This is a genomic window from Prochlorococcus marinus str. MIT 1013, from assembly GCF_027359395.1.
Classification (GTDB): domain Bacteria; phylum Cyanobacteriota; class Cyanobacteriia; order PCC-6307; family Cyanobiaceae; genus Prochlorococcus_B; species Prochlorococcus_B marinus_E.
Genome location: NZ_CP114778.1, coordinates 596,565 through 653,598 on the forward strand (window position 1 = coordinate 596,565; position 57,034 = coordinate 653,598).

Below are 57,034 nucleotides of genomic sequence, written 5' to 3' on the forward strand. Positions count from 1 at the left end.
TAACCCAGAGAAAAACAAACCTGTTGTTGTGACAACATTTACAGTCCTTGCTGATCTTGCTAAAAACGTTGCCGGTGAGAAATTAACAATTCAATCAATTACTAAACCAGGCGCAGAAATTCATAGTTATCAATTCACACCAAGCGATGTTATTAAAGCGTCTAAAGCCCAATTAATTATTGAAAATGGACTAGGTTTAGAATTATGGTTTAAAAGATTTACTGCCACAGCTGGTAATGTTCCAACAATTACATTAAGTGATGGAATAAAACCACTGGCTATTGAGGAAGATAAATATAAAGGTAAACCCAATCCACATGCCTGGATGTCTCCCCAAAAAGCTATGCTATATGTAGATAAACTTGTTGAAACTTTTATAGAAATTGATCCACTCAATGAATCAACTTATAGAAGTAATGGTAATAACTATAAAAAGGAGTTAATGAATCTTGATAATGAATTAAGGTTGACATTATCAAAAATCCCCCTAAAGAAAAGAGTCTTAGTGAGCTGTGAAGGTGCTTTTACATATTTAGCCAATGACTATGGCATGCAGGAAGCTTATTTATGGCCAGTTAATGCTGAAAGTCAAGTAACTCCTAAGCGTATGGCCAATCTAATAAAAACAATTAAAGAGAAAGAAGTCCCTACGATCTTTTGTGAAAGTTCAGTAAGTTCAGAAGCTCAAAAGCAAGTTGCTATTGAATCAGGAGCAACTTTCGGTGGAAATCTTTATGTAGATTCTCTATCAAAAAGCGATGGGCCCGCACCAACATATTTAAAGTTACTCCGTCATAACGTTCAGCTCATTGTGAATGGATTAACTTCAGGTAGCTAAAATAAATTTAAATTCACTCAATAATCCTCTTAACAAGTAATTCATAGATATTACTTTTCTGGCATAATATTTTTAAGGTTCTAATAGCGATCAGTTATTGGAAGTGATGGGGAAAAGCGGTGCGAATCCGCTGCTGTCCCGCAACTGTGATGTATCGAGCTTCTTCGATACCAGTCAGAATGCCCGCCTTCTTTACAATTCGACGAGGATCGACCTATGAGGTTTCATTTTTTGGTGCGCAAGTTTTCTCTTGCAGTTTTAACTCCATTATTTTTAGTACTTACCTTTTTATCTAACTCAGCTTTAGCTCATCATCCTTTTGGAATGGGAGAGAGTACTGATCTTTCAGCATGGCAAGCTCTTCTTAGTGGTATCGGTCATCCATTACTTGGACCTGATCATTTACTTTTTATGTTAGGAATTGCTCTGGTGGGATTAAAGAGATCCATGAAATGGATTCTCCCACTTTTAGCTGTTGGATTAGGAGGAAGTGCGCTAGTACAACTACAGCCGTTGCCTGATTTAGTAGCTCCTTGGGCAGAAGCACTTGTCTCTCTAACTTTGGCTGTAGAGGGCTTAATTGTTCTAAATCTTGTGAGCACTAAATGGCTTTTGCCAATGTTTTCATTACATGGCTACTTACTTGGAAGCACAATCGTTGGTGCAGAACCTACACCGCTGATTGGTTACTTTTTAGGCCTTCTTCTTGCACAACTATTCTTACTTTTGCTGGTCACACAATCCACTCAATCGGTTATTGATAATTTTGGATTGAATGGTCGCAATTTATTTGCAGGGATTTGGATAGGAATAGGACTTGCTTTCTCTTGGGTTGCTGTAATCCCTTAAGTCTTTTGGATGACTGTTGTTTGTAAATTGAAAGCTCGGTTGAAAGTTAATTTTATAGGGGGCTAACTGCCCCCTGGTGATCGACTGTCAACAATTAATTCTGAATTAAGAATCCATTGCTGCAACTTCTTCACGAGCTTGCTTTTGTCTTTCTTCAAAAACTGAAGATTTGAAAAAAGTAAATACTCCTTTCTTAAATGTTGCAAGTTGAGCAGCGTGAAGCCTTTCTGCTTTCTTAATACGCTTTTTAGTTAAAGCTAGGTTGTTCATGACCTATTCAATTACTGGAAATCCCGTTCCCTACTTCCATCTCATGCACCCCACAATTGAGGCGAACGTACATATACAATAACAAATAAGAATAAGTAGGTAAAGCAGACATTACGACAATTTAAGTAGTGCTTACCTACTCCCTACAAGTAAAAAGAAGGATTAGAAAAAGAGTGTAAGAAAGTAGGCATTATGAAACTCTTTACTCTCTTCACCATCCCCAAAATAGACAACTGCGATCTTTGCAGAATTAAAACTAATAAAAGAGAAGGAGTTGAGAATCCATTCTTATATAATCATTTTAAAGACTTTTATAGACAGAGATTCGATTTCGTTTTTAACTGACCTGCAACTGTTAATCAATGGTCTATGACTTGAAGGCTATACACTAAAAAACCCTCGTTTTAAGAAGGGTTTCAAGCTTTAATAGTTACTCAAAGCGCCTAATCAATGACTTGAAGAGACTGGTTATGCCGGTATGTAGGAAATGCAAGACTTAACCTGAGTTTTTGTTTACCAAAAAAAGTGCAGACCTAATGAACTTTTAATGATTTGCGAAGAGAGGACAGGATTTCGACGACCGTCCCCCGATCTAATTTGATGATGTATTCCGTATTACGCCATCAAGCTGGTAATAACATAAAAAGAATTTCTCCACTACTGCTGTTCGGTTGAGGTAGGGCTATCCAATCTTTGCTTCAACTGGAAAGATGGCTGAGTTGTTTGGCTGGAAAGATAAGAATCAATAGGTATAGAAGTTACGGCTGGAGTTGGGAACAGATTGCTGGAATTTATGGAGCTAGTCCCACTACTGCTAGGTGGTGGTCTATGGCTTAATTAACACAAGACTTTTAATTCATTCCAAGTTGATTAACCTTTAATTATCAGCCATTTTTCTGTAGATATAAATGCAAAAACTATATAGATCCCTAGTTTTAATTGTTTTTCTTTTTCTTACCCAACTAATCTCTGAACCAGTATTTGCCTGTGTTGAGGGTTTGACGTGGGGAATGGACCTTCAAAAGGTAGAGAGCCATCTTGGTATATCTTTCAGTCCCATCAAAGAAGAATCAACCCAGAATCTTTTTGAAGTTAAAGATATTCAAATTAGTGGCTTACCTGTAGAGGTTCTTCGAGTTCGAATTGAAAATGAGGATGGATTAAAGCAACTTGCTTATGAAATAGACAATGAAAACATGACTGAAGTTTTGGCAGGATTAAGGTATCGTTTTGGTCCTCCAGTTGGTACAAGTGTTGATGTTGAAGGTGGCTCTCCTCAACAGCAATGGATTTGGCATACGGGAGAAGATGTCATTGTTGCAGTTAAAAGCGAGCATCGTCCATTTGTGCTTTCTTATCGACCATCACTTTTAGATCCCTCTTTTCTCTAAGGGAGTTTTTCAGTCCCTTTACTTTCAGGCGTTGGAGTGTGGCATAAAAAAGGGGGCAATGCCCCCAAGATAAATCGACTGTCGACCTAGTATTGGCTAAATCAACTTGTCATTGAAATGATTTGAGCTGAATGCAGCCTTTTCTCGTGTTCTTTTTTTTGGGCTAAGTGGCTGTTCAGCTGAAAGGAGATAGATCTACATTTGGAAGCAAGATTCAATCCGGATTGGTGTATCAGTTTTCTTTGGGCCTTTTTCTTGAGTAATCGGATATTTAATTCAATTGGACTTCTATGACTGGGTCTGGAAGAAAGAAACAACTCAGCATTGTGGAGTGAGTTTTTCTTGCAGATACTTTTTCTGATTAAAAGAAGTTGATTCATTACGTTTCTCAGCAGAGGCAACCCCGTTCCGTGCTGCCCAAACATGCATTTCCCTAGGGAAATCGAACGTAAAAGAAGTGTAGCGGTTGATACCATTTTCTATCAATGAAAAAAATACTCAATTCAACTTCTATGAGCTGAAATCGATAGTCCTCCGCTGCTTTTTTTCTATCGAAGGAATAGGAAGTAGTACTTGAGTAAAAGCCGAGGTGTTTAAATCAAAAGGAATCAAGTAGAACATATTCATCCGAACAGGAGGTTTATGAAGCTAAGAACTCCATTTCCTGTCATCAAAAATGCTTTGAGTGATATTCGAGTAATGCATGATTTCAATTACGAAATTCCTGCAGAAACCAGAGAAGAGTTTTGGAAAGAAGAATGTGAGATCCACCCAACTTCTTCAACATGCAAAGTTTATGACGACTGATCAAGCAACGATCTGATGGATCCCTTAGATCCTGCCCTTCAAAATACAGCTGTATCCGGAGTAAAGCCTTTACTGACTCTGGCAATTTTTGCTGGTTTAGGATCTTTTTTCCTTGGAGCACTTGTTACTGCTATTAGAAGGGGAATGAGAGAAAACGGTTGGTTTAAATTTAGCCAAGAGAAAGAGAAGCAAGACTAAGCAATTTCTTTTTTAAGTCTCTAATCTAAACAAGACAAATTGGAGGCTATAAAGATATACATGGAATTCTTTGAAGAGTTCGAAATAATTGGTGGGATAATTCCTAACTTGGTTGGATTAGCATTTTTTTGTGGGGTGATTATTTATTTTGATCAAACCAGAAAGGCAAAAGTCAGACGAGGAGAGAAAGTACCGCCTCATCAATAAAAATGATTCTCTTGGCTAAAGCTCAAATCATTGGTGGAATAGTTCCAAAGCTGATTGCTTTTGGGTTGTTCCTTGGAGCGATTGGATATTTTGCTGCAACAGGAAAAATGGCTGAGATGTTCGGTTGGGAGAGGAAGTGAGGAATCTTTGCAGAAAATAAGGGATAGACATTACGAAAAGCTATAAAAATATTCCTTAAAAATGACAATCATTCCCAAAAGCTTTCAATAAAAAGATCATTTGTTATTACTATAGTTGACTTTATAGGAATTTATCTTTATATTTGCAAGATCTAATCAGTGATTGCTATGTCTTTAACTTATTTTATGGCAGAGGCTTCAGTTTCTAATGAGAAAGAAGTTTGTCCAGGTTGTGGTTGTACTTGTCCTTGCGATTGCACGGATTGCAAAGAATGTTCAAAATGCAAAGATCATTAACTTCAAAAATCAACCGAAGCTAAAAGCATAAATACTTAATACTAAAAAAGTGTTCATAATGAACACTTTTCCTTCAATCGAGAGGCAAAGTGTATCGAAGAACACTTTTTTATCTTGTTACGAACTCGTATCGGAAAGATAGGAATCGCGTTATTAGCGGTGCCAGCACTTCAGCTAATTTTTGCGTCATTCCTTCCTGCTAATGCAACCGAATCAAATCTTTCAGCTGCAGACAATACATTGATATTGACTTCATCAGCTCTGGTTCTGCTGATGACACCAGGTCTTGCATTCTTTTATGGAGGTTTTACTCAGGCCAAGAATGTTCTCAACACAATGGCAATGAGCTTTGTGATGATGGGAATCGCAACCCTTGTTTGGTCAACAATTGGATTTAGTCTTGCTTTCTCTGATGGAGGCGCATCCAATGCATTCATAGGAAATCCATCAACCTATGCGTTTTTAGAAAATCTTCCCTCTAACTGGGAGGGGTTACAAATTCCAGGTCTAAGTTTTGCACTCTTTCAAGGGATGTTTGCAATTATCACTCCTGCTTTGATATCAGGAGCACTTGTCGAAAGAATAAGTTTCCGTTTTTGGTGCTTCTTTACTCCAATCTGGATTTTGCTTGTTTACGCACCTCTAGCTCATATGGTTTGGGGAGGAGGATTGCTTGGTAAAGATTTAGATTTCGCAGGAGGAACAGTAGTTCATATAAGCTCAGGCGTCTCTGCTTTAGTTCTTGCTGGATTAATAGGTTCTCGTAGTAATTGGCCCAAAGGAATCAAACCACCACACGACATTACTCAAATATTAATAGGAACTGGTTTGCTCTGGTTTGGTTGGTTCGGATTTAATGGTGGAAGTCAATTAAGCGTGAGTGGTGCAGAACTGCCTTTCACAACTACTCATGTTTCTGCCGCTGCTGGATTAGTTGCTTGGGCCTTAATTGAGTCAATAAAAGATGGTAAGTCAACTGCTGTAGGAATGGCTACGGGTGCAGTAGCTGGATTAGTCGGGATAACTCCAGCTGCTGGGTTCGTTAGTCCAGGAAGCGGAATGTTGATAGGTGCTATTACCTCGGCCCTTTGTTATTTATCCGTACAATTAAAAATCAAATTATCTTTTGATGATTCCTTAGATACATTTGCTGTGCATGGTGTGGGTGGAACAGCAGGTGCTCTTCTTACTGGGTTCTTTGCGAAATCAGAGTTAATAGCTTCTCATCCAGCAGGATTAGTACTTGAAGAGCAAGGTCGCATGGCATTGATTTCAGGTCAATTTCAAGCTGTCTTAATCGCATATGGAATAGCTGCAATTGGAACATTTGTAATTGCAATAGTTTTGAAATCACTAGGTTGCAATTTCAGAGTAAACAATAGCGAAGAGCAATCAGGATTAGATATCTCTCAACACGGAGAGGAGGCATATATGGAGAAGACTGGATCTCCAAGTGCGACATGATACGTCAATGAATTAGAAGATTGAAAAGCCCCACAGCAAGAAATTGATCTAGCTGGAACAAGTTAATAAAATCCAATAAAAGGGCTGAAAAATGTCAGCCCTTTTTAATTGGAAAAATCATAGTCTTTATAAAAAAAAATTCAAGGAAATTATTGAAATAATCTAGCTACCCCTACAGCTACCCTTTCTCACTTCCCAATAAAAAAACAGGCTGGAAAAACCTTTCTCTGAGTGACCGGGGCGACAGGATTCGAATCTGCGACAAGTGCTCCTAAAGCATTAAAAAAAGTCCCTTCCGTAATGACAAGTAAGAGACCTTTTTTATTAGATTTTAAAAACTAGCCTTAAACAAAACCTGGAATGATTTGGCCTGTTGTTGCATAAGCACCAACTAAAGCGATGCATCCAAACAATGCTGCGTAGCCGTTAAGTCTTTCAGCGGTTACCTTTTCAGGATCGATGTTTCTGCTGTTGTTGTTATTTTGAGAAGTCATTAAACAACACCTGGGATAAGTTGACCGGTTGTTAGGTAGATACCTGTTAGTAGAACGAATGCCATCATGGCTGGTCTGCCGATGCTTCTTTCTAGGATTGTTTTGTTAGATGGTTGCATTGTTTTTAGTAGTTATTGGTTTAGAAAATTCCAGGAATGATTTGGTGGGTTATTGAGTAAGCACCGAGTAGAGCGATCATGCCGATCATTGCCCAACGACCATTAGCTTTTTCAGCGTCTTCTGGTTTGAACTTTTCAACTACGTTGACGTAGTTGCCAGAATTGGAAGGTGATTCAGAGCTCAAAAGATTCCAGGAATGATTTGACCTGTTGAGAAGTAAGAAACCAAAAGACTGATCATTCCTATCATTGCCCAACGGCCATTTGTCTTTTCTGCTTCTTCTGGATAGCTGGTGTAATCCTCTACAAGCTGAGGTTGTGTCTCACGGCCAAAGATGTTTTGCTTGCCGTACTCAGTAATTACCTGAGGTGAAGATGTCTTAGTAGAAGTTGTCATTACTGGAATTGAGTTGATGTGACAAACATAAGGTATTAGATTTGTTAATCAAAGATACGGTTGGGTACGGCTTCTTCTAATAATCAACAGAAATAAATCTCAAACACCAACTACGGCAACTAATGAGAGAGATATTTATCCAATGATTAGATCTATTGATAATCCACATAAGAATAACTAGTCCGAACTGGTTAGCCCTACTTCAACCGAACTGTTGTTTAAGAGAACTTCCTTTTATTCTCACATCAGGCAAGAGCGAGTAACTGGGTTAAAGGCTGTGTTGCGTTCAACAAGCTCAAGCTAGATCAGGGGACAGTTGGTGAAATCCTGTCGTCTCTTCGCAAAACTTCCTCACTAAGTTTTTGAAACCCTCCACAGCGAGGGTTTTCTTTTGCCTACTTATAAGCAACCCTCTTCCCAAGGGAGAAAGAAAGCACTACCTCAACCGAACTGCAGGATTAAATATTTTTTTCTTAGATTTTCAATAAGTCAGTAGTAAGTGAGTTTTCTACTAATCAGAGTCTGGGAGCTGTAATTCATAGCAGTTCCCTTTCTCACAAGATCGAGGGAGTGGGGATCCCTTCAAAAATTGAGTTAACCCCCTTTTTTGGTCATCAGGGGGTTTTCTTTTGTCTAAATATCTATCACTGAGGGACTACTGCCTTCCACTCTTCTATATGACAACGTATCTTTCTTTATTACGGAAACTTTTATAACTCGTTAGGTTTGTCCAACTTTTCACAAAGCAAATGAATTCATCTCTTACCAGAGGAGGCGAAGGCATCAAGTTAAACAGAGCCTCAAAACTCGCTCTCACTTTGACTTCTTCTACTTTTTTCCTATATGGATTAGGCCAAGCACCGATCTTCAAGAATTTCCTTGCAAGTGCTATGTCTGGAGCTTGCCCATTCTCTGGTTAATTAACCAAATAAATTTAGTTAACCCTCCTTAAAAAGAGGGTTTTTTTTTGCCTTTTTATTTTCTTAATTGAATGATTTGTGCATTTGGAGAATGAGCCAAGTTGGCAACAAATCTAGCAATTAGGGCAAGTATTGATCCATCGAGTTATTGTTGTTGGCTCGTAAATATGACCTGATGCCTCAACTATTGTTTTTGTCTCTGGATTGGTGAAGATGTCATATAAAATATTTTCAGGTCCCTCAAACATAACGGTTGCTCTTTTGGGATCGTCCTTGCATTGGCCGATATAAAAAGTCTTCACACCCATTTCCTTGAACATTGCTTGTTGTTCAGGAGCCTTCATATGAGTGCAGTATTCTTCAAATGTATTGCTCAACTTGAAGTCTAAAACGGTGATTTCAGTTGCCATTAAGTCAGAAAATTTTAGGAATTAAAGCACAGAGCGTATCTACATGACTGTTGAAGCAATAACAAAAAAAGCATGATGTAGATATGAACTTCGCTGATAACTGGGCAAGGGTTTTTGTTGTGATTACGTTTCTGACTTTTGGAGAAGCTCAGATTATTGGTGGCATCGTTCCCAATCTAATTGCTTTTGGTTTATTCCTTGGAGCAATTGGATATTTTGCCTCAACTGGAAAAATGGCTGAAATGTTCGGCTGGAAAAACAAGAAATAAAGCTATTACTAGCAAGTTAATACTCAAGAGGGACCCGTGAGGGACCTTTGGAAATATTCCATCAAAAAAGACAGGCTGGGAAACCTGTCTCTGACTGATCGGGGCGACAGGATTCGAACCTGCGACCTAGTGCTCCCAAAGCATCGAGCCCCATAAAGCTATAACTAGGGTTTCTAGTGATACCAACACATTAAAAGGACTACCACTTGCAAGCAAACTTGAAAAAGACTATATTTTGCCCACGATATGCCCACAAAAATGCCAAGGATAAATAATCAAGAATATTGGGCGGTTGGTCTAAGAAAAGGAGTCTCAAAACTCGCTAAAGGTTGGACTGTTGAAGAAGCTCGCGGAAATGTACGTCTTGTTATCAGGGTTCCTGACACTCCAAAGCAATCAGTTGTTTTGCCTTTTGCATGGAATGAATTAGCCGCTGATGATGCATATATAAGAGTCAGGAATATTTTCGTCACGATGAGAGAAGAGGGTCGAGACTTAAAAACGGCTGCTCAAATTACATCTGGTGACGCTCCTAAATTACAAACCGAGCACGACTGGAGAGGAGCGATAGATAGATTCAAAATTCAAAAGACCAAACACGGGAAAACAGTTAAAGAGGTTACATGGGCAAAAAAATATGAACCAGTAGTGACCGATGCGGTGGATTTATTAGAGAAAGGGAAAGCTAGCAACCCTGAAACTTTGATTGATCTTTGCATCCGCAATTGGGAAGCAGGCAGTAGGACAAGACAAGAAAGAGCAAGAAACCTTGTTCAATTTCTCAAGCATTGTGTTTATCGAGAAAAGTTCCCTGTTGCGTGGATTCCTACAACAGAGCTAAAAGATCACATTGGAGAGAAGAAAACAGATTCAGTTTCTAATGCGGGTGATCCAATCACAGATCAACAAATCATTAACTTGATTAATTCTTTTCCTGATACCGACAATGCGAATAAATGGGCTGATGCTGTTCGACTAATGAGCGAATTAGGTCTTAGGCCAATTGAATTAAATTTCCTTTCTGTTAAAACTGATCGCAAAACTGGGAAACCTTATTGGTGGTGTTCTTATCAAAAGCGCAGCGGCGGCGGCACTACTAAGCCTCGACAAGTTCATCCGCTTCCATTGGTCGATGATCAAGGCGAGGTTCAGCAGTGGAACCTTATGAAACGCTGGCAAGCGAAAATGATTCCTTTGCCTTCATGCGAGAAACAAAACGCTTTAAAAGATTTCTTGAGAAAGCAACCCTATTGGAACTCATTAAAAGAAGAGCTAAAAGCAAATGATGAGAATTTAAAACCATATTCACTAAGGCACTCATACAGTCTTCGAGGACATCAACGAAATATTGACGGCGGCTCAATGGCCTCATCGATGGGTCACAGTTATGAATGTCATTGTCGTGAATATTCATGGGCATCTAAAGAAGGAACAGAAAGTGCATTTGAAAAGGCCAACAAAACCCTTGCTATGGCGGCGTAGTATTTCCTTATTGTCTACTAATAGTAGGGTCTACCCTTGTTTAAATGATATTTAGCTAAGGGGTACACCCTTAAAAGTATTGAAATAACTGACATCAGGGGTCAACCCCGTTAGTAGACGTATGTTAAGAAAAGCAGACTAAAAAGGTTCAAAACCTACAAACAAGATTAGTATCGCTTTAACAAGTTTCGCGCCAGATGCTCGTCACCGACATTTGATGTCACGCTCTTGCTTGTTCCTTTTTTAGGTAGGTGACTCTTGTAAACCCTTAACCCATAACAATGGCACGCAAGAGGACTCCACCCCCTTTCTTGAAAAGTCGAAAAATAGTAAATGAGCGTTTCAATAGGCATGACTCAATCAGTCTTGCTGAAGATCTCTTCGTTATGAATTTCGATGTTGAGAAGTGCGAGGAACTAGAGCCCTTAGCTAATGCTTTGGAGTGGGTGAAGGATAATTCCATTAGTCAAAATGAAAAACTGGGTAACGACCAAGGAGGCTCTTGAGTATTTAAAAGTCTCAGAAAGCACTCTCTACCAACTACGTAGAAAAGGAATCCTTAAAGCAAATATCGACTGGCGCAGAAAGTTTCCTGATAGCCGTTCTAATCTCCTCTATGACCTAGAGCAATGTGAAAAGACCTTAGAAGCAAGGTTCGAGGCAAACGCCGAAACTCTTGAATTAGCAAAGGCTTAGAGAAATGAAAATATTAAATCACTGCATCTGTTCTAAGGAAGAGCCAATGACCATTGAAGCGGTCGAATTATTTTTTGATGATGCAAAAGTCATTCAAGGCATGATCTCTTTTTATATGCCTGCTATCGATGGATTAGAAGGAACTCTCTACAGCCAACAAGAAAAAGATGACTTAGTCGTGCAACACCGAACTAAATCTGTTATCGCTCTACAACTCATCGCGGGTCTTTCTCACGCTGAGGCAATTCAATTGATCGATGAATTAATCGATAGAGAAATAAGAGAAGAGGAGGAGGCAATTGGCAAATAAAAAATTTAGTGAGCATTACGAAGAGAACTTGTTAGATACTGCCTCGCAACTTCTCGATGACGGGCTTATGTATGTCCATTGGGAGGACAAAGCATATCTACAGATGATGCAAAAAGTTTGCTTAAAAAACAGGATTATTAGCTGCTTGCAAATCCTTACTTTAATTGAAGGAACTGATGCTCAAGAGATTGTTGATTACATCTTCGACTCCAAAGAAATTATGGATCACGATTTTTATTCGACACCTCAATTCCCATACAGCATGAAAAGCAAATGCATTTACAGAGCTCTTAGGCAGCGAAAAAACAAACTTGAAAAGGAGAAAAATGTCTAATAAAAAAAGTGCCCCCCTCACCCCTGAAGAGAGCAACAAAAGAGATAAACAAATCTTGGATAGTCTAAACGGCGCATCCTTGATTGACCTCTCAAACTCAATTCTTGCCGAGTGGAAACCCTATCTAAACAGTGAAGGTGAAACAATTCTTGGTCAAGAGGTTTCATTTAACCGCGCTGTATTACTGACCCTTCAAAGGGCGGTGTCAACTAGAGAGGAAACTTACCGAAGACTATTAATTGTTAGCCACGAGCAAACCAAGCAAATAGTTGAGCTAAAAGAACAAGTTCAAATTCTCAAAGCGAGTAATACTAATCTCCAGAATCGAACATTGGATTTAGAGAAGGGTTACTCCGATTTATGCAAAGGGTGGGATGAGAACAAACAACTTCACCTTGAAATAGGTACAAGGCAAAAGAAACACATCGAAACCTGCGATAAAAATTTCTTAAAGCTAAAAGAGCAAGTTGAAAACCTTATGAGGAGGTTATGAAGTGGATCCTCTTAAAACAAAACTCGATGCTCTTCTTAGAGAGGAGTTAACGGAGAACGCTGTTCTTTGCGCCGTGATAATCATCGGCCTCAGAAGGGGTTTTAATCCCTATGAGCAAAGTGATTTCTATACGCCGTGGGGCAAAGCTCCAGACTCAAAGGAAGAAGAAGCGTTCCAAGATCTTGTCTGGTTTCATAAGGTCTTGCCACCTCATGCGACGTTCGACCCCGCAAAAGCAAAGCGGGGTTTTTATACAAAGTTGAGATGGAAAAAACAAGACGAGTTTTACTCGAAGTACATTCCTGAGGAAGAAAGAGAAGAAGTAAAAAGACATATTCCAAAAACCTTTAACCCACAAATAAAACCTCAAACATCACTCAAAACAATCCGAAGGAAACTATCGGAGGAAAATCATGTCTTCTGAAATTATTGGTATTCATCTACCTAACGGATGGGAAAACGGCATAAGACAAAAATTTGCTGCTGGCGATCTTTCAAAACTTCTTAAAGATGAATTTAAAAGCGATCTGAAATTTAACCTTTTAACGCTTGAGCCTGAATTTAAAGATCAATCACTAACCTCAAATTTTGTTGATAACTTCTATGTCTTCTTAAGCGAAGCGGGTTACATGATTAGCAAAGGGGCGGCCACTGATGCCTTATTAGTTTCTGCCCATCGAAACGCTTTTCATCCTGTTGTCGATTATTTAGAGGACATAGAAAAAGATGATTCTATTGAGCCTATCGATTTAGAAAAAGTCTCTACTGACTATTTAGGCGTTGATGATCCTCTCTCAAATTCAATGCTTGCAATGTGCCTTATTGGGGCTGTTGCTAGGGCGTTAAATCGCGGCGTTATGTTTAAACATTGTTGTGTTTTAAAAGGGGCTCAAGGTATAGGCAAAAGTAGTTTTTGGAGAATACTTGCTTCTCCTGAATGGTTTTGCGACACCATGCAAACCAAAGATCAAGACTTATTTCTAGCGATTCAAACTTGCTGGTTTTATGAACTTCAAGAGCTTGATTACATGACTTCTAAACATGAGCAAGGCAAGCTAAAAGCGTGGATCTCATCAAGAGAAGATAAGTTCAGACTGCCCTATGGAAGAGCCACAGATTCACATCAAAGGCCATCAATTTTTGTTGGTAGTTGTAATCGCTCGGACTTCTTAACTGACTCAACAGGTAACGTTCGTTTCTGGGTGATTGATATACCCGACAAGATAGATCTACCCAAATTAAAACAAGATCGAAATCGAATATTCAAAGCAGCGATTAAGGCATATCGAGAAGATGAAAAAACGTATAACAAAATTGGTATTGCTTTACCTGATGAGCTTCAAAGAAAATCAGATATTAGAAATTTAGAGTTTGAGGCTGAACATCCTTTCTTCTCTCGTCTAGCAGAATGGACAAGCCGAAAGGTTAATCAATATCCCTTTACTAGCGAGCAAGCATTGATCGGTTCAGGGTGTAGAGATGAGACAAAGCTAAATCCAAATGATGCTAAAGAAGCGGGTAACTGCTTAAGGAAACTTGGCTACATAAAAGACACTCACCAACAAAGAGATGAGGAAGGTAAAAAACAAGCGAGGCGATGGAGACTACCAGAATGGCCTAACACTAAAGAAGCATTAAAAATTGAAATGCCTAGACGATTCCATCACGAAATTTAACTCAAGTGTCTCAACGGGTAGAGCATGCGCTGAGGCAGCCGAAAGCATTGCACCGCAACCAATAAGGAACTTTTGTCTCAACGCTCTATAAATTTTTCTAAAACTATTTATATGAAATAGACAGACGAGCAAAAAAATAAAAAGTGTTGGCAAAACACCTGAGGCACCTGAGGCAAAAAGCGTAATAACCCTTTAAATCCCAAACGCAAAATTAAGGGTTTGAAATTGAAACATTTAATTAAAGGCATTTAAGGAGTTTTTAGCGACGTTTTAAGGACTATTAACGACAATAACGGGTCAATAATTCTGCATAAGTCAAATTAAGGTTTTACCCCTGTTAATTCAGTCTTTCCAGTCGTTTTGACCATGCAAAATTACTTAGAATCTGTTATATGACTGACTCAATTCTAGTTGATGATGACGCTCCGCGGATACCTTGCCCGCTGGATGACGCGCTCTTATCGGCTCAATTTCGACGTTATCAAAAAACTTTATTAGAGGAAGATGACTGCTTCGACTACTCAGATTGAAACCCGCTTTTAGATCTAGAAGCAAAGGCGGTTGATGAGGATAGTTTCTCTCTTTCGTTCAGTTCAGAAAATCCAGTCACAACACTCTTGATTGGGTAGAGAAAGAACTTAAAGACGTTGTAGCCTTTGATATAGGGATATCACTGGAAAGCTACTTAATGCTTTGACCTTAACCTATACGAACTAGATATACTATATAGTTTTAAAACCTAGCTTTACTACCTTCTAAAATTTCATATTTAGAATGGAAATTGTAAATATAAAATGCCTCAAAACAATCCCCCAATTCTTTTAGAAGAAACCAACAAACCAGATACAAAACAATATACTGTTGAGTTTGACGGAACCGTGCCAACTGCCACAGGTGCGTACACTGCAGAATTAACTGAACGTAAGACATTTAATATTTTTAGAGCTTGGAATGCCAGCATAAGTCCAAAGGAATACGGTCTTTACTGGACTCATGACATCTATGATGAACTCCCCGGTAAGTTTTCTCTAGAAACACCAGGTTGGAACTATCACTATGTTGGGAAATCATGGAATAACTATCCAGGGATCGAGCAATTTGTGAGAAAAGGAGTTAATTGGGGTCATGCGGCTGAGTACGGAACAACGCTAGCCACTGATTACACTAATCCTGAATTTCACGATTATTTCGCAGAATTAGTAGCAATCCTAAATAGCGATGTGGACGGTATATTGCTTGATTGGTGGCATGACAATCATTATGAAATAAATAGTAAGTCTGCAGTTGCGAAGGCTCGAAAGCAAATCGCACAGCATGTTCGCGAAAAGATGGGTGATGACTTTTTACTCGTTGGTAATGTTAATTGGGACAAAGACACTGCCACTATCGAGAACCTGAATGGAGTTTTTCTAGAACTCTACAAAACGCCATATGAGAGAAAGAATGCTTATACTTCTATTGAAATTGATAGTATGATTGATGTCCTGAAGTATTACGAAAACGAACTTCAATATCCTAAACTTATTGCTTTTGAACCGTGGCGTGTATCGCAGCAATCTAAAGCAAATGGCAAGTCGTTAACCGAGGATCGCCTCACACCAGAAAATCAGAGATTTGCTAAGTTATTTGCAACAATATTGAGTGTTCATACTAGCAATGGTTATTACCTATATGCTGACAATAATCACGACACGGAGGATGGTGATCACGGTCATGCTTGGTACTCATTTTATGATTTAGACATCGGAAAACCGACATCAAAAGGCGTTGAAGTTGCTAATAGAATTGGCGTCAGAAAATATGAAAAAGGATTGCTTGGCTACAACTATACATCCAGAGATATCGAAATAGATACACCAAACGGCACAATCAAGATTCCATCTCAAAGTGGGGCAATCCTATATTTAGACAGTGCATCTACTCGAGCAAAAGAGGCGACTAATGTGAGTGATTTAATTCTTCGAGAGCAATACCAACTTAGTACAGTTAAAGATTATGATGGCAACTGGCATGGATATTTAAGAACTAGTGCTCCTGAAGCTGTCAAATCCACTTATAAATATCAAGGGGAGTTAGATGTTAATAATGATGAGACAACAGAAGCAATTTTTACTAATAAGGAAAGCGGTCGTTGGGTAACTGCATCTATTGATCCAGTTACAGGAGCCTTTGATTATTCCAAGCATGGAGCAGGTGGAACCACAAGGATTGTGGGGATTTATCAGGATCCATTAGTGGCGAATGGAACGGTAGAAAAAGATAGCGTCTTTGATGGATCGCGAACGTTTATTAATGATCTAAAACTGGATAATCTTATTCTTAAGACAGTGGGTGACTATGACGGTGATGGGTTTCAAGAACTTTATTGGAGCAAAGTAGATAACTCTGCATATTTAAGAGCCGTTATGCATGCAGATGGCAATATCCAATACGCTAACTATCAAAATCTACAACAAATGACTGATTACTTAACTGGTAATGGTTTTGCAAATATTATTCCTTTGATTGCTTGATCATGCCTTGCTTTTGTCGCTTTGGGGCGGAAGAGGTTACTTACTGTCCTCTTTAGTGGTGCTGTGACCCCGCAACTTTCGAGGGGAGGGTTTTTCGAGTTAGCTAGTCACTTGCTCGGTTTTTGATCTCCTCAATCTTTTTTTCCATATCTATAAATCAAATGCGTCGTAATCAATGAAAGAGGAAAAGCAAAAAACATTGCTTTATTCCAAGCCCATTTCAACTCACCATGATACTGACGCGTTATTTCAGTAACCTCTTTTCGTTCTTCAGCTGTTAAAGCAACCTTACTAAGAGTCGAAGGAAACTTAGGCATTATGGGTATAGGTGATAAAGGACTAATAAGAACGCACCACCAAACAAAGAAATAGAAAGAGACTGTGAAACAACCCGTCAAATTAATTAATCTTCCATCTTTTTCTAATTATGACATTCCTCAAAGTCCACGGGTCCCTTTTAGACAAATACTTTGAGGGTAAGTTCGTGCCTCGAAAATTTTCTAGGCTGGAGCTTTTAAAACTATGGAATGCTTAACACTTATAAAACCAGCTAATTCCATTTAGTGAGTAATAGACAAGCTTTAAGCGTCGAAGTCGCAGAACTTGTTGGTTCTCACTCGGCATTAAAGCATTTCTAAAAACTAATGACATCTATTACATAGCTGATCACCATCGGCCATTAAAGCAACCTCTCTTTTCAGCATCCGAGCCAAGTGCTGCAAAACATGTTTTTTTGTCTGTACCGAAGTTATATGAGAATGTGGGATACTCGCTCTCGTCTTCAGATACAACTTTCATTTCTCCTGTAGTAGGACAGTCAATACTTGTACCTGATAACTTTCTATTAATTCCTAAATAGAAGCCAGCAATATTTTTTTTCTTTGGTTTATAGCCTCGAAGTTCAGGAACAATGAAAGTACCTGTTCTTATATAAGGTATTTTTCCTTTACATTCTTTCGCTATCGTTGCAAGCATATTGCGAGCAGCTGCTGATGCAGCTCTTTCATTCATGCCTGAGACATAGAATTTCGGCCAAGCGGTAACAAAACAAAATGCAAGATAAGCAATTCCAAATAATGATATTGTCAAGCACCCCTGAGACTTAAACGAATTACTTACTTTACGCGTATTCCTTTTGAGTTTTTCTAATGGGATGCTGAGTATAAGTTTGCGTTGTTTAGAAAACAGAAGATAATTCTCTCCAACAACTCCACTTTGAAATGGATCAGCATCTTTTGAAAATTGAAGCTTTCCTTCTTTCATCGCTATGACTAAGGCCTGATCAAATAAATTTGGCTTCTTTTCTTGTTTATCCATAGAACCATTATGCCAAGCCCCGTTAAATCCCTTTATTACCAGTAGCTGTAGACACTATTTGCCCACGTTTTGCCCACACTGCAAATACCCTATTCGCTGAGATCCCAATCGGGGCGACAGGATTCGAACCTGCGACCTAGTGCTCCCAAAGCACCCGCGCTACCAAGCTGCGCCACGCCCCGTTACTGCTTTTTCAGGCTCTCACCAACTTTGTGCTTTCTTGTGACTAGTCATGCATGCGCATGAATACTATTCTTAGGCCGCAACTAGGCCGCAAAACCATTACCTAGAAAAAAGGCCACAAAGATGGGAAGAAACATTAAAAGAGAATATAAGAAGTTTAAACCGAGGGTGGTCCATTCAGGAAAATAAATGTAAAATGCACCATTTTTAAATGGCTAATTCTATTAGAAAAATAAGGAAACAAATATTGAATGCTGTTTTTTTATAGTTTGCAAAAAGATGTGGTTATGTCAATCACATATTGGGACCTCTGCAATCCCCCAGTTGTAAGCCCAATAAGCATCATCTGCTAATTCGTAATATTCTTTAGGGTCAATTGGTTCTTGCCACCATCCATTTAATCCACCATGACGCTCAGCATGACCAGATGGATCCTTCATTAACAAATGAAACCCTCCTGCTGTCCCTCTCTGATGATATTCATTATTCCAGTCACCTTGCCCTGCCCCATATGGTGAGTCATAACCTTCATCTAATTCATTATCATTAGCCCAATTCAAATTACCTTCTGAATCTGAACTCAATCCAATCCAAGCTCCTGCACGCATTCCATAACCCCAGTTAGGATCTGGTTGAGACAACATGTCACCGTAAGTCTCGTTTAAAAATTTATTTTCACCTTCATTATTTGGTGTTGTTAGAAATCCGCCTAGTTTTTGGGCATTTTCATTTGCTTCTGTCCAGGATGATCCTCTCACCAATGCATAAGCAGAACAACCTCTCTTTGCCAAACTACCTTCAAATACAACATCACTATTTTCCATTATTAAGCCTTCAAGAGACTGGTTATTATAAGAACCACAAATTGCACTTAAACAAGCATTAAAATTACTCCCTCTGGAACCTTTAAATGAATAAGTCAAAAGATTATTACTTGTTTCAAGAATAAAAGTAGGCAAAGTTGTTGTATCGTCTGGTATTGCATTAATGAGACCTGACGTTTGCGCTCCGCTACAGCTTTTAGAACCATCTGACTGAATCTGGTAAGAATAAAGATTGCCTTGATAAAAAGTCGCTGAACTATTTGAATCTAATTTTTTAACCATACATTCTTTTTGTATTTGCCTCATAGCTGCTAACGCAGCTGAAGCTTTTGATTTTCTCTGTAAACAAAAAAAAGAAGGAATTGAAATTGAAGCCAATATAGAAAGAACAGAAACAACAACAACTAATTCAATTAAAGAAAATCCTTCTTCTTTAGATCTAATCGTTAAGTCCATTCTTATAGTTTTTGTCATTATTTTTAATTAACTAGAAAGTATACAAAAGATATTCAGATCTTTACATCTTTTGTTTAACGTCAAATCTAATAACTCAGGCGGGTATAAATTTCTAGGCCGCGCTTAGGCCGCATTTAAAAAGGCTTGTTTTGAATATCCCTTTTACTGATTAGCTTTTAAGGGGGGTGAGACTAGTGATCCCAAAGCACCCGAGCTACCAAGCTAAGCCACGCCCCGCTACTGCTTTTTCATTCTCTCACTAACTTTGTGCTTTACCGTGACTAATCATGCATGGGCGTGAATGATACTCTTAGGACATTTCTAGGACATAATCCTTTTCCTAAGATAGTAAGAACTCAAAGATGGGAAGAAACCCTTAAAAAAGAAATTAGAAGTTTAGCCCGTGGGTGGAGCGTTCAGGAAGAGAAAGGCAAAATACGCCAAATTTTTAAAGGATAGATCTATTAGAAGTTCAAGGATACGGTTCTTTTAGTCTTATATTTAAAATACGCAGATATATCAATTACACGTTGGGACGTCAGCTATTCCCCAATTATAAGGCCAATAAGATTTCGAATTACCAGCATCTTCATAATACTGTGCACCATTAATCATTGAATAATCATCTCCCCACTCGTCCAAATAAATTCAGCGAATATCATTATTAGCTGGCACAGGATAAATTAGAGATATTATGCCAAGTAAAAGCAACAACGAAAGTAGGCATTGCGTCCAACTATTAATCTTGTTGGCTTCAAGTGTGACAATGAGTCGATAAAAGATGAAGAAATGGAAATAGCAGTGCTAAGAAATGCAAATGGTTTTCCTCGACCATTTCTGATACAAATTCGTAGATTAAAACACCTAGCTTCAGTTTTAATTAATGAACTCGTATCTCTCGAAAAATAGTTAAGATGAAAACTAGTCACAGTGAAACCATTTGGCACCTCATTTAGATCACCCTTTTTTAATATTGATTTGGCACATACTTGTTGGGTATCTTATTACTGTTAGTTGTGACTGGAACTGGATCCCTTTAACAAATGAGCAGAGAAAGAGAGGTCCATCTCTTGACCAAATCAGGGGTAAAATATTTGGTTAGTTGAAATTTAAACAAAAATAATTTTAGTTTTCATTTAGTCATAAAAAAGAAATTTTATTTAAACAACTAAAAAAGATTCACTTACAAACCATTCAATATCAGCGCCTGATTCAAGTAATAACAAGATTAAAATAGTAGAAATTATAAAAGTACGGTTAGGCCCAGTAGAAGACTCCACAATAAAGAATCTTTTCAATTATCTTTTGTTTTTCGCCTGCGAGTACAAGGTCAAATGGCTCAACAAATCAACCTTGCATTATTTTCTGTCCCTTCGGAAAGCAGAGATTTAGTTGAATTTATCTTCTTTTGCGTTGTAGGTTTCACGGCAGGAAACTTTGGTTTAATTTGACATGTATAATTTTTTTAGAAAATTATTTGTACCATAAACATTCTTTTTTAGAAACCTTCAAGAAATAACAGAATAAAAATCAATACAAATAAGATATAATCCTTCTCTATGATTTTGAGTTTTCATAAGCCTAACAAGTATTGCTCAAACTCTAAAGAGATTGATTTTAAGATAATTAAACAATCATTTGATGTAAATAATATCTATAAACCAAAGATATATTATTAAAGCTAATGAGAATAAATAGCTAGTGACTTAAAGAATGAAGAAATGTTATTTATAGAAGATGAAGAACAAGCGAAAAAAGCTTTCAATTGTTCTATCAGTGAGGGAAGTGAAGGCAGTTTTTTTATTTGATTTTAAACTGCCTTCATTCCAAAAATTAATTTTAAATATATGAAAATATTATGAGATACTTCGTTATATTTAAAATAATAGATAAATTTATATCGATTTTTTTCACGGTAAGAATAAAAACCTTTCATAGTTTCGGTAAAATCATGTCCAGTGAAACTTATACCAACTTTTACTGAGTCACTCCATGAGATCAAATTACCATCGCCTGAAAAATCCTTTACTATTGAAAAGGGTAATGAGAAGCAAATAGGGAAATGGATAACCAATGGAGCTATTACATGTGAGTTGGAAAAACTTTTCGAATGGATGAATGTCGAATAAAAACTCAAAAAAAACAATTTAAATAATGAGGAAAAACAACTTCCAGAAGAAGTAAAAAATAAATTTCCTATAGACCAATGGTGTGTAATAAAAATATTCAGTGACCATCAAAGAAATATCGATACTAGAAAAAAGGCAATAGAAGACGTAAAAAGTCGCACTAATCCACGCATGAATGAACAAACAATTAATACCATCTTCAGCCCAGGCCGTGGTATAAATACTTAGTATGGTATAATTACCTATAGATTTTCAAGGATTCAAAACCTCATGATTGAAAAGTACCCCTTGTTTCCATTCCTTATCTTTGCAGGAGCAGTGATCAGCACAGCTACTATTGGTTTGCCCGTATTTGCTGGATAATATAGATATTTAAATTTGAAAGCTCATAGATAGAATATTTATCAAACCGTAAAAGCCAGTAGAAATTCCCAATAAAATCAAACTTAGACTAATTAATATTTCATTAGAAATTATTAAAAAGTCAATTTTTTTAGATATTGATTTCTTATGCAATTTTTATTTTTCTAAGATTGTAGACCAATAATTAAATAAAAAATAAGAAGAGTATAAAAAAATTGCAAGATAAACCCAGTTAAGCCAAGCAGGCCGCTTATTACTGTTAACCATTCAGTCTAATAAATTCATATTCAACATAATATCTTAATATGTATAAAATATGACTTTAAAGTTTTAAGGCTTAACTTTAATTATAAAATTTATAACCAAAAGTAATTACATAAAGAGGTATTCATGAAAAATCGATATAAGTTTCTCAAAAAGCACATGTGTGAATTCACGAGAACATATAAAAGCATACTAGGAAATAAATGGTCCTTGAATTTTCCAGTTTTTCTTTTTGATAGAGATTGGTTCAGACTTAAGAAAGTAACCTTATACGATTTAGCTAAAGAACTAAGACCAGACAACTCACAGGAAGCACCAGAGATAATTCAATATCAACAATTACTCAAAGAAGGACATGATCATTTACTCGCTATTCAAGAATGTTGGAATGAATTCGGAATTGAAGATTTTCATCGGTCTCTTAGAAACTCTTCAGAGTGGAAATCAAAAGGGAACAACGGATGGACATTTAAAAAATATGCTGAACTTTTAATTGGATATAGAAAAATTATTGAAAGCAAAGAAGTTCGTATACCGCTAATTATTTTAGGTAGAAACCCAAAAGAGGATCATCAACTTGAATGGATAAACAAAGACTTCATTTCGGAATTACCCCTCTCAGATTAAGACAAAAACTATATCTGAGTCTTTTTAAGCAATAGTTAAGTCATCAGATCTTGTTCCCCACTCTGTATCTTCCAAAAGATCAGAGTAGCAAGATGCGTTTACCAAGTTATATTTCTGGAATTTCCAATCTGAATCTTCAAGGTAATCTGAATACTCGAATGTTTTGGCAAGAAGAGAAAATTCTTTACTAAAAGGGCACATGGCATTATGTATTTTTTCAATCATTCACACTAATCAAGGTAAAAGCAACTAAAAATTATAATTCCTAAATAATTCCTAAATATTTAGATAGAAGAACTAAGTACCAAAGTAAGAAATGAACGCAATTGAATATCTATTATAGGATATGTAAATGATAAAAACCTTTTAAATAAGAATGGGTTACATCAAAAGTGAACAAGATGGAGAGTTTAATTTCGAAAAACTTCCTGAAGGTGATTATTTCTTTTCAGGGAAAGAAGGATTTGTAAAAGTTGAGGTAGATAAAGATGGTCATCAATCCTGGGATCTACAAAATTGGTTTGCAAGTCTAGATCCAGACAAAGATGAGGCGCAACGTCAAAAAATAATTCAAAATATAAAAAAAAGGCTAAATGCAAATACTGGGATAATTAATCCATCCGAAAAGCAGAAAAAGAATCCTTTTTTGAATCCTTTTAAAAATTAAATCTACGACAAAAACTTATTTAAAAAATAGAAATAACTCATTTGCTGCAAATACAATTAGAGAATATCTTAATAATGTACACCAAGCATACAAATAAACACATTGATAGTCTGACTTTGAAGCTTCTACACCTTTATATTTTAATAATAATTTAAATCGATATTCTGAATTGTTTTTAATAATGAAAATAATTCCTAATGCTAATAATTGCAAAATGTTTTTGTTAACTAATAAAATGAAGGCAACAAAAAATGAAATATTTGAAACAAAGTCAATAAGTGGAATAAATGTAGCAGGAATAACGAACAAATTAGATAATATATATATGAGCCTGTTATGATTTATCCAAGAAAACATTTTTGAATGAAAATACAAATATATCTATATTTAGCAAACAATTAATTAGATTGCAATTTTTAAATTAAATTAATTTAAGATAGGAATGAAAATCAACATATTCTTGGCTAACCAGACAATGATTTGAATTACAGAATTACTCAAAATTAAAATTAGAAAAGGAAAGGTGATGATCTGATATATTTATATATTTTTTTTTCATCTATCGTCTTAGAGTTTCTAAGCAGTTATGATTAAACAAACAAACTTTATAAAATGAAAATATTTATTCTCTTTTCTATAAGCATAGTGGCGATTTTAATCATTAGCAAGAAATTATTTTCTTCTGCAAAAAGAAATCTCTTCAAAGATCAATCAGCGTGGTCTGGTAAAGATATAAAAATAAAATACAGTAAATCAAAAGAAATTTCCGATTCAAGGAGAAATGATAACTTCCTGAAAATAATTGCTGACGAATCAAAAACCTATTTAGAAGATCAGTCTAATAATGTTTAAGAATAAAAACAATTAAATTTATCTACACTAAAAAAATAAAAGTAGAGCTTAAATGCAGGAATTCATTTATAATTAAAAACATAATAAGTTAAATCTTTTAAAACATGCACATTCAATTATTATTAATTAATAATATATATTTTCTTTTAATAAAGAGTACTTTACTTGATATGACAATAAACAATCCTATTTTCGTTTTTGCTCTAATAACAGTAATTTGGTTCATTCCAGGAATTATCGTTAGAAGGGTTAATGAATTAAATCAGATAAAAAAAAAGGAAAAGGTTCAATCTGATGCTATTAAAAAACTTTACCCTAAAGCTAAGGATTCAATTGATTGAGATATGAAAATGTATTTTTAACTAGATAACTATCAAATCTTATCTATCAACTTAATATTTTAGTTATTTTATAAAATAGTATTAACTGTTATTTCAATACAAAAAAACAAGACATCAAATAGATACCCTTTAACATTGCTAGTATTATGAGTTAATCTAAGGAAAAGACAAACAGTTAATGATGGTGAGGAAACTAGGACAATATGGTGGCTACTTACTAAGTGGAATATTAATAGCATGGCTAATAAACCCGATAGCAGCTTTAGCTTTTATTGAGTTCTTTCTTAAAATGACTTTATTAATATCTATTCCAGTTTCCGGAGCTTATCTTCTTGACAAAGTTATCCTTTTAAAATATCAAAAAGTATGGAATATACTTCTTCCGTCATGGATAATAATAAGTATGTATATCAGTTTTAAGCTAGTTAAATTAATAGAAAGCCTTATTAATTAAATACTTAAAGCTTTAAAAAAAATAAATAAGTTAATTTTGTTTTTTTCTTATCTAAACGGATATTTTAATCCTAGTTAAAGGCATTAATCTATTAAAAAACTTGAGTAGCATGAACCCTAAACAATGCATATGGAAAATTCATAGCATTTCTAGAAGTTAAAATATCCAGCCTTAGCGATGAAATTCATGCTTTATGGATAATGATTAATACAGCTATAAATTCGAAAAACATGGAGCTTACTTTCCTTACAGCAATATTTTTTCCTGATTATGGTTATCAAGGCATACCTTGGGATTTGTATTTACTTCATTTATTTTTCTTTGCGATTGTAATTCCATTTCATGTAATCATTTTTGCTGCTCGTAGTGCGCAGACCGTAAAGCCTAACGGTGTAAAGGACTGGCTCAAGTGGGAAACCAATGCAACTAAAGACGACTCAGCTTCAATGTTTCCAAACAAATTCCCTACCGCTTAACCTTTGCAAAAGCCTTTAAAAAGTGTCTGAATTTATCAAGGTGCTACAACTTCATTAAATTTGGGCAATTTTAGGTTTATATATATACCTGCTTCTAAAAAAAAATGCTTCATTTGCCATTCTTAACCTTTGCTTTGGGAGGAGGAAGCCTCTCAGCAACAATCGTCGGTGTTGTATCCCTTGTTCTCTTTGGACTTGTTGGTGTAATAGCAGGACCAAATCTATCTAAATTTGATTCTGAAGCTTAGGTATAGATAGCCAATAGACAAATCTATTAGCTAGATTTCCTAAAATAAATGTCTTGTAGATTTTCAAAATCTATTTTGGAAATCAATTTCTTTAATAAAAATCAAAGTTCATCAAGTTAATCTTGTCTTGATGAATTTTTTTTTGGCTTAGATTAAATTAATTAGCAGAAAAACCACATCGAATCTATTCCAAAATTTATATCCGCTATCAGGAATCAAAAAAACTCAAGTCTTCAAAGGAAGCATAGATAAGTAAAACTTATAGATCGTATGATTATTGGAAATAATACTTGATTAGTCATAGCGCTAGCTTATACATTTATGAGTATAAAAATTTGCTGGGTGTAGTTTAAATGGAAATGAATCCTTACAAGCCTTTAATACAAGCTATAAAAAAAATCTACAAGAATTTCAAGTAAGAGATTAGAAATTTTAGTGTGCAGATTTAAATTCTCCCCCTCTTCCTCCAGCTTCTGATGCTTGCCCTATTCGTGAAAATAAATTTAAGCTTTCATCATTCAAATTAATTACTTCAACCTCAGATCCCCCTAATTTTATTCTCCTGATTACTTGGTCAAGAACAGTTACACCGCTTTGGTCCCAAATATGAGCTTCGGCCATATCGATTGTAATTTTTTTAGGATGTTCGTGAAGTTCAAACCCTTGTCTAAAGTAAATACTACTAACAAAGAATAATTGACCTTTAACTTTATAAACTCTGTGGTCTTCACCATTTAAAGAAGACTCAACCTTAATAACTTTGGCAACCTTTCTACTAAACAATATAGCTGCAAGTCCAACGCCTGAAAGGAGACCTAAGGCCAAGTTATGTGTAATAACAGTTACAAAGACAGTTAAAATCATAACTGAACTATCGCTTCGAGGAATGCGGCGTATATCTTTAATTGAGATCCAATTAGCAGTATTAATTGCAATCATTATCATGACTCCAACCAATGTTGCCATTGGTATTTGATTTACCCAATCTTTAGCCGCAAGAATCATTGCTATCAAACAGACACCAGAACTTAATGTTGAAAGACGAGTTTTCCCCCCATAGCCCACATTCATAACCGATTGTCCAACCAAAGCACATCCAGCCATACCTCCAAAGAGCGAACTAACAATATTTCCTATACCTTGCCCTCGAGCCTCAACATTTTTATTTGTACTTTTATCAGTCATATCATCAAGAATATCTTGAGTGAGAAATGTCTCCATAAGGCCAACCAAAGAAATTGCTAGAGCTGTTGGAAGTATTAAACCAAGTGTTTCAAAATTAAATGGAACTTTTGGAAGACCGAAGCCAGGTAATCCATTAGGAAGAATTCCTAAATTCGATACAGTTGGAACATTTAAATTAAATCCAATAGAAATTGCAGTGCAAATAAAAATGGCAACTAATGCAGATGGCAAAAGCTTGGTAACTTTTGGCAGCAAATATATAATTAGCAAGGTTAATATGGTCAAACCCCAAACCGCAGGTACTTGGCCTGCAGTAACTACTTTCGAAGAGTGTGCTAAGTCAATCCCCAAATGAGGCAATTGAGCAAGGAAGATTAAAATAGCCAAACCATTCACAAAACCATCCATAACAGGTTGAGGGACAAATCTCATCTGATGTGCAAGTCTTAAATACCCCCAAGCAATCTGAAGAACTCCCGTAAGCAATCCGGCAGCCAAAAGGTATTGCAAACCAAGGCCAGGGCTTATATTTTCTCCTTGTTGAACAATCCCAGTCATCAAAAGAGCAGTTGAACCAGTTACAGAGGTAATCATTGCCATTCTTCCCCCGAAAATTGCGAGGGTTACAGAAAGCAAAAAAGCACCAAACAATCCAACTCTTGGATCAACACCAGCAATACCAGAAAAAGCTATAGCCTCTGGAATCATTGCGAATGCAACCACAAGCCCGGCCAGGACATCGCGAGAAGGAGATACAATTCTCTCCTTTGCTAATAAATTGTTCAATTTCAAAACTACTCTTCTACCATCCTGCCTTATTAGACCTGAGAATTCATATTAGTAAGAAGATCTGCTTACTAATATGAATAAATCAATCAGATTCATCTTTCTTTTCAATGAATGAATCCATCAACTTTTTGTATTCATTCTCTCTTGAGCTTTTTGCAAAGCCGATAATAAAAACGATAGACGATACTAATATTAAGGCTAGTATTGTCGGACTAAGACCCATTTCACTAGCAGTCAAAGCAAAGAAAAAATGAGCTATCATTAAATAAAAATATACTTAATAAAATACTAAGTTGAATAGCACAATCTTTAAAGTTTTTTAGACAGAAGTTTATTTTTTATATAAATTAAATCCAGTTAATAAAAGAAAATTATATCTATTGTTCTTTTATTAAATTAACAAACTCTTCAGTAGTTAAGGCAGGTTTATACTCCCAAGTCATTCCGAATTTATCTCTCCAGGATCCAAAAACCTTAAATAAAATTGATGCACTTGAGGCCCTACAAATGATAACTCCTGTTCCATCTTGTGGCGTATGAGCCCATGCAATCCTCTCATAGCCATCAATAAGATCCGCAGATTTTCCACTTTCAACATAATCTACAAATGCTTCCGATGAATAATTTTGATCTTCAGATGATTCGAACTTCCAAGTAACTACATACAACTGCATTTCTTATTTTTCGAAGGTTTTTTATTCTATCTGAGAATCATTTTTTATTCCTAAATCCAGGCTCAAATTGTCTCCTTGCTGCCTGTGTTCTAAGTATTAACTGCCTTCCAGAACTAGATAAAGTGAACCTCAAAGCTTTGCCAGATTTAAACATTGCCTCTCCTATTGCCTTTGTTCTAGATAATTCAATTTGGTATGCCCTAGAAACGGCTCTCTCAGCATCAACGTTTGCCAACTTTGCCTGTTGGGCTAAACGTTTAGTTTTTGATTTCGGAATGACTGAAAGTTCGCTTTCAGGTTCTGCCCACCTCCATAACCAATTAGAATTGGATTTTATAATCGAAGAAGATTTCTTAACCATACCTCCATTTCCATAAGACGAAGAGGCTTGTTACCTCACAAAGACCCTAACCGCTGCAGGTAAAAAAAAAGGATTAAGAGTGCAAAAAAAAATGAAAGTTAAAAAAGTGCTTAAGAATACAAAACTAAAAAATAAAGTTGTCAGAAAACTAAAAAGTCAAATATATAAATTAAATTATTGTCCTTTGTTTACTGATTAAAATTTAAAGGGTAAATCCATTAAAGCCCAAATATACAAAGATATATTTAATGCAATCGCAGCGCCAACTGTAAGTTTCTTCATACTAAAGTGAATTCCTATATTATTAATTCAGCAATAAAATTTCTATTGAGAAAGTATTTATATTCTCATCCACACATTAATCATTGTCCTTATGTGGCTTTTCAGGAAGGAAAAGAAGTCCTGACCTGCAATCATCAAGAATTTCTCTGACTTGAGCTAATTTTGAATCAAGCACTTGGTCAGTATTGATAGAGATCCAAACAGGTTTTATCAATTCATTATTGGTTCCAAGTCTTACCCGAGCTCCAAACCAATTTGCATGTGAAGGTATTGAGGCTCTGCATTTTATTTCATTAATAGTTAAATCAATCTTCCTCTCGATAAGCCAATCTTCTACAACAATCAAATTAGTAAAACTATTCAACCCAGCATTTACTGATGTAAAACCAGCAATCAAAAAGATCAAAAAAAAATAATTCTTCAAAAATTCAGAAGTAATTATTACTTCAGTTTATCTAGAAATAGTCCTAAACAGAAATGGGTCGCCTGAGATTCGAACTCAGGACCAGCCGGTTAAAAGCCGGATGCTCTACCACTGAGCTAGCGACCCTTTAATAGACCAATACTAATAGTCCAATATGAAAAATATCACGTTGTCGAAGCATTAACTGCCTTAATGTTCCTTTTTGAGGACTAAAAAACAATTTAAAGATATTTTTTTTACTCCCTCATTGATTTTTAGATATTTCTGAAGTCTTAATAAATAGTTGAGGAGAATGAGAATACTATGTAATTAAGCTAAAAAAAATGCACACTACAGTTTGACTGAAGATTCTACGGTAACAGTAATAGGTGCTGGTCTAGCAGGCTCAGAAGCTGCATGGCAAATAGCAAGTGCTGGAATCAAAGTAAATCTTTATGAAATGCGACCAAAGAAGAAATCTCCGGCGCATCACTCACCGGAATTCGCAGAACTCGTTTGCAGCAATAGCTTTGGAGCGCTTAGTAGTGATAGAGCCGCAGGTCTTTTACAAGAAGAGTTAAGAAAATTAAAATCTATTGTAATTTCAAAAGCTGATCAACACGCTGTTCCAGCAGGAGGAGCACTTGCAGTAGACAGAAGTCAATTCAGCCTATCAATCACAAATGAACTTTCCTCTCATCCCCTAATAAGAATCATTAGAGATGAATGTCCGTGTCTACCAAATGCTCAACAAATAACAATTTTAGCCACAGGTCCTTTAACAAGCGAATCGCTTGCTGAAGACATAAAAAAATTCACAGGAGAAAATGAATGTCATTTTTTTGATGCTGCTAGTCCAATAATTACTGGTGAAAGCATAGATTTTTCAACAGCATTTCGGGCAAGTAGATACGACAAAGGCGATGCTGATTACGTTAATTGTCCGATGAATGAAGAATCATATTTAAGATTTCACTCTGAGTTGATCAAAGCTGAACAAGCTGAATTAAAGGCTTTTGAAAAAGAATCTGCTACTTTTTTTGAAGGCTGCCTTCCTATTGAAGAGCTTGCGAAAAGAGGTCTAGAGACTATGCGTTTTGGCCCATTAAAGCCCATCGGGCTATGGGATCCTAGATGGGGAGATGTAAATAATAAAAGCCTTCGGAGACTTAAAAGAGCTCATGCAGTCGTTCAATTAAGAAAAGAAGATAAGGCAGGTCAATTATGGAATCTCGTTGGTTTTCAAACAAATTTAAAATGGGGCGAGCAAAAACGTGTGTTCAGGATGATTCCTGGCTTGTCAAATGCAGAATTTATTCGCTTGGGAGTAATGCATAGAAATACTTTTCTTGAATCTCCAAAGTTATTAGAGCCAACACTTCAGTTCATAAATAGAAAAACTTTATTTGCTGCTGGACAACTCACAGGTACAGAAGGGTATGCTGCTGCTATTGCTGGAGGTTGGTTGGCTGGAACTAACGCTGCATTGTTGGCAAAGGGACTAAATACAATTACTTTGCCATCGTCTACAATGATTGGAGCATTGACAAACTTTGTCAGCAATAGTCAAGCAAGCTTACGAGTTCAAAATAAAAAAAACTTTCAACCTATGCCAGCTAATTTTGGATTACTACCTGAACTCGATAATAGAGTTCACAACAAACGTGAACGATACAAAGAGTATAGAAATAGAGCTTTGAGTCAAATAACAAAGTTAAGAGACACTTTAACAAATAAAAACTCTGTTTACTCGGCCATTTAAAAATTTCTGTACATCATGACTCAATTAACAAATAAACCTAAAGGCTCTCGCCACTGGGATTCAATAGTTATTGGTTCAGGTCTGGGTGGATTAGTGACTGCTAGTCAACTGGCCAGCAAGGGTGCAAAAGTCCTTGTGTTGGAACAATATAAAATCCCTGGTGGAAGTGGTGGTTCATTTAAGAGGAAAGGGTTTACTTTTGATGTTGGCGCATCTATGATTTTTGGTTTTGGTGATAAGGGGTACACCAATTTACTAACTCGAGCACTCAAAGATGTTGGACAAGAATGTGAAACGATTCCAGACCCAACACAATTGGCATATCATCTACCTAATCAGTTAGAAATTACAGTTGATAGAGATTATAAAAAATTTGTTACTAAGCTAATTGATTTGTTTCCCCATGAAGAGAAAGGAATAAATCATTTCTACGAAACATGCTGGGATGTTTTTAATTGTCTAGATTCGATGCCTTTACTTTCAATAGAGGACCCAAGATATCTAATGAAAGTTTTTTTTAAATCACCTTTATCATGCCTAGGACTCGCTAGATGGTTACCAGTTAATGCAGGAGATGTTGCTAGACGATATATCAAAGACCCCGCACTCTTAAAATTTATAGATATTGAATGCTTTTGCTGGTCTGTTATGCCCGCCGACTTAACTCCTATGATAAATGCAGGAATGGTTTTTTCGGATAGACATTATGGAGGTATTAACTATCCAAAAGGAGGCGTTGGTATTATTGCAGAAAAGTTAGTAAAAGGAATTGAAAGCTTTAATGGAGAAATTAGATATAAAGCAAAAGTTAAAAAAATAATTTTTGAGAACGGAACGGCAATAGGTGTTTTACTAGATAATGGTGAAGAAATTTTTAGTAAAACAATAGTCTCTAATGCAACAAGATGGGATACTTTTGGTGGCCAAGGAATCAATGATCCACTTGTAGAACCAGATAGAACCCCACCAGCAGAGACGAAATGGGAAAATAGATATATACCTTCTCCTTCATTTTTATCTCTACATTTGGGAGTAAGTAAAGATTCTATTCCTTCGAATACACATTGCCACCATTTGCTTCTCGATACATGGGAAGAGATGGAATATGAACAAGGAGTTACTTTTCTTTCAATTCCAACTCTATTAGATCCATCATTAGCACCTTCAGATAGCCATATTGTTCATGCCTTTACTCCTTCTTCAATGGATTGTTGGGAAGGATTAAACAACAAAGAATATCTTGAGAAGAAAAAAGAAGATGGAAATAAAGTTATTTCAAAGTTAGAAAAACTATTTCCAAACCTCAGTCAAAATATTTTACACAAGGAGATAGGGAGTCCACGAACACACAAAAGGTTTCTTTCTAGAAACAAAGGAAGTTATGGTCCAATTCCTTCAATGAGATTACCTGGCCTTCTTCCTATGCCATTTAATACTACAAAGATAAAAGGACTCTATTGTGTTGGTGATTCTTGTTTCCCTGGTCAAGGGTTAAATGCTGTGGCCTTTAGCGGATATGCCTGCGCACACATAATTGGCACAAAACTGGGGATGAACAAATGGGAACTTCCAAAATAACTTATTAAAATCTTACTAAAAGTTATGAAGGAAGGTTATCAAGGCTAAACCTGTAACCTTGCTGACGAACAGTTGTAATTCCTCCTCCATCACCGAGACCTGCTTGTTCTAGTTTTCTTCGAAGCGTCAAAACCTGCGTATCAACAGAACGAGGTCCACCACTAAATGGAGGCCAAGCCATTCTAAGTAGCTCATGGCGGCTTCTTACCATTCCAGGTGGCATCAACAGGGCACACAACAAAGCAAATTCCCTAGGACTCAGTTCGACAGGCTTTTCTCGCAAGGTGACTTGCCTGAGGAGAAGGTGAACCTCAAGAGGACCAACCGCGACACGTTCTTGCAAACCAATTCTTCCTCTTTTAAGTAAAGTTCTGCATCTAGCAGCTAATTCTTCTAGGCCAAAAGGTTTCCTTAAAACATCATCGGCTCCATCATCTAAAAGGCCAACAACGGGTTCAACTCCTGTTCTTGCTGTTAGAACGATCACAGAACATCCCAATTGTTGTGCAAGTCGAAGAGCTGAACTTTTTTCCAATATCTCAGCACTAACTAATAAATCTGGTGATTGGTCACGACAAAGGTCAACTGCCTCCTCAGCAGAACCTACTGCTGCGGCCAGCTGTCCATCTTGCCTGAGCCTTTGAACCAAAACAGTCCTGAGAGTTGGATGTGGTTCTACAACAAGCACCTTGGAGGGTGATTGCGTGGTTGCTTGAATAGGAGAAGAACCTGAGGAGGATCCTTGAATTTGCTCAGTAGCAAGCTGATCTGCAGGTATTAATGTCACAACTTATAAAAGTAGACCCTTAGACTAGAGAAGATATTAAAGCAAACTGTTCGCTGACTATCAAGAATAATCAGTGTCTTAGCAAACCATGACATCTTTTGATTCTCCAGAGGCAATAAAACACTTCCAATCAATTTGCGATGCCTGTCAAGAGTTAACGAGTCGATACCACAGTCCATCTGAGCTTAGGATCTATGCAGATGGATATTTGCATTCTCTCAGGAATTGCAAGAGATTACCCTCTAGGGACCAAGAGAAATTAGAAGCATTAATTGATAGATGGATCATGGATCCTTCCAGCTTTATTGGTCCAGATGGTGATATTAATAACCTCTTTTTTCAAAAAGAATCTCGATAAGAATCAAAAAAGTGACAAGTTATGAAGCAAGTGCAATTTCTAACTTTTCTTTCAATTCCCCAGAGTTATACATGCTTATCAATATATCTGAACCACCCATAAATTCTCCTTTTAAATAGACTTGAGGTATTGTCGGCCAATTTGAATATTCTTTTATACCTTCCCGAATTTCCATATCTGAAAGCACATCAAAAGTTTCAAAGCTCATCCCCAATGAATTAAGAATTTGAACAACATTGTTAGAAAAACCACATTGTGGCATCAACTTATTGCCTTTCATAAAAACAAATATCGGTTCTGACTTGATTAAGAGTTCAATCTTTGAACGAGTGTTAGGATCCATGACGGAAAAATTAATGAGGGATTGAGGTTTTCAAGGCCAAAGCATGAATTGTTTCGGTTTTCAATTCATTTTTTAAAGCACCATAAACAAGTTGATGTTGTTGTACAAGTGATAAACCTGAGAATTTTGCAGATACTACATTTACTTCCAGATGATCACCTCCTCCCAAATCTTTTACATCAATTTGAGCATCTGGAAGTGATTGCTTTATTAAAAGAGTAACTTCTTTGGCTGTAATCATTTTCAAATAAAAAATTAAAGTGAATTAGGAGGAAATAAATTCAATGTGACTGCTAGAAAATCAATTAAAGAAATTATATTATCCTCTACCAACAGCTAACAAAGCCGATTGTTCAGCAGCTCGCATACTTTTAGAGAGTGCAATATTGAAATCATTTGTAGATTTATTAAAATTTCTAGAAACGATTATTGGTTTAGCAAAACAAATTGATGCCGATCCATAAAACTTAGGAATAACATCGCTGTAGGCCAAACCGACTGGAACAATTTTAATTTCTAAACCTTTGTTAGATGCTAGTTGAGCCAGGCGAATCAACCCTTTTTTTAGTTTTACAGGTTCGCCAAATCGATTTATTTTTCCTTCTGGGAATACAACCAACTGCTGACTTGAAATCAACAAATCTACGGCATATCTAAGAGTAGTTAAAGAAGGTCTTCCTTGATCAATGGGGAAACAACCTAACCTATTCAAGAACCATCCTTGTATCCCTTTCATCTCTGATCGGGTGACCATGTATCTGCAGTCTCTATATGTAATTCTTCTCCCAGCTGCCATAGTCAGCATCAAAGCATCCCATCTAGATCTATGAGTAGGAGCAAGAACAACAGAACCGCTTAAAGGTAAATTCTCACCACCAAGAACTATTCTTCTTCGAAAAAAATTGTTCAACGCAAAATCTTGAGTTACCAACATCGCCAATCGACTCCAAAAAGGATCAACCCCGAGACATATTTTTTTTTCTCTATGAAGAAAGGGCAAAAATCCCTCAGTAACAAACTATCTAATGAAGTTAACTCCGAAAGCTTTATTATTAATAGTCGCACTGGGCAGTTACTCCAGCGGCTAAACCTTATTTTGCTTTTGATGAATAGAATCAGAATATATTTTAAATACCTATGGCAAGTCTTGGAGTAAACATTGATCACATAGCAAATGTTCGAGAAGCTCGTAAGACATTCGAACCTGATCCAGTAACAATGGCTCTTTTAGCGGAATTAGGCGGAGCTGACGGCATAACAGTTCACCTTAGGGAAGATAGAAGACACATACAAAATAGAGATCTATTTCTTTTAAAAGAGACTGTGCATTCACGCTTAAATCTGGAAATGGCTGCTACTGAGGAAATGACTTCAATAGCACTTAAGACGAAGCCAGATCTCGTTACATTAGTTCCAGAGAAAAGGGAAGAAGTCACTACAGAAGGAGGACTCGATGTAATTAAACACAAAAAAAAATTAAAAGAAATAATTCAACTTTTATCTGATGCAAATATACCAGTGAGTCTTTTTGTAGATCCAATCCAAGAGCAGTTGGCAAATTGTGCTGAAGTAAAGGCCTCTTGGATTGAACTGCACACAGGTAAATATGCAGTCACTAAAAACCAAGCAAGACGTTTGGAATTATCCATTCTTAAAGAAAGCACTGCCAAAGCAAAATCCTATGGTTTGAGAGTAAACGCAGGGCATGGACTGACATATCAAAACGTTGAACCTATTGCAGCTATTGAAGGGATTGAAGAATTAAATATTGGCCATACAATTATTTCTAGAGCCCTTTCCGTAGGCCTATCTCAAGCGGTAAAAGAAATGAAAAGCCTAATTATCAATCCAAGGAAAGAGAACTTCTTAATTTAAAAATATGTTTAAATCGCATTTTGACTCTTGTTAACAATTTATCGAAGCAATAAAGCTGAATGGTTAGCAGAAATACTAGGACAAGAACTCCGGTTAAATCCTCCTGAAATAACAGAAGAAGTTAACATCATTGTAAGTACATGGCCATCAAGCAGATGGCTAAGTGAAAAACTTTCAATAATTAATAATATCAATGCATTAGTTAAATACCCCTTCCCTGGAACATATTTAAGAAGGTTAGTCAAGAGAATTATTGGTATTGATCCTAATGAAAAAGATCCATGGGAAAAGAATCATCTTGTTTGGGATATTTTAGAGTTTTTACCAGAATTAATGAAGAAAGAAGAAGCACAGATAATTAAATCCTGGCTGAAAAAAAGCGAAAAAGAAAATAAGCAAATCAATATGAATTCATGGGATCTAGCGAACAATATTGCAGAGATATTTGATGATTATATACTCTATAGACCTGAGATTATCAAGCAATGGTTAAGTAAGAAAAAAAAGAACGTAACGAGAGACATTAGTGTTAATAAAAATCTCCTTTGGCAAGAAATACTATTCAACTTATTACATGACAAGATTAATAAAGACCCCTTCTGTATTCAAGTCGAAAAGGCTATTAACGTTTTAAAGAAAGGTGATATTTCTAAACTCTCTTATCCAAAGAATCTATACATCTATGGGCTGAGCAGTATGGCACCATTGCAAATAGATTTAATTCAGGCATTCTCAAAAGTAATAAATATAAGAATTTATCTAATTTCCCCTTGTAATGATCTTTGGCAAAGATTAGAAACAAGAAGAATGCAATTTAGAAACACATGGAATACACCTCCTGACAGGCAATGGTTACTAGAATCTCCAAGACTTGAGGCCTTCCTTGGACGGATGGGTGCTGAATTTCAACAATTGCTAGAGGGAAGTGGGGAATATCAATTAGGGGAAAGAAATGAAGAAGATATTTTCTCTCTTACAGCAGATATCACTGCTAATAAAGGAAACAAACCAAATCTATTAGAACAACTACAACAAGAATTGTTATTCACAAAAAGTGGAAAAATTCTAACTAAAGAGAAATCTGACAAATCAATACTTTTCCTAAAATCTCCAGGGAAGTATCGCCAAGTGGAATTAATACGAGACCACATATTGCAGCTCTTCGCCCATAACAAGAAGCTACAACCCAGAGACATTTTAATAATGACACCACAAATTGATAGCTATGCGCCAATATTTTCCTCAGTATTTAATAATATAGATCATAATACCACTCAACTACCTTGGGTAATCACAGATAGAAGTCAAGAGGATAAAGTAGGTTTAATACATTTTGTGTTAAATCTGTTAGAGGTTTCTGCATCTCGTCTGACTGCATCAATTTTTGAAAACCTATTAAGTAATCCAGCATTACAAAAACAACAGCAAATAAGTAATGAAGAGGTGAGTGGCATAACCAAAAGTCTTCAATCCGCTGGCTTCACTTGGGGACTTGATTCCTCAGAAAGATTTGGGGAAGAAACCCACAGCCTTTGTTGGTGTTTAGAAAGATTTCTACTTGGTCTTGTTTTACCAGACGATCCAATTAATGGGATAAGAAATATCTCCCCATTTTCCGAAAACATTTCAAATACAGAGTTTATAAAAGTTTGGGGCATACTTTCAAAACTTTGCAATTATATCGATGAGCTCCGCAGTAAACGTTCATGTAAAAAATGGATAAAACTTATAACATCGCTCGTAAAGGATTTATTTGGAGATGGTGGAAAATGGGCATGGGAAGAACAACAACTACTAACTATTGTTAATAATTGGGGTCTCATAACAGATAATTGTGAACTAGAAATTGATTGTTTAGTAGTCAAAGACATTATTAGCAAAGCATTAAGTTCTTCAAATGGAAAATTTGGTCATAGGACAGGAAAAATTACGATCAGTGCCTTAGAACCGATGAGAGCAATCCCTCATCAAATCATCATCGTCATGGGACTAGAAAGTAGAACTTTTCCAAGAATAGACAATAGAAGAAGTTTTAATCTCCTAGAAAGGAAAAGAGAGCTTGGAGACCCTAACCAATATGACAAAGACCGCTATTCTTTATTAGAGGCTTTAATCTCAACTCGTCAAAATCTTTTACTTTCTTGGAATTCCAAAGATGAAAAGACAGGAGAAGATATTGAACCTCCAAGTCCTATTCAACAATGGCTGAATTACTTAAGAATCAAATTAGGAGCCAATATCTTTAAAGATATTCTTATTGAGCCACCAGCAAATCCTCTTGATCATTTCAACTTTATAAAAACCGAAAATTCACAAATCATGAGTTGTGATAGGAAGAATCTAGAAGCTAGAGAATGGATAGAAAAAGCAATACCGACTAAAAAGGTCTCACTAGGACTACCGATAAATTGGACAGAAGCAAACGGAAATAAATTAAAATCTTATTCTTTCGAAAAAATTAAAGAATGGTTACTCAATCCACAAATAACATGGTTAAAAGAGAATGAAATCCAATCAAAAGAATTTGTCAATCTTATTGAAGACAATGATTTACTCGAACTTTCTGAACTTGAAAGATATAAACTGCTTAAATATCGACTAGAAAATAGTGATCTCACAAAAGTTAATGACATAAAAAATAATAAAAATTACTGGCAAAAGACCTATTCTGGCAAAGGTGTTTTCCCCCCAAAAGGCTCTGGAATAATAGAGGAAGATCTTATTGAGGAGCGATGGAATAATTTAATATCAGCAATATATGCTACTGGTGAAATAACGAAAAAGAGTATAGAGATGCAAGAGCTAGAGGGTGATTTTTACTTTGGAGGGAAGAATTTAATACAGATTGAAGTTGGAAGTTTAAAATATAAAACTCTTATGAATGGATGGCTAAATCATTTATATTTATCTGCAAATAGTTCATTTAACTCTAAAACACTCATAATATCTAAAAAACTAGATTATAGAAAAAAAATCAACTTCACAGTGAGCAAGGAAATATTACCAATTGACGCTAAAGAAGCCTCTAAAACTCTAAGAGGAATCAATCTATTAGCAGTAGAAGGAAGAAAGAATTGTTGGCCCATACCACCAGAAAGTGGTCTGGCTTATGCCATTGCTAAAAACGAGCAGAATAAGAATGAGCAAGATTTATTTAAAAATAAATGGGAAGGCGATTTATATATGCAAGGAGAAAGAGAGAATTTAACAATGGAACTTTGCTTTGGCAAAGAATGCAAGGCCTCTACCTTTTTAGATAATGAATCATTCGATGATGTATTGATGAGTCTTTATGAACCACTTCTAAAAAAAACCAACTAATCTAGTTACTAAAATGAAGTTAAACAATAGGAATCTCTTTAAAGAAATTAAAATAATCTTAACAAAGTGGGGATTTAGCAAGCAGGGGCTTTCTAATAATTCCAAAGGTGAGTGGTATTTCTTTTCACAAATAATACTTATCCTGCTACATTTTATACCTCCATACCCAAAGATAGAGAATATAGCATTTGCAATAAATACTTGTTTTATAATTATTGGATTAGCTATTTCACTTCAAGGTCTAATCATTGTCATTAAAGCATTCATAGATTTAGGTGAAAACCTTACACCACTTCCTTATCCTATGAATGAATCGAAACTAATAAAAAATAATTCATATCAAAATATTCGACACCCACTTTATAAGGGATTATTATTTATTTCATTAGGAATATGTATTTTTTCTTTGAGTCTAATACATCTATTTCTGCTCATATCATTAACTTACATTTTAAAAACAAAAGCATTAAAAGAAGAAGAAAGACTGAAAATTAAATTTCCTGAATACAAAAAATATAGCAAAGAAGTGCCAGCTATTATAAAAAAAATAAAATATTTAGATTGGAGATACTGAAATGTTACTTATAAATAATTTAAAAGATAAGAATCAAAGAATATTAGATAACAAAAAAGAGAGTTTGAATCTTATTATTATAGCTATGAAATAATGATGAATAATATAAAATTATTTGATGCAAATAAATATCCATTAACAAATGGAATGCGTTTAATTGAAGCAAGTGCTGGAACAGGAAAAACATTTTCTCTTTCTCATCTTGTCTTAAGGTTATTGACTGAAAAAGAATATTCAATAAACGAAATACTAGTTGTTAGCTTTACAGAAGCAACGGCATCAGAAATAAAAGCAAAAATAATTGAAAGACTAATTTTGGCATTAAAAATAATTGAATCAAAAAATACAAACATAGAACTTTACAAAATTGATAGCGTATTAAATGAATGGGTCAAGTTAAATGTAACATCCAATGAAAGAGCATTATATTTAGCTTCCCTGATCTTAGAAGCATTAGAGAGAATTGATATTGCAGATATCACAACAATACATGGATTTTGCAGCAAAACTCTTCGTAGAGAAGCTGTTGAAAATGGTAATAATTTAAACCCAACCATCGAAAAAGATTCAAATTCATTAATAACTGAAATTGTTGAAGAATATTGGAAAAAAGAAATATTAGAAATAGAAACTTCAGAATTAAAAGGAATATTTAAAACTAATTTCAATCGCAAGAATTTAATTGAAGTTATTAGCACATTAGATAATGATCCAAATAATATTTTTAAGCGAACATTTAATGACTTAAGGATAGAAGAAAGTCTTGCAAATCAATTAAACAATTATATTGAATTATTATGGATAGATTTTAAAACTATTTGGAAAGCAAAGGGGAAAGAGCTAGAAGATGGCTTTATAGAGATTGCGAAAGATCTAAAATTACAGGGTATTTCAGACACAAAGCCATACTCATCAAAGCCAAGGAAAAATCGTTATGAGCTTTTAAGTAACTGGATTGAAAACTATAAAGAGAAAAAGCGACCATCATATGAAGATATTCAAAATCAAGAACTTATAAATAAATATTTTCATCCTAAAAATCTTTGCCAATTAGATATGAAATATAAAATTGATTCTTATTCAAAAGGAATGAAGTCAATACTTGATATTATAGGAGATTTATATGATAGTCCAGGTGAATTTGTTTGGGAACATGCTTTGTTATGGACCAAGAAAGAGCTTGAAAAAAGAAAATCAAAAAAGGGTTTGATAAATTATTCTGATCTACTTAAATTACTAGATCCAAAAAAATATCATAATAATAAGATTGAAGATGAAGTTAATCCTAATAATATATATAAAAACTTAAAGCTTAGATATAAAGTAGCATTAATCGATGAGTTTCAAGATACAGACCCAGTCCAGTTAAGATTACTAAAAGAAGCCTTTGGTAATCGATCAACACATCTATTACTAATGATTGGAGATCCAAAGCAAGCAATCTATAGTTTCAGAGGGGGAAACCTAAATACATACATGCAAGCCAGAGAAACTTGTGATCGAATTGATTTGATGAATGCTAATTATAGAAGTACAAAATCTCTAATTTTAATACTCAATAAATTATTTCTTGATGGTTTAATAAGATCAAATCTATCAACTCAAGAACTTAATCCATGTTCACAAGAAAATCGACTGAAACTAAATGGAATAAAAGAACCATTTAAGATAATAAATCTAATAGATAATAATCAAAAAGAAAACATACAAAGAATAAAATTAGAATCAAAAAGCAAAATAGAGGATAAAATCCCGAAAGTTATTGGATCTTATTTGTTAGAACTATTAAGCAATAATCCCAAAAATCTAAATCCCTCAGATATTTGCATACTAGTCAATAGACACGATCAAGCTAAAAACATCTTTAGCTATTTAACAAAATTAAAAATCCCCTCACAACTTCTAAGCAATGAAAATATATTTGCGAGAGAGGGTGCGCAAATCCTACAGATTTTCATTAACTGCATAGTCAGTCCATACAACCAACAAAAACTTGCCCTACTAGCTTGTTCTGAGCTAATGCAATGGGAAAAAGACACACTTATCGAATCAAAAATCAATGGTGATTTTGATTCATTATCTTCGAAGTTCTATGAACTTTCTAAATTATTTCCAAAGATTGGATTATTAGGCTGTTTATCAAACTTTCTAGAAGGAAAATCAATAGCTGACCTCTCTCATAGAGGAACTTTATTAGGTGATCTTTATCAAAGTTCTCAGTTAGTAGACGAACAGATACATCGACATAAGCTTAATGCTCTAAGAGCATCACAATGGCTAACCAGTCAACGGTTCCAGTCCCTTGAGACAATCCCTGAAGAATATCAACCAAACAGTGCTCTTAGTAATAACTCCATCAATATAATTACAATCCACAAGAGTAAAGGACTTCAATTTAAAATAGTAATCTGTCCATACTTATGGCAAAAGCCTCCATATAGAAAAAGTCATTTATGGAAAGACAATCAAAATCTATTCATATCTAAAAAGCATAAATGGTATAAAAAATATAATTCATATCAAGATTTCATTAAAAAAGAATCATTAAATGAAGCAGAGCGTTTAGCTTACGTTGCTCTTACAAGAGCTAAAAAACAATTAATAATCCTATGGGTAAAGGCTGCTGGTCAAGAAGGGAACCCTCTCTCAGGATTTTTATTTGGATCTGAATCATTAAATCTAAATATAGAAGATTATACAAAAGAAATGATGGAACAGTCATTCAAGAGAAGGGGTCTTAAAGTTGATATTCAAGATATAAAATCAATTGAAACTAATAAAACCTGGACTCAACCTAAAAGTGATGTTAAGTTATCACTTGGAGCAAGTCCTAACCATCAATTTGAAAATAGCTGGGGAAGATACAGTTTTTCAAAATGGATAACACAAAAAAAAGACGAATCAATTGTAATAAACTTATCAGATGAGTTAAATGAAGACCTTGGATTTAAAGATGAAATTGAGAATGAATCTCTAGAAGAAATCGATAGATTGTTGATAGGAAAAGATCAAAGTATTGACACATTAGAAGATTACAAATGGTCTAAAGAAAGTCCTATTGGTAATTTTCCAAGAGGCCCCATAGCAGGGACTTGTCTTCACAAAATACTTGAAAGAGTAGATTTCAATGATATTGAAAATCAAGTAAGAGTTTCATCTATAATAGAAGAAGAACTAAATATAGTTAATATAAGTAATTCATTTATTGAACCAATTAATATTTTATTAAAGAGAATTACAAATATACCTTTAGGTGGTCCTTTAGGTAAATTTAAAATGAGAAATTTAAATCCTAAAAACTCAATCAAAGAATTAAAATTTCATATTCCAATTTGTCATGAAATAAATCCAATTAATACTCTCGAATTATCATCAATATTTAGAGAAGATGTCCAAAAAAAATATGGCTCAGATTATATAAATAAGCTAATCAATCTAAATATCTATAGCAGCGGTTTCCTAACCGGATCCATAGACCAAGTTTTTGCAGACAACCCAAATCATGAAATTGCTAAATGGTGGGTTTTAGATTGGAAAAGCAACTGGATAGGAAGTCCGCTGTCCAAAAAGGGTGGTTTCTCTTGTGGCCCCTCAAATTATTCGATGTCAAAAATGGATGAAGAAATGTACCGTCATCACTATCCACTACAAGCACATATATATTTACTTGCATTACATAGATTTTTAAATTGGAGACTACCTAATTATTCACCTCAAAAACATCTTGGAGGTTATATCTATGTGTTTTTAAGAGGACTCCCAGATAGAAGAGATTTAGAAAAAAATAATTATCCTCAAATGACTCCGGGCTTAATTGTCGAACCTGCTCCTCTTGAAAGAATCAAAAAATTAGATTTATTGATAAGCAAACAAAAATGAAAGAGCCATTTAAAAAAAAATTTTCAACTGATTTAAGTAAATCATTATTAGTTACTCTAGCTCGCTATTACCCACCCATAGAGTTTAACGAAGCTTTAATTGATGTCGTAAATGTATTAATGGATGGATTATCAAGAGGTGAGGTTTATATAGACATGAGGGTAATCCCAAAAAATCTTGAACTAAAATATAAAGGTTGGCCTAGCTGTCATATAAAAGCCTTATTAGAAAGTGGCTGGACTAGAGGAGATAACTCCCCAATAGTTTTAAATGGAGATCTAATCAGTTGGCGTCGAACCCACAATGAGATAGTTGAGACCATTCATAAAATACTCATAAGGAATCAACCTATTAAACACCTATCTAAAGAATTATCTGATCGAATTAATAGTAAGAATCTAAAGCATCTAAATATTCAGCAAATAGCAGCTGTTAACCTTGTTAAAAATGAACAAATCATCTTATTAAGTGGTGGCCCAGGAACAGGCAAGACTAGTACCATCCTTCAAATGCTTTTACAAGCTCTAACAAGAAATCCGACTCTTGCTATTGCAATGGCAGCTCCAACAGGGAAAGCAGCAAAAAGACTAAAGGATACTATTCAGACAGGTATCAAAGATTTTGAAGACCCTATAAAGGATAAGCTTTCTAATATTCCGTCTAAAACATTGCATAAATGGTTAGAAGCAGGACCAAATGGCTTCAGACGAAACTCTCAACGTCTATTAAAATTAGATCTAATAGTCATAGATGAGATGTCAATGGTTGACTTGTCAACCATTAATGGATTGCTCGATTCATTACCAAAAGCATGTCAAATAATCTTTGTAGGTGATCCTGACCAATTATTACCAATAGCAAGTGGTGGTATATGGCAAATTTTGCAAGACAAAGGAACGAAAACAAACTTTCAATCTAACTCAGTCAAACTTACAAAGTCATACCGAAACAAAGGAGATATTGCTTTATTAAGAAATACACTAAGAGATGAGGGAGTAGAGGCTTTTTGGCAGCTGCTTTCAACGAAAAAAGCTTCTTCAAATACGATTCAACACCTTTCATCCTTAAGAAGTATTCCAGATCCCGTAGTAAGAACTCTTTTTAACTATAGTAAAAAGCTTAAAGAGTTAACAGAAAATTGTATTAATTATATTCCTAATGAAGCATGGCAATCAAGCATGATTGAGGTAGAGCAATCAGTTGAGATGATAAAACTCTTTAGATTTATAGACAATCTGCTTATACTTTGTCCGCAAAGATATGGGCCATGGGGTGTAAAAAAAATTCATGAGTTTCTTTTAGGAAATAGATTTGAAGATGAAGTACAAACCTGGGGGCAGGGAACACCAATAATGGCAAGAAGTAATCAACCTGAAATAGGTTTAGCAAATGGAGACGTTGGGATAATTATTGGCAACGGCGAAAAAAAACGTTTTTTATTTAATGTTTTTTCTGAAGAGCAAAGACTAGTAACTCGATTAATAAACCCATCAAGGTTAAATATGTATGATCCGGCATATGCAATGACCATTCATAAAGCACAGGGAAGTGAAGCTGATCAAGTTCTTTTACTTTGGCCAAGTACCTCAAAAAAAAGTTCAGAAGAGAATACTCTCACAAAATTTTATTCTGATGATTATGAAAAAAGAATGCTTTACACAGCAATAACTCGAGCAAAGAAACAATTACTGGTAATAACCAATAAAGAAGAAGACTTTTAAAGATGTGATCAACTTATTCCTAAAAGGATTTTTGAGATGATAAAATTAAAAATATAATCCCTTTAACAAGGCGAGTCAGCAAAGCACGGTTATACGCCGATCGGAAGTTGCCTGCCTAACTTGAAGGACAAAAAGGCAACCATTATTAGATGACAACTAAAAAGCTACATGAGGATTCCCCATGTCCAGTAGATCAAGATGTTCTCGAAGAATCTACTGAGGAAATATTGGATGAAGGTGATCAAAATTCAGAAAATGGATTTTCTGAATTCAATTTTAGTGAACAACTAATTCAAACAATCTCCGATCAAGGCTACTCATTACCCACTCCTATTCAAAAGGCTGCGATTCCTGAATTACTTCTTGGTAGAGATTTAGTTGGACAAGCTCAAACAGGTACAGGTAAAACAGCTGCGTTTGCTTTGCCGATCCTTGAAAGACTGAAAAAAAATGTTGGACATCCACAAGTTTTAGTTCTAGCTCCAACTCGCGAGTTGGCTATGCAAGTGGCTGAATCATTTCGCACATATTCCGCAGGTCATCCGCATTTTAAAGTACTTGCAATATATGGAGGCTCTGATTTCCGAAATCAAATCAACACACTTAAGAGAGGAGTTGATGTAGTCGTAGGGACTCCAGGGCGAGTCATGGATCATATGCGTCAAAAGACTCTCAATACTAGTCATTTAAGTTGTTTAGTTCTAGATGAAGCTGATGAAATGTTAAGAATGGGATTCATTGATGACGTTGAGTGGATTTTAGAACAATTGCCAGAGGAGAGACAACTAATTTTATTCTCGGCAACCATGCCATCTGAGATAAGAAGATTATCAAAAAAATATTTAAATAGTCCTGCCGAAATAACTATAAAAGCAACTGAATTAAAGGAAAGACTTATCAGACAAAGGTATATAAGCGTTCAAAATGTTTATAAAGTAAATGCACTTCAAAGAGTACTTGAAGCAGTATCAGAAGAAGGAGTAATAATATTTGCTAGAACAAAAGCTATTACAATTGTAGTAGCTGAAAAATTAGAAACATATGGATATAATGTAGCTGTTTTAAATGGAGATATTCCTCAAAATCAAAGGGAACGAACTGTTGAAAGATTAAGACAGGGTTCTATCAATATTTTAGTAGCTACCGATGTCGCAGCAAGAGGCCTTGATGTGGATCGAATCGGTTTAGTAATAAATTATGATATGCCCTTTGATCGCGAAGCATATGTTCATAGAATTGGAAGAACTGGTCGTGCAGGAAGAACTGGTGAAGCTATTCTTTTTGTTAATCCAAGAGAAAGATCATTTTTAAGTAATCTTGAAAGGGCTGTAGGTCAACCAATTGAGAAAATGGATATACCAAACAATGAACTTATCAACAGCAACCGAATTAAAAAGCTACAAGCAAAATTGATAAAAGCTGCCTCAACAGAGAGAGATAACCCAGAAGAGGCTAACATTTTAGAAGAATTAATAAAGAATGTTGAAAAAGAATTAGATATAGATCCAAAAGACTTAACACTTGCCGCATTAAATTTAGCAGTTGGTTTCAATGCACTCCTTGAGAATGGCAATGAGGATTGGATTAGGCAATCGTCTCAAAGAAATACAAGGAATGATCGAAGAGACAATAAATTCAAACAACGTCGAAGAAGTGATTTTGATAACAACAGACTTGAAGATGAGATGGACAGATTCAGAGTTGAAGTTGGGCACCGAGATAGAGTTAAGCCTGGAAATCTAGTTGGAGCAATTGCCAATGAAGCCGGACTAAAAGGAAGGTCTATAGGCAGAATAAGAATATTTGAAAATTACAGCCTAGTAGATTTACCAAAACAAATGCCTGATAATATTTTTCAGGCTCTAAAGAAAGTAAAAGTAATGAATAGAGAATTACAAATAAACAGAGCTAACTGATAAGAAAATTACCAATAAAATGCTTAGTAAATTGTTATTCAGAGGAATTATTACATTGCTTCTCATCGATATGGGTGTCAATTTGGAGGCTCAGGAGAAAAAAATTAGTACTAAAAATAGTCTTATTAATAAATTCTGTATCGCAACATTAAAATCAAAACTTGATATCAAGAATAAACAAAATTTAAATGAAATCAGTGATTTCACATGTGAATGTTTTTTTAAAAAATATAATTCTGGAAATTCATTAAAAAGCTCTCGTATTTACTGTAGAGATAAAGCTTCTAAGAAATATAATCTCTAAAAGAATAGCAATCAAATAAAATGTATAAATCTAATTCAAAAATCAATAGAAGCCCATTAGCAAGACTTTTAAGTAATCTTAAAAGTCAAAAGCGTCTAATTTATACAGCTATTACTTGCTCTATATTAAATAAATTTTTTGATCTTGCACCACCTGTATTAATCGGTATATCGGTTGATGTAGTAGTAAGAAAAGAAAGTTCTTGGCTTGGTACAATTGGCTTTAACACTGTCCCAGATCAATTAATTGTACTTGCAATAATTTCCTTTTTGATTTGGACAGCTGAATCATTCTTTGAATATTTATATGGATTAATGTGGAGAAATTTAGCTCAGAGGACACAACACTACTTAAGAATCAAAGCATATGCCCATTTACAAAAATTAGAGATGACATTCTTCGAATCAGATAATACAGGAAGGCTTATGACTGTACTGAATGACGATATTAATCAACTAGAAAGATTCTTGGATGAAGGAGCTAACAAAATTATTCAATTAATAATTACTGTTTTTATTGTTGGTGGAGCAATGATTTTGTTAGCTCCTGGGATTGCATTACTAGCATTCATCCCTATTCCTTTTATTCTTTGGGGTTCAATTAATTTCCAGAAGAACCTAGCTCCTCGTTATCGTGAAGTCAGAGATAGAGCTGGAGATCTCGCCTCAAGACTTAATAATAACCTTAGCGGAATGCTTACTATTAAAAGTTTCGCTACAGAAGATTGGGAACTTGAAAGATTAAGACTCGATAGCAATTTATATCAAGAAAGTAATAGAAAAGCAATTAAATTATCAGCCGCATTTATACCATTAATTAGATTCGCAATCCTATTTGCATTCCTTGCAATATTAATCGCTGGCGGTTTCCAGACTTGGAAAGGGTTAATGCCAGTTGGAACTTATAGTTTTTTAGTATTTATTACTCAAAGATTATTATGGCCCTTAACAACACTAGGTCATATTTTAGATGATTATCAAAGATCAATGGCCTCAACAAATAGAGTTTTAGATTTAATAGATACTCCAATAAAAATTAAAACGGGGAAAGTCAAGTTACATCCAAATAATGTCAAAGGTGAAATAAAATTTAAAAATATTGATTTTACATATCAAGGTCGTTCTCAAGTTATAAAAAACTTTAATTTAAATATTAGTCCCGGCAAGAAAATAGGCATTGTAGGTGCTACCGGTTCTGGTAAAAGTACACTGGTAAAACTATTATTAAGGCTGTATAAAATCAGTAAAGGTTCAATAGAAATTGATGGAAACTCAATTGAATCATTAGATTTAAAAAGTCTACGACGATGTATTGCATTAGTAAGCCAGGAAACATATTTATTCCAAGGTTCAATTGAAGAAAATATTTCTTATGGATCACAAAATATTGATAAATCAAAAATTAAAAATGCTTCAGATATTGCCGAAGCAACTGAATTTATTAGTCAACTGCCAGAAGGGTTAAAAACAATAGTGGGAGAAAGAGGACAAAAGTTATCAGGCGGACAAAGACAAAGAATTGCTATCGCGAGGGCAATCTTAAAAAATGCACCAATATTAATATTAGATGAGGCAACAGCATCTGTAGATAATGAAACTGAAGCCGCGATTCAAAGATCTCTAAAGAAGATAACAAATAGTTGTACAACAATTGTTATTGCACATCGTTTAAGCACAGTAATAGATGCTGACGAAATTATAGTCTTAGATAAAGGTAAAATTATCGAGAAAGGAACACATGTTTCTCTTCTAAAAAATAGAGCTTTCTATTACTACCTATGGAAAATCCAAGCTGGTGAAAATCTTACTTAAGTTATATGAAAAAGGTGAAAGAACTAACTACTCTTTTAAAAGTGTCTTGCATTTTTGACCAGCGTTGTTCATTAGTACTAGCAGCAAGTGTATATAAATAACCTCTATCCACGACGACAGTAGCGATTTCGTGCCTACTCTTTTCTTCTAAATCAATAGAGTATTCAAGATCATAGAATTTGCGTTCATCAACTTCCCTCTCTGAAGCATCAATTAATTGAATAGGGTTATTCCTATTCTTTTCACCAAAAAGTCTTTCCCCTACAGCATCCGCCCCACCCAAAGCATCTAAATCCACTTCATTTTCCAATTTAGAAATTACAAGACTGAGAGTTTCATCGGAGTTGATCAAGTCATGAAAAACAACCTCTGGCCCATTATCGACAGCCACTCTCGTCCACCCTGTTGGAAAAAGAAAACCATATCGCCCATCTTGACTTTTAAAAGGTTCCAACCCAGCCGCCCCCCCTGTAGAGCAAGCTCCGAGCGTCAAGATCAACGCTATAGCTAAAAGGGATTTAAGAGATGTTCGAAAAAATTTGATCATTTTGGAGACTCAAGCATCACTATTTTGATACATTTCTAATTTAACTGACGGAAATCTTCTTTAAATTACTGCAACCCAGATAAAAGTCTGACTACATTCAAGTTAATTGCTTCTGAACTCTGAGCGGCTTCACTAAACCATTATCTAAATTAATTGATCAGTTTGAGCAATTACCTGGTATCGGCCCCAGAACTGCTCAAAGATTAGCTCTTCATATTTTACGTCAGCCAGAAGACAAAATAAGATTGTTTTCAGAAGCTCTAGTTAATGCGAAAAGTCAAGTAGGTCAATGCAAGAAGTGTTTTCATTTAACTGCAGGAGAACTATGCGAAATTTGTTTAAACAAAGAAAGAAATCAAGATCTCATTTGCGTTGTTTCCGAGTCAAGAGATTTACTTGCACTTGAGCGAACTCGCGAGTACAAAGGGATTTATCATGTTATTGGTGGACTGATTTCTCCTATGGATGGCATTGCACCAGAGATGCTTGAAATATCAAGTCTTATCAGAAGAGTGGATAAAGAAAATATAAAAGAAGTCATACTTGCCTTAACTCCAAGTATTGAAGGGGATACTACGAGTCTTTATGTTGGCAGATTATTAAAACCTTTCACGAAAGTCACTCGTATTGCTTATGGACTTCCCGTTGGAAGTGAGTTGGAATATGCCGATGAGGTAACACTTTCGCGTGCTTTAGAAGGACGTAGAGATTTAGATTAATCATCAAACCAAAATGACCACAACCACAAGAAAAACAACAAAATATAGTAGATTCCTTCCAGAAGAACGTTTGCCTAATTGGATCAAACCATCCATAGGGAACGCATCTCAACTAGAAAAAGTTCAAAAGCTAGTAAAGGAAAATAGATTACATACAATTTGTGAGGAAGGTAGATGTCCAAACAGAGGTGAATGTTACGCCGCTGGTACGGCTACTTTTTTATTAGGTGGCTCAATCTGTACAAGGAGCTGTGCATTCTGCCAAGTAGAGAAAGGAAAGTCACCCGAGAAAGTAAATCTTTTTGAAGCAGAAAAAGTTGCAAAGGCTGTTCAAGTCTTATCACTCAAGTATGTGGTACTAACCGCAGTCGCAAGAGATGATTTAGCTGATCACGGCGCAAGTCTATTCACGACAACAATGGAAGCAATTAGATCATTGAATCCTAGTGTCGCGATAGAGGTACTAACACCAGATTTCTGGGGTGGAAACAACAAGGACAATAACAAAAAACAAAGAGAGCGACTTAAGCTAGTTCTCTCGGCTGATCCTATTTGCTTCAACCATAATCTCGAGACTGTCAAGAGACTTCAAAGAGAAGTCAGGAGAGGAGCTACTTACGAACATTCTCTAAACCTTCTTAAATCTGCAAGGGAAATTGATCCAAAGATTCCTACAAAATCAGGAATAATGCTTGGACTAGGAGAAAAATTTCATGAAATAATTCAAACTCTTAAAGACCTAAGAGAAGTCGACTGCCAATATATAACTATCGGTCAATATTTACGACCTTCACTTGCTCATATTCCAGTTTCTCATTACTGGTCTCCTACAAAATTCAATGATTTTGCAGAAATAGCAAAGAGATTAGGTTTTAAAAAAGTAAACAGCGGTCCATTAGTAAGAAGCAGTTACCATGCGAATGACACCTTAGATTTAGTCTCCTAAAAAAATTTAATTATTCCGACCAACTCCGATAACTTTTTTCAAGGACAGTCTCACAATCACCTACCATAAATGCACCTGCACCTCCCCATACAAGTCTCAAAGGCAGGTCCAAGGGAGAAGATCCAACTGTACGCACACTATTAAATCCACGCCTACGAAAATAACGTTGCAAAATTTCATGTTGATTGTTCTCATCATAAATAGCCAATAATCTCGCACTTCGACATGGAGTCTCTTCTAAAGTCCAAGCCATAGTTGCAGCCCAAATCAAATCACCTACTTTAGAATTGGCGTTCTTGCCAACCTTCATGGTATCAAGTTGAAGTCCTTTAGTATTTTGATACGCCCATCCTTTCATTTCACCCCATAATTGAATTTTATCATTACTAGTTAATTCACCAACAACCAGTCTAAAAGACCAAATATTGAGAGGTCTCCTAACTTGTATTCGTAGCAACAAACCTCTATCAGATGCTTCTTTTTCTAATAGAGTTAAATTAGTTGTGGTCATGAGACTGGCCATATAGAATTTTCAGGTAGACGTTCCATTATTTCATCAATTTGACGCTGTCTTTCTGCAAATCTTCCTCTATCACTATCTGTAAATTTATTCACACAAGCCTCACATTGTAAGCCTTTAATATAGGTTGGCTTTTTTAAATCCTCAGGGGAGATAGGCAGTCCACAAGCATGACACATCGTGTGTGAACCTGGTGAGAGGTCATGATCTAAAGAGACACGTTGATCAAAAACAAAGCACTCACCTTCCCATAAACTCTTCTCAGGAGAAACATCTTCTAGATATTTCAGAATTCCACCTTCAAGATGATGTACATCGGAAAAGCCTTCATCTATCAAATAAGAAGTAGCTTTTTCGCATCTTATGCCTCCCGTACAATACATCCCTATTTTCAAAGATGGATTCTCCTTGAATAAGGGTTTTAAATGCTTTTGAACCCATGCAGGAAATTCACGAAATGAGCTTGTGTGTGGATTTAGAGCTCCCGCAAAATTTCCAATTTTTATTTCATACTCATTACGAGTATCAATAACTACACTATCAGGATCTTCTAGGAACTCATTCCATTCACAGCTTTTTATATATTTACCTACAGATTTAGCAGGATTAACTTGTTTTAGCCCAATCGTGACAATTTCTTTTTTCTGACGAGCTTTAAAGCGTCTAAATGCCTGCTTTTCGGTCCAACTATATTTGACATTAATATTCGATACCTTTAAAAGTTTCTCCAAGATTTCAATGAATTGAACTATCGCATTTTCAGTTCCACAAACCGTACCGTTAACACCTTCAGAAGCTAATAAAATAGTGCCTTTTATTTCCTGATTCGTTGCTATCTTCGTTAGTTCTTCTTTGATTAAAAGAATTTCTTGATCAAAAATCGTTATAAACTTGTAAAACGCAGCAACTTTATATTTGAATTTCTTGAGGCTATCCTCTGTTTTCATAACTACTTATTCTTGTGAGAAATTGGCAGCAATTCCAGCATCCGCTAAAAGTTTACGGTCTGCCTCCACCTCCGGATTACTTGTTGTCAAAAGTGTATCTCCGTAAAATATAGAATCAGCGCCAGATTGTAGACATAGTATCTGAGCTTCCCTACCTAATTGTTGTCTTCCTGCGCTAAGTCTTATTCGACTTCTAGGCATAATGATCCTTGCTGTTGCGACCATACGAACCATCTCTAATGGGTCAATAGAAGACAAATCCTCCATGGGTGTCCCCTCCACTGCAACCAACGCATTAATAGGTACACTCTCAGGATGTGGATCTAAATTTGCTAAAACTTTGAGTAAAGATGCTCTATCGGAAACAGATTCGCCCATGCCAATAATGCCACCACAGCACACTGTAATTCCAGCCATACGTACTCTTCTCAATGTTTCAAGTCGATCTTGATATGTTCTTGTTGAAATAATATTGGAATAATGTTCAGGACTAGTATCTAAATTGTGGTTATAGGCTGTTAAACCTGCTTCTGCCAATCTAGAGGCTTGAGAATCAGTAATCATTCCAGCCGTAACACATGCCTCAAGGCCAAGTTCTCTAACACCTCTGACCATCTCAAGCATTGAATCGAATGCGTTTCCATCTTTGATCTCACGCCAAGCCCAACCCATACAAAATCTATCTGCTCCTGCATCTTTAGCCGCTCTTGCTCTCTCAAGAACTGACTCAACTTGGAGTACAGGATTTGGCTGAACCGTTGTTTCGTTGTGTACGGACTGGGGACAGTATGCACAGTCTTCTGAACATCCACCCGTCTTAACACTAAGAAGGGAAGCAAGTTGAACTTTATAACCTGGATTATAAGACCTATGAACTATTTGAGCTCTCCACAACAAATCCATTAATGGCAACTCAAGTATCTCTTTGATTTCCTCTAAAGACCAATCATGTCTAATATCACCCCCTTTAATGGAATTAAAATCTAGATATGATTCATTTTTGAAAGTGAATTTATTAGATTCCTGAATATTAGGATTAATCAGAGTCATAAAAGAGTTTGAATATAAAGAATTTATTTGCTATTTAGTTTTAGCTGATAATCTATAAAAAATCATAGAACTCAAGATAATCAATTATTTTAGTTATACACCTCCAAATCTCCTTCTTCTAGATTGATAGTCAAGTAATGCCTTAGCAAGTGTATCAGAATTAAAATCAGGCCATAATACATCGGTGATGTGAATCTCAGCATAAGCTAATTGCCACAAAAGAAAATTACTTATTCTTTTTTCACCACTAGTTCTAATCAATAAGTCTGGATCGACCTCACTAGCTGTAAATAATTCAGAAGCAAATACATTTTCATCTATCAAAGAAGGATCTAATTCCCCTTTAACCGAACGTTCTGCCAACTTTTGAGCAGCTCGTACTAATTCCCTTCGTCCCCCATAATTAGTACAAACATTAAAATGAATACCCTTATTATCTGAAGTTGATTCAACCGACTCTTTTATTAAGTCCTTTAATGCAATAGGTAATGGGTCAAGATCACCCAAGAAATTAATTTTAACTTCTTCGAGTTTTAAATTAGTCAATTCACGCTTAAGAACACTTTCAAAAAGTGTCATTAAGAAATTTACTTCTTCACTAGGTCTTGACCAATTTTCAGTTGAGAAGGCATAAACAGTTAATGCTCCTATTCCCCAATTACTACATAAATGCAAAGTAGTTTTTAGAGCCTCAACACCAGCTGTATGTCCAATAGTTCTTGGCAAACCCCTTGCTTTTGCCCACCTACCATTTCCATCCATAATTACCGCAATGTGATCAGGCATACGAAGACGATCCAAATCTTTAGGTAATGGGGATACCTTTCTAGAATTATCAGTGCTTATTACAGAAGGGTAAGTCAATTCAAAGACTCCTTGCTGTCATTATTTTTCCCAAGATTAACTCTTGATTGAGCAACTTTAGTCTCAATATTAGAGGAAGTTGTTTTCAATGAAGAATTAATGCTGGTGGACTTAGATCCAGATGCATTTGAAGGATCCAACAATTCTTTCAAAAGGTCAAGTAATCGACTGCTTGTAATTGGTCTTTCGAGTCGTCCTTGACTAGCTAAGGATAAGGTCCCTGATTCTTCTGAAACCACTACACAAATACATCGATCAAATCGTTCAGTTATCCCGAGGGCTGCCAAATGCCTTGTTCCGTATCTACTGATTCCTTGTCTTGAAAGAGGCAAAATAACCCCTGCTGAAATAATTCTATTTCCCTTTACCAAAACAGCTCCATCATGTAGAGGGGTATCAGCTGCAAAAAGATTTAGTAACAATTCAGACGATAGTTGAGCATCAATTGGAACCCCAGGAAATAAGAAATCTTCAGGGCGTAAGTCACTGCCCATATCAACAACAATTAATGCTCCTTTTCTATTTTGTGATAAGCGACCTGCAGCTTCAGTTAATTGAGCAAAAGTATTAGAACTTGCCCTGAATTCTTTTTGAGTATTTCCAAGAATTACAGCCAATCTTCCAGTGCCTAATAATTCCATTAATCTCCTTAATTCTCCTTGCCATAAAATTGCTAAAGATAATGAGCAAGCTAAAACCAAGGCATCAACAAGTTTTGAAGTAATTGGTAAATTTGCAAACCTTTGAACAAACCAAGCTAGTGAAACTAAAAATAGATAACCCCTTAAAAGCCATAATGTCCTTTGTTCTTTAACTCTTGTAAAAAGAAGCACTCCAAGAGAAGAAGCAAACAATACATCTAGGAGAACACGCAAGTTTATAAGCCACCAGAAATTCACTCCTACACCCCAACGTTATTTCAACTTACCTAATATTTGGCAATAAAGCGATCAGGTAATACATCTAATTGCAATAGATCTTCAGGAAGTTCTCGCCTTTGAGTCATCACGGCCGAACCTTTCCAAACCATAATTGTTGCAGGCCTAGGTATTCTGTTGTAGTTGGAACTCATTGAATAGTTGTATGCGCCTGTTCCAAACACGGCAAGAAAATCTCCACTTTCACAAGAAGGCAGAAGAAAATCTTTCAATAAAACATCTCCAGACTCACAATGTTTACCGGCGATGGTAACTTTTTCAAAATTAGTATTTAATGGTTTATCTACTAAACACGCACTATAAAGAGACTGATAAGTTATGGGACGAGGATTATCGCTCATCCCGCCATCAACAGATAAATAAGTTCTAACACCAGGAACAACTTTTTTAGCTCCAATTTTGTAAATAGTGAGTCCCGAATTAGCGACAAGAGATCTGCCAGGTTCACACATCAATCTTGGCAAATCTAAATTTCTTTCCTTACAAGCCTGAACAACAGCATTAGAAATAACTTCAACCCATTTTTCAATAGAGGGAGGATTATCTTCTTGAGCATATTTAATCCCTAGACCGCCTCCTAAATTCAGATCAGTTATTGGATGACCAATTTCCTGAGCAAGCTTTAAAGCATCAGCCATAACACCAGCAAGATCGATATGTGGTTGAACCTCAAAAATTTGAGATCCTATATGTGCATGTAAACCAGTCACATTTGCCCAGTTATATGTTTTTAATTCTTCTAAAACTGACTGAAGATCATCGGGATCAAAACCAAACTTGCTATCTAAATGTCCAGTCCTTATGT

General features: G+C 35.5%; 68 protein-coding genes, 2 tRNA genes and 1 riboswitch (2 of these 71 only partly in view). Of the genes, 41 read left to right on the plus strand and 29 right to left on the minus strand.

The window, feature by feature from the left end:
• Positions 1-838 carry the 3' portion of a metal ABC transporter substrate-binding protein gene (locus tag O5633_RS03970; RefSeq protein ID WP_269610802.1) on the plus strand. The gene continues 77 nt to the left of window position 1, outside the view, so 838 of the gene's 915 nt are visible here — the last part of the coding sequence; the start codon falls outside the window, past its left edge; it ends in the stop codon at positions 836-838.
• Positions 839-896: 58 nt separating this feature from the next.
• Positions 897-1,044: riboswitch (cobalamin riboswitch) on the plus strand.
• A 10-nt stretch (positions 1,045-1,054) separates the two neighbouring features.
• A complete protein-coding gene (locus O5633_RS03975; protein ID WP_269610804.1) occupies positions 1,055-1,687 on the plus strand; it encodes a HupE/UreJ family protein in 633 nt (210 codons plus the stop codon).
• A 105-nt stretch (positions 1,688-1,792) separates the two neighbouring features.
• Here O5633_RS03975 and O5633_RS03980 read toward each other — a convergent pair whose 3' ends face one another.
• Positions 1,793-1,957, minus strand: a complete 165-nt coding sequence (locus tag O5633_RS03980; protein ID WP_269610805.1) for a hypothetical protein — start codon at positions 1,955-1,957, stop codon at positions 1,793-1,795.
• A gap of 693 nt (positions 1,958-2,650) precedes the next feature.
• On the opposite strand from O5633_RS03980, the gene O5633_RS03985 reads away from it, so the two are divergent.
• From O5633_RS03985 to O5633_RS04020, 8 genes are all read left to right on the plus strand, one after another.
• On the plus strand, positions 2,651-2,794 hold the full coding sequence (locus O5633_RS03985) for a hypothetical protein (RefSeq protein ID WP_269610806.1): 144 nt from the start codon (positions 2,651-2,653) through the stop codon (positions 2,792-2,794).
• Positions 2,795-2,865: 71 nt separating this feature from the next.
• Positions 2,866-3,348, plus strand: coding sequence for a hypothetical protein (locus O5633_RS03990; protein WP_269610807.1), 483 nt, complete (start codon positions 2,866-2,868; stop codon positions 3,346-3,348).
• A gap of 642 nt (positions 3,349-3,990) precedes the next feature.
• Complete coding sequence (locus O5633_RS03995) at positions 3,991-4,155, plus strand: hypothetical protein (protein WP_269610808.1); 165 nt, start codon at positions 3,991-3,993, stop codon at positions 4,153-4,155.
• A 15-nt stretch (positions 4,156-4,170) separates the two neighbouring features.
• Positions 4,171-4,353 (plus strand): hypothetical protein, encoded by a 183-nt coding sequence (locus tag O5633_RS04000; protein ID WP_269610809.1) that lies wholly within the window; start codon positions 4,171-4,173, stop codon positions 4,351-4,353.
• 60 nt (positions 4,354-4,413) lie between these two features.
• Positions 4,414-4,560, plus strand: a complete 147-nt coding sequence (locus O5633_RS04005) for a hypothetical protein (protein WP_269610810.1) — start codon at positions 4,414-4,416, stop codon at positions 4,558-4,560.
• Between the two features lie 11 nt (positions 4,561-4,571).
• Entirely contained in the window at positions 4,572-4,700 is a 129-nt protein-coding gene (locus O5633_RS04010) for a hypothetical protein (RefSeq protein ID WP_269611375.1), read from the plus strand.
• A 168-nt stretch (positions 4,701-4,868) separates the two neighbouring features.
• A complete protein-coding gene (locus tag O5633_RS04015; RefSeq protein ID WP_269610811.1) occupies positions 4,869-4,997 on the plus strand; it encodes a hypothetical protein in 129 nt (42 codons plus the stop codon).
• Positions 4,998-5,111: 114 nt separating this feature from the next.
• Complete coding sequence (locus O5633_RS04020) at positions 5,112-6,461, plus strand: ammonium transporter (RefSeq protein ID WP_269610812.1); 1,350 nt, start codon at positions 5,112-5,114, stop codon at positions 6,459-6,461.
• A 344-nt stretch (positions 6,462-6,805) separates the two neighbouring features.
• On the opposite strand, the gene O5633_RS04025 is transcribed toward O5633_RS04020, so the two are convergent.
• Genes O5633_RS04025 through O5633_RS04040 form a run of 4 tightly spaced genes read right to left on the minus strand, consistent with a single transcriptional unit; the run spans position 6,806 to position 7,471 of the window.
• Positions 6,806-6,955 carry a high light inducible protein gene (locus O5633_RS04025; RefSeq protein WP_269610814.1) on the minus strand — a complete coding sequence of 50 codons (150 nt, stop codon included), beginning with the start codon at positions 6,953-6,955 and terminating at the stop codon, positions 6,806-6,808.
• Complete coding sequence (locus O5633_RS04030; protein ID WP_011294968.1) at positions 6,955-7,074, minus strand: high light inducible protein; 120 nt, start codon at positions 7,072-7,074, stop codon at positions 6,955-6,957. Before O5633_RS04030 ends, O5633_RS04025 begins: the two co-directional genes overlap by 1 nt.
• A 20-nt stretch (positions 7,075-7,094) precedes the next feature.
• A complete protein-coding gene (locus O5633_RS04035; RefSeq protein ID WP_269610816.1) occupies positions 7,095-7,259 on the minus strand; it encodes a hypothetical protein in 165 nt (54 codons plus the stop codon).
• Positions 7,256-7,471 carry a high light inducible protein gene (locus tag O5633_RS04040; RefSeq protein ID WP_269610817.1) on the minus strand — a complete coding sequence of 72 codons (216 nt, stop codon included), beginning with the start codon at positions 7,469-7,471 and terminating at the stop codon, positions 7,256-7,258. Before O5633_RS04040 ends, O5633_RS04035 begins: the two co-directional genes overlap by 4 nt.
• 749 nt (positions 7,472-8,220) lie before the next feature.
• On the opposite strand from O5633_RS04040, the gene O5633_RS04045 reads away from it, so the two are divergent.
• Positions 8,221-8,391 carry a hypothetical protein gene (locus tag O5633_RS04045; protein WP_269610819.1) on the plus strand — a complete coding sequence of 57 codons (171 nt, stop codon included), beginning with the start codon at positions 8,221-8,223 and terminating at the stop codon, positions 8,389-8,391.
• Positions 8,392-8,504: 113 nt separating this feature from the next.
• On the opposite strand, the gene O5633_RS04050 is transcribed toward O5633_RS04045, so the two are convergent.
• Positions 8,505-8,801 carry a DUF3764 family protein gene (locus O5633_RS04050; protein ID WP_269610821.1) on the minus strand — a complete coding sequence of 99 codons (297 nt, stop codon included), beginning with the start codon at positions 8,799-8,801 and terminating at the stop codon, positions 8,505-8,507.
• A gap of 83 nt (positions 8,802-8,884) precedes the next feature.
• Here O5633_RS04050 and O5633_RS04055 point away from each other — a divergent pair, with 83 nt between their 5' ends.
• The 10 genes from O5633_RS04055 (at position 8,885) to O5633_RS04100 (ending at position 16,574) form a co-directional block, all read left to right on the plus strand.
• On the plus strand, positions 8,885-9,070 hold the full coding sequence (locus O5633_RS04055) for a hypothetical protein (RefSeq protein ID WP_269610822.1): 186 nt from the start codon (positions 8,885-8,887) through the stop codon (positions 9,068-9,070).
• Positions 9,071-9,328: 258 nt separating this feature from the next.
• Positions 9,329-10,552, plus strand: a complete 1,224-nt coding sequence (locus O5633_RS04060; RefSeq protein ID WP_269610823.1) for a site-specific integrase — start codon at positions 9,329-9,331, stop codon at positions 10,550-10,552.
• 281 nt (positions 10,553-10,833) lie between these two features.
• Positions 10,834-11,058: a hypothetical protein gene (locus O5633_RS04065; RefSeq protein ID WP_269610824.1), complete on the plus strand. Its 225-nt coding sequence runs from the start codon at positions 10,834-10,836 to the stop codon at positions 11,056-11,058.
• Positions 11,024-11,248: a helix-turn-helix domain-containing protein gene (locus tag O5633_RS04070; protein WP_269610825.1), complete on the plus strand. Its 225-nt coding sequence runs from the start codon at positions 11,024-11,026 to the stop codon at positions 11,246-11,248. Before O5633_RS04065 ends, O5633_RS04070 begins: the two co-directional genes overlap by 35 nt.
• A 46-nt stretch (positions 11,249-11,294) precedes the next feature.
• Positions 11,295-11,558: a hypothetical protein gene (locus O5633_RS04075; protein WP_269610826.1), complete on the plus strand. Its 264-nt coding sequence runs from the start codon at positions 11,295-11,297 to the stop codon at positions 11,556-11,558.
• Positions 11,548-11,892 carry a hypothetical protein gene (locus O5633_RS04080; RefSeq protein ID WP_269610827.1) on the plus strand — a complete coding sequence of 115 codons (345 nt, stop codon included), beginning with the start codon at positions 11,548-11,550 and terminating at the stop codon, positions 11,890-11,892. Before O5633_RS04075 ends, O5633_RS04080 begins: the two co-directional genes overlap by 11 nt.
• Complete coding sequence (locus O5633_RS04085) at positions 11,885-12,385, plus strand: hypothetical protein (protein ID WP_269610828.1); 501 nt, start codon at positions 11,885-11,887, stop codon at positions 12,383-12,385. The genes O5633_RS04080 and O5633_RS04085 overlap by 8 nt, the downstream gene beginning before the upstream one ends.
• 1 nt (position 12,386) lies before the next feature.
• Complete coding sequence (locus O5633_RS04090) at positions 12,387-12,809, plus strand: hypothetical protein (protein WP_269610829.1); 423 nt, start codon at positions 12,387-12,389, stop codon at positions 12,807-12,809.
• Positions 12,799-14,061: a VapE domain-containing protein gene (locus O5633_RS04095; RefSeq protein ID WP_269610830.1), complete on the plus strand. Its 1,263-nt coding sequence runs from the start codon at positions 12,799-12,801 to the stop codon at positions 14,059-14,061. Before O5633_RS04090 ends, O5633_RS04095 begins: the two co-directional genes overlap by 11 nt.
• 794 nt (positions 14,062-14,855) lie before the next feature.
• Positions 14,856-16,574, plus strand: coding sequence for a hypothetical protein (locus O5633_RS04100; RefSeq protein WP_269610832.1), 1,719 nt, complete (start codon positions 14,856-14,858; stop codon positions 16,572-16,574).
• A 131-nt stretch (positions 16,575-16,705) separates the two neighbouring features.
• On the opposite strand, the gene O5633_RS04105 is transcribed toward O5633_RS04100, so the two are convergent.
• The 4 genes from O5633_RS04105 to O5633_RS04120 all read right to left on the minus strand — a co-directional run bounded on the left by O5633_RS04105 (position 16,706) and on the right by O5633_RS04120 (position 19,372).
• Positions 16,706-16,891, minus strand: a complete 186-nt coding sequence (locus tag O5633_RS04105) for a hypothetical protein (RefSeq protein WP_269610834.1) — start codon at positions 16,889-16,891, stop codon at positions 16,706-16,708.
• 349 nt (positions 16,892-17,240) lie between these two features.
• Positions 17,241-17,891, minus strand: coding sequence for a hypothetical protein (locus O5633_RS04110; RefSeq protein ID WP_269610835.1), 651 nt, complete (start codon positions 17,889-17,891; stop codon positions 17,241-17,243).
• 108 nt (positions 17,892-17,999) lie between these two features.
• Positions 18,000-18,073: transfer RNA gene (locus tag O5633_RS04115), tRNA-Pro, on the minus strand.
• Positions 18,074-18,364: 291 nt separating this feature from the next.
• A complete protein-coding gene (locus tag O5633_RS04120) occupies positions 18,365-19,372 on the minus strand; it encodes a prepilin-type N-terminal cleavage/methylation domain-containing protein (RefSeq protein WP_269610836.1) in 1,008 nt (335 codons plus the stop codon).
• Between the two features lie 1,940 nt (positions 19,373-21,312).
• On the opposite strand from O5633_RS04120, the gene O5633_RS04125 reads away from it, so the two are divergent.
• On the plus strand, positions 21,313-21,483 hold the full coding sequence (locus tag O5633_RS04125) for a hypothetical protein (protein ID WP_269610838.1): 171 nt from the start codon (positions 21,313-21,315) through the stop codon (positions 21,481-21,483).
• Positions 21,484-22,269: 786 nt separating this feature from the next.
• Positions 22,270-22,737 (plus strand): hypothetical protein, encoded by a 468-nt coding sequence (locus O5633_RS04130; RefSeq protein ID WP_269610839.1) that lies wholly within the window; start codon positions 22,270-22,272, stop codon positions 22,735-22,737.
• Between the two features lie 24 nt (positions 22,738-22,761).
• On the opposite strand, the gene O5633_RS04135 is transcribed toward O5633_RS04130, so the two are convergent.
• Positions 22,762-22,962 carry a hypothetical protein gene (locus O5633_RS04135; RefSeq protein ID WP_269610840.1) on the minus strand — a complete coding sequence of 67 codons (201 nt, stop codon included), beginning with the start codon at positions 22,960-22,962 and terminating at the stop codon, positions 22,762-22,764.
• 151 nt (positions 22,963-23,113) lie between these two features.
• On the opposite strand from O5633_RS04135, the gene O5633_RS04140 reads away from it, so the two are divergent.
• On the plus strand, positions 23,114-23,404 hold the full coding sequence (locus O5633_RS04140) for a hypothetical protein (RefSeq protein ID WP_269610842.1): 291 nt from the start codon (positions 23,114-23,116) through the stop codon (positions 23,402-23,404).
• Between the two features lie 15 nt (positions 23,405-23,419).
• On the opposite strand, the gene O5633_RS04145 is transcribed toward O5633_RS04140, so the two are convergent.
• On the minus strand, positions 23,420-23,761 hold the full coding sequence (locus O5633_RS04145; protein ID WP_269610843.1) for a hypothetical protein: 342 nt from the start codon (positions 23,759-23,761) through the stop codon (positions 23,420-23,422).
• Between the two features lie 255 nt (positions 23,762-24,016).
• Here O5633_RS04145 and O5633_RS04150 point away from each other — a divergent pair, with 255 nt between their 5' ends.
• From O5633_RS04150 to O5633_RS04170, 5 genes are all read left to right on the plus strand, one after another.
• The gene (locus tag O5633_RS04150) at positions 24,017-24,256 is read left to right on the plus strand and encodes a hypothetical protein (protein WP_269610844.1); all 240 of its coding nucleotides are present in this window, start codon (positions 24,017-24,019) and stop codon (positions 24,254-24,256) included.
• A gap of 170 nt (positions 24,257-24,426) precedes the next feature.
• The gene (locus tag O5633_RS04155; RefSeq protein ID WP_269610845.1) at positions 24,427-24,597 is read left to right on the plus strand and encodes a hypothetical protein; all 171 of its coding nucleotides are present in this window, start codon (positions 24,427-24,429) and stop codon (positions 24,595-24,597) included.
• A 178-nt stretch (positions 24,598-24,775) separates the two neighbouring features.
• Complete coding sequence (locus O5633_RS04160) at positions 24,776-25,051, plus strand: hypothetical protein (protein ID WP_269610846.1); 276 nt, start codon at positions 24,776-24,778, stop codon at positions 25,049-25,051.
• 200 nt (positions 25,052-25,251) lie between these two features.
• Positions 25,252-25,527 (plus strand): hypothetical protein, encoded by a 276-nt coding sequence (locus O5633_RS04165; protein ID WP_269610847.1) that lies wholly within the window; start codon positions 25,252-25,254, stop codon positions 25,525-25,527.
• Positions 25,528-25,631: 104 nt separating this feature from the next.
• The gene (locus O5633_RS04170; protein WP_187152606.1) at positions 25,632-25,775 is read left to right on the plus strand and encodes a hypothetical protein; all 144 of its coding nucleotides are present in this window, start codon (positions 25,632-25,634) and stop codon (positions 25,773-25,775) included.
• 432 nt (positions 25,776-26,207) lie between these two features.
• On the opposite strand, the gene O5633_RS04175 is transcribed toward O5633_RS04170, so the two are convergent.
• From O5633_RS04175 to O5633_RS04200, 6 genes are all read right to left on the minus strand, one after another.
• Complete coding sequence (locus tag O5633_RS04175; RefSeq protein WP_269610848.1) at positions 26,208-27,752, minus strand: SulP family inorganic anion transporter; 1,545 nt, start codon at positions 27,750-27,752, stop codon at positions 26,208-26,210.
• Positions 27,753-27,831: 79 nt separating this feature from the next.
• A complete protein-coding gene (locus tag O5633_RS04180) occupies positions 27,832-28,011 on the minus strand; it encodes a hypothetical protein (protein ID WP_269610849.1) in 180 nt (59 codons plus the stop codon).
• A 115-nt stretch (positions 28,012-28,126) separates the two neighbouring features.
• Complete coding sequence (locus O5633_RS04185; protein WP_269610850.1) at positions 28,127-28,423, minus strand: DUF3303 domain-containing protein; 297 nt, start codon at positions 28,421-28,423, stop codon at positions 28,127-28,129.
• A 37-nt stretch (positions 28,424-28,460) separates the two neighbouring features.
• Positions 28,461-28,784, minus strand: coding sequence for a hypothetical protein (locus O5633_RS04190; protein ID WP_269610852.1), 324 nt, complete (start codon positions 28,782-28,784; stop codon positions 28,461-28,463).
• A 358-nt stretch (positions 28,785-29,142) separates the two neighbouring features.
• On the minus strand, positions 29,143-29,463 hold the full coding sequence (locus O5633_RS04195) for a hypothetical protein (RefSeq protein ID WP_269610853.1): 321 nt from the start codon (positions 29,461-29,463) through the stop codon (positions 29,143-29,145).
• Between the two features lie 81 nt (positions 29,464-29,544).
• Positions 29,545-29,616 (minus strand) — tRNA-Lys (locus O5633_RS04200).
• A 211-nt stretch (positions 29,617-29,827) separates the two neighbouring features.
• On the opposite strand from O5633_RS04200, the gene trmFO reads away from it, so the two are divergent.
• The gene (gene trmFO, locus O5633_RS04205) at positions 29,828-31,231 is read left to right on the plus strand and encodes an FADH(2)-oxidizing methylenetetrahydrofolate--tRNA-(uracil(54)-C(5))-methyltransferase TrmFO (RefSeq protein ID WP_269610854.1); all 1,404 of its coding nucleotides are present in this window, start codon (positions 29,828-29,830) and stop codon (positions 31,229-31,231) included.
• Positions 31,232-31,246: 15 nt separating this feature from the next.
• Entirely contained in the window at positions 31,247-32,809 is a 1,563-nt protein-coding gene (gene crtH, locus O5633_RS04210; protein ID WP_269610855.1) for a carotenoid isomerase, read from the plus strand.
• Between the two features lie 22 nt (positions 32,810-32,831).
• On the opposite strand, the gene O5633_RS04215 is transcribed toward crtH, so the two are convergent.
• Complete coding sequence (locus O5633_RS04215; RefSeq protein WP_269610856.1) at positions 32,832-33,596, minus strand: response regulator transcription factor; 765 nt, start codon at positions 33,594-33,596, stop codon at positions 32,832-32,834.
• A gap of 88 nt (positions 33,597-33,684) precedes the next feature.
• On the opposite strand from O5633_RS04215, the gene O5633_RS04220 reads away from it, so the two are divergent.
• Positions 33,685-33,954, plus strand: coding sequence for a DUF6761 family protein (locus O5633_RS04220; protein WP_269610857.1), 270 nt, complete (start codon positions 33,685-33,687; stop codon positions 33,952-33,954).
• Positions 33,955-33,973: 19 nt separating this feature from the next.
• Here O5633_RS04220 and grxD read toward each other — a convergent pair whose 3' ends face one another.
• The 3 genes from grxD to O5633_RS04235 all read right to left on the minus strand — a co-directional run bounded on the left by grxD (position 33,974) and on the right by O5633_RS04235 (position 35,297).
• On the minus strand, positions 33,974-34,297 hold the full coding sequence (gene grxD, locus O5633_RS04225) for a Grx4 family monothiol glutaredoxin (RefSeq protein ID WP_269610858.1): 324 nt from the start codon (positions 34,295-34,297) through the stop codon (positions 33,974-33,976).
• 10 nt (positions 34,298-34,307) lie between these two features.
• Positions 34,308-34,538, minus strand: a complete 231-nt coding sequence (locus O5633_RS04230; RefSeq protein ID WP_269610859.1) for a BolA family protein — start codon at positions 34,536-34,538, stop codon at positions 34,308-34,310.
• Positions 34,539-34,616: 78 nt separating this feature from the next.
• Positions 34,617-35,297 carry a lysophospholipid acyltransferase family protein gene (locus O5633_RS04235; RefSeq protein ID WP_269610860.1) on the minus strand — a complete coding sequence of 227 codons (681 nt, stop codon included), beginning with the start codon at positions 35,295-35,297 and terminating at the stop codon, positions 34,617-34,619.
• Between the two features lie 137 nt (positions 35,298-35,434).
• Between O5633_RS04235 and O5633_RS04240 the strand changes: the two genes are divergently transcribed.
• The 7 genes from O5633_RS04240 to O5633_RS04270 all read left to right on the plus strand — a co-directional run bounded on the left by O5633_RS04240 (position 35,435) and on the right by O5633_RS04270 (position 49,698).
• Complete coding sequence (locus tag O5633_RS04240) at positions 35,435-36,172, plus strand: pyridoxine 5'-phosphate synthase (protein WP_269610861.1); 738 nt, start codon at positions 35,435-35,437, stop codon at positions 36,170-36,172.
• A gap of 27 nt (positions 36,173-36,199) precedes the next feature.
• Positions 36,200-39,493 carry an exodeoxyribonuclease V subunit gamma gene (locus tag O5633_RS04245; RefSeq protein WP_269610862.1) on the plus strand — a complete coding sequence of 1,098 codons (3,294 nt, stop codon included), beginning with the start codon at positions 36,200-36,202 and terminating at the stop codon, positions 39,491-39,493.
• A gap of 13 nt (positions 39,494-39,506) precedes the next feature.
• Positions 39,507-40,067 carry a methyltransferase family protein gene (locus O5633_RS04250; protein WP_269610863.1) on the plus strand — a complete coding sequence of 187 codons (561 nt, stop codon included), beginning with the start codon at positions 39,507-39,509 and terminating at the stop codon, positions 40,065-40,067.
• Between the two features lie 96 nt (positions 40,068-40,163).
• A complete protein-coding gene (locus O5633_RS04255) occupies positions 40,164-43,946 on the plus strand; it encodes a UvrD-helicase domain-containing protein (RefSeq protein WP_269610864.1) in 3,783 nt (1,260 codons plus the stop codon).
• Positions 43,943-45,667: an AAA family ATPase gene (locus O5633_RS04260; protein WP_269610865.1), complete on the plus strand. Its 1,725-nt coding sequence runs from the start codon at positions 43,943-43,945 to the stop codon at positions 45,665-45,667. The genes O5633_RS04255 and O5633_RS04260 overlap by 4 nt, the downstream gene beginning before the upstream one ends.
• 149 nt (positions 45,668-45,816) lie before the next feature.
• A complete protein-coding gene (locus O5633_RS04265) occupies positions 45,817-47,583 on the plus strand; it encodes a DEAD/DEAH box helicase (protein ID WP_269610866.1) in 1,767 nt (588 codons plus the stop codon).
• Between the two features lie 324 nt (positions 47,584-47,907).
• Positions 47,908-49,698, plus strand: coding sequence for an ABC transporter ATP-binding protein (locus tag O5633_RS04270; RefSeq protein ID WP_269610867.1), 1,791 nt, complete (start codon positions 47,908-47,910; stop codon positions 49,696-49,698).
• A gap of 1 nt (position 49,699) precedes the next feature.
• Here O5633_RS04270 and psbP read toward each other — a convergent pair whose 3' ends face one another.
• Positions 49,700-50,245 carry a photosystem II reaction center PsbP gene (psbP, locus tag O5633_RS04275; RefSeq protein ID WP_269610868.1) on the minus strand — a complete coding sequence of 182 codons (546 nt, stop codon included), beginning with the start codon at positions 50,243-50,245 and terminating at the stop codon, positions 49,700-49,702.
• A 119-nt stretch (positions 50,246-50,364) separates the two neighbouring features.
• Between psbP and recR the strand changes: the two genes are divergently transcribed.
• The gene (gene recR / locus O5633_RS04280; protein WP_269611300.1) at positions 50,365-50,964 is read left to right on the plus strand and encodes a recombination mediator RecR; all 600 of its coding nucleotides are present in this window, start codon (positions 50,365-50,367) and stop codon (positions 50,962-50,964) included.
• Between the two features lie 13 nt (positions 50,965-50,977).
• Positions 50,978-51,910, plus strand: coding sequence for a lipoyl synthase (gene lipA / locus O5633_RS04285; protein WP_269610869.1), 933 nt, complete (start codon positions 50,978-50,980; stop codon positions 51,908-51,910).
• A 10-nt stretch (positions 51,911-51,920) separates the two neighbouring features.
• On the opposite strand, the gene O5633_RS04290 is transcribed toward lipA, so the two are convergent.
• The 6 genes from O5633_RS04290 to lysA form a co-directional block, all read right to left on the minus strand.
• Positions 51,921-52,421, minus strand: coding sequence for a hypothetical protein (locus O5633_RS04290; RefSeq protein ID WP_269610870.1), 501 nt, complete (start codon positions 52,419-52,421; stop codon positions 51,921-51,923).
• Positions 52,418-53,377 (minus strand): rhodanese-related sulfurtransferase, encoded by a 960-nt coding sequence (locus tag O5633_RS04295; protein ID WP_269610871.1) that lies wholly within the window; start codon positions 53,375-53,377, stop codon positions 52,418-52,420. The genes O5633_RS04290 and O5633_RS04295 overlap by 4 nt, the downstream gene beginning before the upstream one ends.
• A 6-nt stretch (positions 53,378-53,383) precedes the next feature.
• Positions 53,384-54,427, minus strand: coding sequence for a biotin synthase BioB (gene bioB / locus O5633_RS04300; protein WP_269610872.1), 1,044 nt, complete (start codon positions 54,425-54,427; stop codon positions 53,384-53,386).
• Positions 54,428-54,520: 93 nt separating this feature from the next.
• On the minus strand, positions 54,521-55,291 hold the full coding sequence (locus tag O5633_RS04305; protein WP_420063625.1) for an isoprenyl transferase: 771 nt from the start codon (positions 55,289-55,291) through the stop codon (positions 54,521-54,523).
• On the minus strand, positions 55,288-56,190 hold the full coding sequence (gene cdaA, locus O5633_RS04310) for a diadenylate cyclase CdaA (RefSeq protein ID WP_269610873.1): 903 nt from the start codon (positions 56,188-56,190) through the stop codon (positions 55,288-55,290). Before cdaA ends, O5633_RS04305 begins: the two co-directional genes overlap by 4 nt.
• A 29-nt stretch (positions 56,191-56,219) precedes the next feature.
• Positions 56,220-57,034, minus strand: the 3' portion of a protein-coding gene (lysA, locus tag O5633_RS04315; RefSeq protein WP_269610874.1) for a diaminopimelate decarboxylase. 550 nt of this gene lie beyond the right edge of the window; the window shows 815 of its 1,365 coding nt (coding positions 551-1,365); its start codon lies off the right edge, out of view; its stop codon occupies positions 56,220-56,222.

Coding starts and splice junctions, on each gene's coding strand:
- O5633_RS03975 (WP_269610804.1), top strand. CDS start 1,055: ATGAGGTTTCATTTTTTGGTGCGCAAGTTTTCTCTTGCAGTTTTAACT.
- O5633_RS03980 (WP_269610805.1), bottom strand. CDS start 1,957: ATGAACAACCTAGCTTTAACTAAAAAGCGTATTAAGAAAGCAGAAAGG.
- O5633_RS03990 (WP_269610807.1), top strand. CDS start 2,866: ATGCAAAAACTATATAGATCCCTAGTTTTAATTGTTTTTCTTTTTCTT.
- O5633_RS03995 (WP_269610808.1), top strand. CDS start 3,991: ATGAAGCTAAGAACTCCATTTCCTGTCATCAAAAATGCTTTGAGTGAT.
- O5633_RS04000 (WP_269610809.1), top strand. CDS start 4,171: ATGGATCCCTTAGATCCTGCCCTTCAAAATACAGCTGTATCCGGAGTA.
- O5633_RS04005 (WP_269610810.1), top strand. CDS start 4,414: ATGGAATTCTTTGAAGAGTTCGAAATAATTGGTGGGATAATTCCTAAC.
- O5633_RS04015 (WP_269610811.1), top strand. CDS start 4,869: ATGTCTTTAACTTATTTTATGGCAGAGGCTTCAGTTTCTAATGAGAAA.
- O5633_RS04025 (WP_269610814.1), bottom strand. CDS start 6,955: ATGACTTCTCAAAATAACAACAACAGCAGAAACATCGATCCTGAAAAG.
- O5633_RS04030 (WP_011294968.1), bottom strand. CDS start 7,074: ATGCAACCATCTAACAAAACAATCCTAGAAAGAAGCATCGGCAGACCA.
- O5633_RS04040 (WP_269610817.1), bottom strand. CDS start 7,471: ATGACAACTTCTACTAAGACATCTTCACCTCAGGTAATTACTGAGTAC.
- O5633_RS04045 (WP_269610819.1), top strand. CDS start 8,221: ATGAATTCATCTCTTACCAGAGGAGGCGAAGGCATCAAGTTAAACAGA.
- O5633_RS04050 (WP_269610821.1), bottom strand. CDS start 8,801: ATGGCAACTGAAATCACCGTTTTAGACTTCAAGTTGAGCAATACATTT.
- O5633_RS04055 (WP_269610822.1), top strand. CDS start 8,885: ATGAACTTCGCTGATAACTGGGCAAGGGTTTTTGTTGTGATTACGTTT.
- O5633_RS04060 (WP_269610823.1), top strand. CDS start 9,329: ATGCCAAGGATAAATAATCAAGAATATTGGGCGGTTGGTCTAAGAAAA.
- O5633_RS04065 (WP_269610824.1), top strand. CDS start 10,834: ATGGCACGCAAGAGGACTCCACCCCCTTTCTTGAAAAGTCGAAAAATA.
- O5633_RS04070 (WP_269610825.1), top strand. CDS start 11,024: ATGAAAAACTGGGTAACGACCAAGGAGGCTCTTGAGTATTTAAAAGTC.
- O5633_RS04075 (WP_269610826.1), top strand. CDS start 11,295: ATGACCATTGAAGCGGTCGAATTATTTTTTGATGATGCAAAAGTCATT.
- O5633_RS04085 (WP_269610828.1), top strand. CDS start 11,885: ATGTCTAATAAAAAAAGTGCCCCCCTCACCCCTGAAGAGAGCAACAAA.
- O5633_RS04095 (WP_269610830.1), top strand. CDS start 12,799: ATGTCTTCTGAAATTATTGGTATTCATCTACCTAACGGATGGGAAAAC.
- O5633_RS04100 (WP_269610832.1), top strand. CDS start 14,856: ATGCCTCAAAACAATCCCCCAATTCTTTTAGAAGAAACCAACAAACCA.
- O5633_RS04105 (WP_269610834.1), bottom strand. CDS start 16,891: ATGCCTAAGTTTCCTTCGACTCTTAGTAAGGTTGCTTTAACAGCTGAA.
- O5633_RS04110 (WP_269610835.1), bottom strand. CDS start 17,891: ATGGATAAACAAGAAAAGAAGCCAAATTTATTTGATCAGGCCTTAGTC.
- O5633_RS04120 (WP_269610836.1), bottom strand. CDS start 19,372: ATGACAAAAACTATAAGAATGGACTTAACGATTAGATCTAAAGAAGAA.
- O5633_RS04130 (WP_269610839.1), top strand. CDS start 22,270: ATGTGTGAATTCACGAGAACATATAAAAGCATACTAGGAAATAAATGG.
- O5633_RS04135 (WP_269610840.1), bottom strand. CDS start 22,962: ATGATTGAAAAAATACATAATGCCATGTGCCCTTTTAGTAAAGAATTT.
- O5633_RS04140 (WP_269610842.1), top strand. CDS start 23,114: ATGGGTTACATCAAAAGTGAACAAGATGGAGAGTTTAATTTCGAAAAA.
- O5633_RS04145 (WP_269610843.1), bottom strand. CDS start 23,761: ATGTTTTCTTGGATAAATCATAACAGGCTCATATATATATTATCTAAT.
- O5633_RS04150 (WP_269610844.1), top strand. CDS start 24,017: ATGAAAATATTTATTCTCTTTTCTATAAGCATAGTGGCGATTTTAATC.
- O5633_RS04155 (WP_269610845.1), top strand. CDS start 24,427: ATGACAATAAACAATCCTATTTTCGTTTTTGCTCTAATAACAGTAATT.
- O5633_RS04160 (WP_269610846.1), top strand. CDS start 24,776: ATGATGGTGAGGAAACTAGGACAATATGGTGGCTACTTACTAAGTGGA.
- O5633_RS04165 (WP_269610847.1), top strand. CDS start 25,252: ATGATTAATACAGCTATAAATTCGAAAAACATGGAGCTTACTTTCCTT.
- O5633_RS04170 (WP_187152606.1), top strand. CDS start 25,632: ATGCTTCATTTGCCATTCTTAACCTTTGCTTTGGGAGGAGGAAGCCTC.
- O5633_RS04180 (WP_269610849.1), bottom strand. CDS start 28,011: ATGATAGCTCATTTTTTCTTTGCTTTGACTGCTAGTGAAATGGGTCTT.
- O5633_RS04185 (WP_269610850.1), bottom strand. CDS start 28,423: ATGCAGTTGTATGTAGTTACTTGGAAGTTCGAATCATCTGAAGATCAA.
- O5633_RS04190 (WP_269610852.1), bottom strand. CDS start 28,784: ATGGTTAAGAAATCTTCTTCGATTATAAAATCCAATTCTAATTGGTTA.
- crtH (WP_269610855.1), top strand. CDS start 31,247: ATGACTCAATTAACAAATAAACCTAAAGGCTCTCGCCACTGGGATTCA.
- O5633_RS04220 (WP_269610857.1), top strand. CDS start 33,685: ATGACATCTTTTGATTCTCCAGAGGCAATAAAACACTTCCAATCAATT.
- grxD (WP_269610858.1), bottom strand. CDS start 34,297: ATGGATCCTAACACTCGTTCAAAGATTGAACTCTTAATCAAGTCAGAA.
- O5633_RS04230 (WP_269610859.1), bottom strand. CDS start 34,538: ATGATTACAGCCAAAGAAGTTACTCTTTTAATAAAGCAATCACTTCCA.
- O5633_RS04240 (WP_269610861.1), top strand. CDS start 35,435: ATGGCAAGTCTTGGAGTAAACATTGATCACATAGCAAATGTTCGAGAA.
- O5633_RS04250 (WP_269610863.1), top strand. CDS start 39,507: ATGAAGTTAAACAATAGGAATCTCTTTAAAGAAATTAAAATAATCTTA.
- O5633_RS04255 (WP_269610864.1), top strand. CDS start 40,164: ATGAATAATATAAAATTATTTGATGCAAATAAATATCCATTAACAAAT.
- O5633_RS04260 (WP_269610865.1), top strand. CDS start 43,943: ATGAAAGAGCCATTTAAAAAAAAATTTTCAACTGATTTAAGTAAATCA.
- O5633_RS04265 (WP_269610866.1), top strand. CDS start 45,817: ATGACAACTAAAAAGCTACATGAGGATTCCCCATGTCCAGTAGATCAA.
- O5633_RS04270 (WP_269610867.1), top strand. CDS start 47,908: ATGTATAAATCTAATTCAAAAATCAATAGAAGCCCATTAGCAAGACTT.
- psbP (WP_269610868.1), bottom strand. CDS start 50,245: ATGATCAAATTTTTTCGAACATCTCTTAAATCCCTTTTAGCTATAGCG.
- lipA (WP_269610869.1), top strand. CDS start 50,978: ATGACCACAACCACAAGAAAAACAACAAAATATAGTAGATTCCTTCCA.
- O5633_RS04290 (WP_269610870.1), bottom strand. CDS start 52,421: ATGACCACAACTAATTTAACTCTATTAGAAAAAGAAGCATCTGATAGA.
- O5633_RS04295 (WP_269610871.1), bottom strand. CDS start 53,377: ATGAAAACAGAGGATAGCCTCAAGAAATTCAAATATAAAGTTGCTGCG.
- bioB (WP_269610872.1), bottom strand. CDS start 54,427: ATGACTCTGATTAATCCTAATATTCAGGAATCTAATAAATTCACTTTC.